This is a genomic window from Flavobacterium pectinovorum, assembly GCF_900142715.1.
GTDB lineage: Bacteria > Bacteroidota > Bacteroidia > Flavobacteriales > Flavobacteriaceae > Flavobacterium > Flavobacterium pectinovorum.
In genome coordinates this window covers 1-57,671 of sequence record NZ_FRBX01000004.1, presented here as the reverse complement: position 1 = coordinate 57,671, position 57,671 = coordinate 1, and the positions used below count along the sequence as shown (strand labels likewise).

Annotated in this window: 29 protein-coding genes (1 of these 29 running past the window's edge); 1 reads left to right on the top strand and 28 read right to left on the bottom strand. The window is 36.0% G+C overall.

Going from position 1 to position 57,671, the window contains the following annotated elements; genetic code table 11:
- The 24 genes from BUE22_RS13895 to BUE22_RS13785 all read right to left on the bottom strand — a co-directional run.
- A protein-coding gene (locus BUE22_RS13895) for a glycoside hydrolase family 95 protein (protein WP_073395545.1) crosses the window boundary here: on the bottom strand, window positions 1–1,482 show its 5' portion. 975 nt of this gene lie to the left of the window's left edge; 1,482 of the gene's 2,457 nt are visible here — the first part of the coding sequence; the start codon lies at window positions 1,480–1,482; its stop codon lies beyond the left edge, outside the window.
- 91 nt (window positions 1,483–1,573) lie between these two features.
- Window positions 1,574–3,001: an alpha/beta hydrolase family protein gene (locus BUE22_RS13890; protein ID WP_073395544.1), complete on the bottom strand. Its 1,428-nt coding sequence runs from the start codon at window positions 2,999–3,001 to the stop codon at window positions 1,574–1,576.
- Window positions 3,002–3,120: 119 nt separating this feature from the next.
- Window positions 3,121–5,871, bottom strand: a complete 2,751-nt coding sequence (locus BUE22_RS13885) for a glycoside hydrolase family 78 protein (RefSeq protein ID WP_073395543.1) — start codon at window positions 5,869–5,871, stop codon at window positions 3,121–3,123.
- 155 nt (window positions 5,872–6,026) lie between these two features.
- A complete protein-coding gene (locus tag BUE22_RS13880) occupies window positions 6,027–7,889 on the bottom strand; it encodes a sialidase/neuraminidase family protein (RefSeq protein ID WP_073395542.1) in 1,863 nt (620 codons plus the stop codon).
- 180 nt (window positions 7,890–8,069) lie between these two features.
- Complete coding sequence (locus BUE22_RS13875) at window positions 8,070–8,987, bottom strand: glycoside hydrolase family 43 protein (RefSeq protein ID WP_073395541.1); 918 nt, start codon at window positions 8,985–8,987, stop codon at window positions 8,070–8,072.
- Between the two features lie 103 nt (window positions 8,988–9,090).
- The gene (locus BUE22_RS13870) at window positions 9,091–10,659 is read right to left on the bottom strand and encodes a glycoside hydrolase family 28 protein (RefSeq protein ID WP_073396686.1); all 1,569 of its coding nucleotides are present in this window, start codon (window positions 10,657–10,659) and stop codon (window positions 9,091–9,093) included.
- Between the two features lie 103 nt (window positions 10,660–10,762).
- Window positions 10,763–12,169, bottom strand: coding sequence for a glycoside hydrolase family 140 protein (locus BUE22_RS13865; RefSeq protein WP_073395540.1), 1,407 nt, complete (start codon window positions 12,167–12,169; stop codon window positions 10,763–10,765).
- A gap of 174 nt (window positions 12,170–12,343) precedes the next feature.
- On the bottom strand, window positions 12,344–15,499 hold the full coding sequence (locus BUE22_RS13860) for a DUF6298 domain-containing protein (protein WP_243396752.1): 3,156 nt from the start codon (window positions 15,497–15,499) through the stop codon (window positions 12,344–12,346).
- 199 nt (window positions 15,500–15,698) lie between these two features.
- Entirely contained in the window at window positions 15,699–17,357 is a 1,659-nt protein-coding gene (locus BUE22_RS13855) for a polysaccharide lyase (protein ID WP_243396751.1), read from the bottom strand.
- Window positions 17,358–17,494: 137 nt separating this feature from the next.
- On the bottom strand, window positions 17,495–18,166 hold the full coding sequence (locus BUE22_RS13850) for a DUF3826 domain-containing protein (protein WP_052483701.1): 672 nt from the start codon (window positions 18,164–18,166) through the stop codon (window positions 17,495–17,497).
- 108 nt (window positions 18,167–18,274) lie between these two features.
- A complete protein-coding gene (locus BUE22_RS13845; protein WP_073395538.1) occupies window positions 18,275–19,978 on the bottom strand; it encodes a polysaccharide lyase in 1,704 nt (567 codons plus the stop codon).
- A gap of 139 nt (window positions 19,979–20,117) precedes the next feature.
- Window positions 20,118–22,082, bottom strand: a complete 1,965-nt coding sequence (locus tag BUE22_RS13840) for a RagB/SusD family nutrient uptake outer membrane protein (RefSeq protein ID WP_073395537.1) — start codon at window positions 22,080–22,082, stop codon at window positions 20,118–20,120.
- A gap of 17 nt (window positions 22,083–22,099) precedes the next feature.
- Window positions 22,100–25,468: a SusC/RagA family TonB-linked outer membrane protein gene (locus BUE22_RS13835; protein ID WP_042565760.1), complete on the bottom strand. Its 3,369-nt coding sequence runs from the start codon at window positions 25,466–25,468 to the stop codon at window positions 22,100–22,102.
- A 572-nt stretch (window positions 25,469–26,040) separates the two neighbouring features.
- On the bottom strand, window positions 26,041–28,059 hold the full coding sequence (locus BUE22_RS13830; protein ID WP_073395536.1) for an aceric acid hydrolase: 2,019 nt from the start codon (window positions 28,057–28,059) through the stop codon (window positions 26,041–26,043).
- 248 nt (window positions 28,060–28,307) lie between these two features.
- Window positions 28,308–30,755: a pectate lyase family protein gene (locus BUE22_RS13825; protein ID WP_073395535.1), complete on the bottom strand. Its 2,448-nt coding sequence runs from the start codon at window positions 30,753–30,755 to the stop codon at window positions 28,308–28,310.
- 18 nt (window positions 30,756–30,773) lie between these two features.
- Window positions 30,774–33,107 (bottom strand): DUF5703 domain-containing protein, encoded by a 2,334-nt coding sequence (locus BUE22_RS13820; protein WP_073395534.1) that lies wholly within the window; start codon window positions 33,105–33,107, stop codon window positions 30,774–30,776.
- 123 nt (window positions 33,108–33,230) lie between these two features.
- Window positions 33,231–34,664: a sialate O-acetylesterase gene (locus BUE22_RS13815; RefSeq protein ID WP_243396750.1), complete on the bottom strand. Its 1,434-nt coding sequence runs from the start codon at window positions 34,662–34,664 to the stop codon at window positions 33,231–33,233.
- A gap of 84 nt (window positions 34,665–34,748) precedes the next feature.
- Window positions 34,749–38,153, bottom strand: a complete 3,405-nt coding sequence (locus BUE22_RS13810; protein WP_073395533.1) for a glycosyl hydrolase — start codon at window positions 38,151–38,153, stop codon at window positions 34,749–34,751.
- Window positions 38,154–38,318: 165 nt separating this feature from the next.
- Window positions 38,319–38,483 carry a hypothetical protein gene (locus BUE22_RS23730; RefSeq protein ID WP_208611233.1) on the bottom strand — a complete coding sequence of 55 codons (165 nt, stop codon included), beginning with the start codon at window positions 38,481–38,483 and terminating at the stop codon, window positions 38,319–38,321.
- A gap of 193 nt (window positions 38,484–38,676) precedes the next feature.
- Window positions 38,677–41,958 carry a glycoside hydrolase family 2 TIM barrel-domain containing protein gene (locus tag BUE22_RS13805; RefSeq protein ID WP_073395532.1) on the bottom strand — a complete coding sequence of 1,094 codons (3,282 nt, stop codon included), beginning with the start codon at window positions 41,956–41,958 and terminating at the stop codon, window positions 38,677–38,679.
- Window positions 41,958–43,085 (bottom strand): glycoside hydrolase family protein, encoded by a 1,128-nt coding sequence (locus BUE22_RS13800; RefSeq protein WP_073395531.1) that lies wholly within the window; start codon window positions 43,083–43,085, stop codon window positions 41,958–41,960. Before BUE22_RS13800 ends, BUE22_RS13805 begins: the two co-directional genes overlap by 1 nt.
- Before the next feature lie 164 nt (window positions 43,086–43,249).
- Complete coding sequence (locus tag BUE22_RS13795; protein ID WP_073396678.1) at window positions 43,250–44,929, bottom strand: glycoside hydrolase family protein; 1,680 nt, start codon at window positions 44,927–44,929, stop codon at window positions 43,250–43,252.
- Window positions 44,930–45,124: 195 nt separating this feature from the next.
- Window positions 45,125–47,311: an alpha-L-rhamnosidase-related protein gene (locus tag BUE22_RS13790; RefSeq protein ID WP_073395530.1), complete on the bottom strand. Its 2,187-nt coding sequence runs from the start codon at window positions 47,309–47,311 to the stop codon at window positions 45,125–45,127.
- Window positions 47,312–47,665: 354 nt separating this feature from the next.
- Window positions 47,666–48,484 carry an AraC family transcriptional regulator gene (locus BUE22_RS13785; RefSeq protein WP_073395529.1) on the bottom strand — a complete coding sequence of 273 codons (819 nt, stop codon included), beginning with the start codon at window positions 48,482–48,484 and terminating at the stop codon, window positions 47,666–47,668.
- A gap of 99 nt (window positions 48,485–48,583) precedes the next feature.
- Between BUE22_RS13785 and BUE22_RS13780 the strand changes: the two genes are divergently transcribed.
- Window positions 48,584–49,798, top strand: coding sequence for an MFS transporter (locus BUE22_RS13780; RefSeq protein ID WP_073395528.1), 1,215 nt, complete (start codon window positions 48,584–48,586; stop codon window positions 49,796–49,798).
- Between the two features lie 237 nt (window positions 49,799–50,035).
- Here BUE22_RS13780 and BUE22_RS13775 read toward each other — a convergent pair whose 3' ends face one another.
- From BUE22_RS13775 to BUE22_RS13760, 4 genes are all read right to left on the bottom strand, one after another.
- A complete protein-coding gene (locus tag BUE22_RS13775; protein ID WP_073395527.1) occupies window positions 50,036–51,616 on the bottom strand; it encodes a sodium:solute symporter in 1,581 nt (526 codons plus the stop codon).
- Window positions 51,613–52,677 carry a Gfo/Idh/MocA family protein gene (locus BUE22_RS13770; protein WP_073395526.1) on the bottom strand — a complete coding sequence of 355 codons (1,065 nt, stop codon included), beginning with the start codon at window positions 52,675–52,677 and terminating at the stop codon, window positions 51,613–51,615. Before BUE22_RS13770 ends, BUE22_RS13775 begins: the two co-directional genes overlap by 4 nt.
- A gap of 147 nt (window positions 52,678–52,824) precedes the next feature.
- Entirely contained in the window at window positions 52,825–55,326 is a 2,502-nt protein-coding gene (locus BUE22_RS13765) for an L-rhamnose mutarotase (RefSeq protein ID WP_073395525.1), read from the bottom strand.
- Window positions 55,327–55,946: 620 nt separating this feature from the next.
- On the bottom strand, window positions 55,947–57,671 hold a 1,725-nt coding region (locus tag BUE22_RS13760), incomplete at its 5' end, for a bifunctional rhamnulose-1-phosphate aldolase/short-chain dehydrogenase (RefSeq protein WP_073395524.1).

The window sequence follows — 57,671 nt, the reverse complement described above, 5'->3', positions numbered from 1 at the left end:
ATCGATAACCATAAAATCAAGAAAGAAATCTGCTGCTCCTTTCATGATCGGATAAATTTCTTCCAGATATTTTTTATCTCCTGTATATAAATACCTTTCCCATAAATCCTGACAAACCCAAGCACCGCCAGTTGGCCACATTCCAGATGCAGCAGAATCAACCGGAGCGGTAACACGCCAAATATCGGTATTGTGGTGTAAAACCCAACCGCTGGCATTGTACATCATTCTGGCTGTTTCGGCACCCGTAACGCTTAATTCTTTTGCCATTTGAACAAAAGGTTCATGCATTTCCTGAAGATTGGTTACCTGTGCAGGCCAATAATTCATTTCGGCATTAATGTTTGTGGTGTATTTACTGTCCCAGGGTGGGGTAACCATATCATTCCAAATTCCTTGCAAATTCGCAGGTTGTCCGCCCGGCTGTGAACTCGAAATTAAAAGATAACGCCCAAATTGAAAATATAAACTCGCCAATTGCGGATCGAATTGTTTCGAGAAATCTCTGATTCTTTCGTTTGTTGGTTTCTTAGTCGCGTCGTTTGTTCCCAAATCAAAAGAAACTCTGTTGAAGAATTTTTGATAATAATCGACATGCGCTTTTTTTATCGTTTCAAAATCTTTGGTTTCGGCTTTCGCCAAATATCCTTTGCTTTTCGCAATTTCATCTTCTGAAATATCCTGATAATTTTTGAAATTCGTCGCGATCGAAATGTATAAAGTTACTTCATCGGCTTTATTAATACTTAAAACGCCGTTGCTCGCGTCAATTTCGCCACCTTTATTTTTAGCCGTTAACCTTCCCTGAAATTTCACTTTTCCTTTTACCCCTTCAAAATTTGTCCCCAAACCAGAAAGTATAATTTGGTTTCCTTCAGTTGAAGCAACCGTTTTATCAATTGGACTATTCATAAAAACATTACACGTAATTTGTCCTGGTTGACTTGCCGAAAGTTTCACCGCAATAACCTGATCTGAAAAAGCCGTCAGAATTTCTCTTGTAAATTCAACGCCGTTTACCGTATATTTTATCTTTGCTGTAGCATTGGCAATATCTAAATCTCTGTAATAATTGGTGTATTTTTGATGTCCCGGAAATGAAATATAAACGCTCCCAAAAGTTTGATATGGCATTCCGTCATTGGTTTGCGACATAATATCCTGCGTAGCCAATTCCTGAGCTTCATCAAATTTTCCATCAAAAATTAATTGACGAACAATTGGCAAAGCTTTTATCGATTTGGTATGTGCATTGCTGTTTGGTGAACCCGCCCAAATGGTTTCTTCATTCAACTGTAAACGCTCCACCGCCGGATCTCCAAAAACCATCGCACCCAAACGACCATTTCCCAAAGGCAAAGCTTCGTTCCAGATTGCAGCTGGTTTATCGTACCAAAGTTTTAAATCACTATTACTTTGCGCTGTTGCAGCACACGAAAAAATTCCAACACAAATCGCAGCTATTTTATTTTTTAATTTCATAGAGTATATTTTTTTCGCCACGAATTCACGAATTTTTAATTATTAAAATTGGCTTAAAATAATTCGTGAATTCGTGGCTATCTTTTACATCTTACTTCTTAACTTCATAAATCTTATTATTTTTCTCGCCAAACATTTCATATAATTTGTCGATATCTTTCAAAGCATTTTTAGGTAAATTTTCGGCTTTATTTCCAAAAACATATAATTTATCATAAGGTTCAATCACACAAGTTGACTCGTCGATTTCTCCTTTTTCATTTTTGACTTTGTTTAAATCCAAACCTAAATATTTCGCCATAAACGGATACAAAGCCATACGTTTAGATACTCCAAAATCATGTCCTTCTTTTGCAAAATGAGCATTTTCTACCAAATCTTTTTTACCGTACAATCCATAAGTTCTTTGGATAAAAGGAAATTCCAATTCAGGAACTGCCAATGTCCAGTCTTTTCCGTCAGAAACAATTAATTGTGGTTTTGGCGCCATCATTGCTGAAATTTCTGCATTGTTTGTTCCGTTTCCGCAAAGGTGAATTCCGCGACCGCTTTCGCAAGGACATCCCCCAGAAAAATGAGACGAAACCATTACAACCGGAGCAGAAACCGTAATTCTGTCATCGATTGCCGCCAAAAACATAGTGTGAGATCCACCGCCCGATCCGCCTGTAACGCCAACACGTGACATATCAACATTTTTTTGAGTCGATAAATAATCCAATAAACGGATTCCACTTAAAACCTGAACCGTTGATGCAATACTATTCCTATGAGTTTGTTCCGGAAACTGAAGCAAAGATTCTCCCCACGCAAACAAATCATAACTCACAACAATTGCGCCCATTTTAGCCAGAATTGCACAACGATATTGTTCGTCTTTTCTATATCTTCCGTCTCCAAAATGCCCATCCGGAGTTAGAATTACCGGAGCTTTTTTATTCAAAGGATACGGTTTATAAATCGAACCTGTTACATAAACGCCCGGCAGAATTTCCAATCCGATATTTTCAACACTGTAATCTTTATAAATTCTTTTTGGAGTTAAAAGTGGCTTAGACTTTGGTGTTGGGGGCGCCTTGTCTAAACCAAATGATGTAATCATACAAGCTTTTAACTCCGTTTTACGTTTTTCCCATTCTTCTTTAGTTGAGTAAAGGCTTTCCAGATAAAACAATCGTTCTTTTCCTTTATCAACTGAAACTTTGTGGTTTTCATATTTTCTTATAATGTAAGTTCCGTCCGGCTGTTTGAAATACATCAATTCAAACGGAGCCAAAATATTCGTCAATGAAATCGGTAAATTTCCCGGTTCAATTCTCCAATCAGCATAATCCAGTTCTTTTCCCTTTAATAAACCTCGGTCGTCGTTGATTGTCACATGAAAAATAGTTTCAATTTTTTTTAAGGTTTCTGAAACTGGTTTTCTGTAATTTTCATCAGACGTAATTTGCGCATTTGCAAAACTCACTGCAAAAATTGAAAGTAATATTGCCTTTCTTATGTTTTTTAATTTCTTCATTTCTTGTTGTTGACATTGGCACGCGGATGACGCGGGTTGAGCGGATTTTATTTTGATAGTTTAAAAAAAAATCTGTGCTCATCTGTTGAAATCCGTTTGATCTGTGTGCTAATTTATTTTTATATTTTACATTCAATTGTATATTTTCCTGATCCAAATCTCAGGTATTTAGTTACTTTTCCATTTACTTTTACTTCTGTACCCGCTGCAATTGGCAATTTTATGGTTGCCGATGTATTCACGGGAATCTCCACTTTCAGAATTAATTTACCATCTTTCTTCTCCCATTCCGAAGCAATATTTCCATAAACAGATTTGTAAGTTGCTTTTACAAAAGTCATATCGCCCACCACTTGAGGCTGAATAAAGAAATGTTTGAAACCCGGATTTTCAGGATCAGGAACAATTCCGGCTAAACTTTGGTAAAACCATTCTTCGATTTGTCCCATCATAAAGTGATTCCATGAATTTCCTTTGCGCGGATCCCATTGTTCGGTTAAAGTAGTCAGCCCAAATTTGATCTGAAAACCATAACCCGGTGCATCGTAATGATTGTTCATTTTATACATCGTCTCGTTTTCGCCATTTTGCGCCAAAGCCTGAAACAAATAACGATTTCCAACATCGCCCGTTGTTAATCTGTCGCCTTTTGCTTTTATATCTGCTAATAAATTCTGCATTACAGCCGCTTTATATTGTGGTTCTACAATATCCATATAAACTGGAACAGCGTTACTAAACTGGCTGTTTGTGCCATATTGTTTGGTTTCGGGATTGAAGAATTCCTTATTGAAAGCGGTTTTAATATCAGAAGCCAAAGTTTCATATTCCGAAATATCTTCTGTTTTGTTCAACAATTTTGCTGCTTTTGCCACCAAACTTGCACCATAAAAATAATGCGAAGTCGCCGAAAGTGCAATCGGACTATTTTTTGAATATCCCGCCGCGTGCGTTCCGTAATCGTACCAATCGCCCAAACCGTGCGACACAATATGATCTTTTGCTTTTGTTCCTAAATAATCCACGTATTTTTTCATTACCGGATAATATTTCTCTAATAAAGAAGCATCGCCATAATATTCATAATACATCCAAGGCAGAATCACTCCGGTTACACCCCATTCCGGTGAATCGGTAAAGTCACCTCCAAAAACCACATATTCAGGAACAATTGTCGGTATTAAACCGTCTTCTCGTTGCGAATCTGAGATGTTTTGCATCGTTGCGGGAATAAAACTTTCGAGATTATAATTGAACATTAAACCCGGTCCGTTTAAGTGAATTTCTTCCAGCCAACCCAATTTTTCACGTTGCGGACAATCGGTAAAAACACTTTGGAAATTACTTTTTATGGAGTTATTGATCAGTTCATGCGCTTTATTAAAAATGGTATTTGAAGATTCAAAAGTTCCCGCTTCTCCCGCCGAATTATAAATGAAATTTGATTTTAAATCTACTAACGTTGGCAGGTTTTTATCTTTGTTTTCTTTATAATTGATGTTCTCAATCTGCACATATTGAAAACCGTAGTAACTGAATTTTGGCTGCCATTCTTCTACACCATCTCCTTTTAAAGTATAGTCGTAATAATACGGTTTTCCCGATCTTCCCTGACCAACAGTTCCGTCCTCATTTAACCCTTCGCCAACCCAAACGCGAACGGTTTGTCCTTTTTTTCCTTTTACTTTTATAGTCGTAAATCCCGAAAGATTTTGTCCCATATTAAAAACAAAAAAGTTAGGCTTAAGTTCTTTAAATGACGCAACATCATATTGTTTCTGAATCGTAATGGGCGGTGCAGTCTGTGCTCTTAAAATTCCTTTTGGCGCTTCCTGAACGACAATTTTTTTCCAGTTTGAATCTTTAAATCCTTTTTCATTCCAGTCTTTTTGTTCCAAGTTGGCATTGTAATCTTCTCCTCCAAAAATGCTGTTGTATGTAATTGGGCTTTTGCTGTATTTCCAGCTTTCATCCGATTTTATAATTTCTTCTGACCCGTCTTTGTAAACCACTTTCATTTTAAAAAACAAAGTTGGCGGGCCAAAACTCACAAAAAACTTAGTATATCGTTCGGCGAGCGTATTGTACATTCCGTTTCCTAAAAGAACGCCAATTACATTTTCTCCTTTTTGCAATTCTTTTGCCGATAATTCATAAGTATTATAATTGACCGTTTTGTCATAATCTGTCCATAAAGGCGCAAACTCGCTGTTGCCAATTTTCTTCCCGTTAATTGTTAATTCATAATGCCCTAAACCTGAAATATAAACTACCGCTTCTTTAATTTCTTTTGTAATCTTAAATGGTTTTCGAAGTATAATACTTCTGCGTGACAAAGAATCCGAAGCATTAATTATCGCATCTTTTTTCTCTCTTTTATAAGTTGCTGAATGATAATTTCTGCCTTCCGGCAAATGACTATCTGCTTTTGTAATCGCGCCAATCCAGATTGGTTTTAAATCGGATTCGTTGGGAGCTATTCTGAAAAAAGCGGTTCTACTCCATTTCGACATTTCACCTTCCTGATTCCAAACTTTAACCTTCCAAAAATATTTGGTTTCTGGTTTTAAAGGGCTTCCGCCAAAAGCGATATGCAAATTTTGATAAGAGTTTATTCTTAAGCTGTTCCAGATATCACCTTCGTCATTTTTTAGTTTTTCTTCGGATGATGCAACCAAAATCTGATAGCCAATTTGTGATGCATTTGATTCTTTTGCGATTAATTGCCAGCTAAATCTTGGTTGATTCTGAACGACTGCTAATGGATTATCAGCCATTTCTGTGGTTAGATGTACGGGCAAAATTTGTCCTTTAGAAACTAACGTTACTAAAAGACAAATTGCTAATACTATATTTTTGAAATTCTTCATTTCTTACTTGTTGAGATTTTTGAACGCTGATAAAACTGATTCGCTATCGCGAAGACGCAGATTGACGCGGATTTTATTCTGATATTAAACAATAAAAACCCGTTTTTATCCGCGTTTTTACGAAGTAAATCCGTGTCATCCGCGTTCTATATTTTTTACAACTTTTTCGTAATCAACGACTGAATATTAAATACTGCTTCGGGAATTAATTTTCCGGTTTGAGGCAAATCATCATAATCATCCGTGTCCGGTGCTGTATCAGGATTTGGAGAATATCTTTGTTCACCTGTGCGGAACATAATTCTTTCAAAACCATCTACCGGCGCATAAAATATTCTTGTTGATTCTTTTTCGTCGTTTACTTTTATCGTGTATGAACGTGTTTTCACATTCAGTTTCACATTTACTTTATATTCTTTTCCGGCTTCGTATTTGGCGATTGTATTAAAACGCGCTCCGGTTTTTGTTTTCAATTGTCCGTCTGAATCAAATGTCAATCTTACGGCTGGTAAACCTTGTTTATTTTGAAACTCAACCTGCAATAAACCGTGATTATTTTGTTCGGGTTTAACGGTAAAAGTGACTTCCATTTTTTCTGCAAACGGAATAACGCGTTCTGCACGGGCGTAATCAAAATAATCCTGATCTCTTAAAGTCAGCCATTTTTTGCCGTCTTTCTTTTCAATTTTTGTAGATGCCCAAGATAAATCGTAGGTATTCCAAAGTTTTAGTTCTTGTCCTTCAGGAAGTTCGTTAAAAATATCATTTGCGTTTTCAGTAACAACACTTGTAACCGGAACCGGAATCGACGCCACCCAAATATCTTCTTTATTAACGCTGTAACTTACCCAAAGTTTTCCGTCAGGCGGAATGCCATCACCTTCAGAAATTCCGCGAACATATTGTGGACCAGCAGATTTGTAGTTTCCACCATATCGCATCGGACTAATTTCGCCGTGAACCAATAATAAATCTTTGTAGTTCAAACCATCATCACTGGTTGAAATTGCCAATGGCCAACGATATTCTGACGGATTATAAACGGTTGCATAACGATTATCAGACGTTTTTTGTCCCCAGATTTTGGCATTGCTGTTTACAAAACCGGGCGCACGAACAGGCATATATTCCCATGATTTTCCGCCATCTTTACTGATCGAAGTTAAAGCGTGTTTCCATAAACCCACCACATCGCCGTTTGGTAAATGATACGAACTAAGCGCTTTATAAGGCTTTTTCAACGGAATTAATTCGTCATCGCGATCGGCTTCTTCAACCCATTGCTGTAAAATCAAAGGATCTGAAAGGATTTCTTCGCAGGCTTTTTTCAAACCTTTGTCTTTTGCCTGAGTATAAAATGGAAACGTCGATTTCGATTTATCCCATGATTTGTTGTATCTGATGAAATAAATTTCGCCAAAACTTCCGTCTTTTTTAATTTCACGAATGACACGTCCAATTCCTTTTCCGTCATTCGGATCGTCTTTTTCATCCATCGCAATTCCGTAATACGCCAAAGCAAAAAGTCGTTTGTCTTTTGAAGTATAAAAACCCATTCTTTGGTGCATAATCGCGTCAAGATTTTTGGCAATACCTTCAACACCTTCTTTTTTCCATCCATCAGGAATATGATAAATAGGAAAAATTACTTTTGGCATTTTCCAGTTCACACCATCTTTTGAAGTCATTATTAATGTCTGACTTGGTGGAATATGTTCTCCCGCAGGATCACTTAAATATTGAAGATAAAAAGTATCATTCCAATACGCCATTGTAGGTTGGTGGTTGTATGTCCATCCAAAACCATCTGCTTTTTCCGGATGTTCACGGCTTGCGCGCATAATTTGTGTAGCGTGAACTCCAACCGCCGGACTTAATTGCCCGTGATGATAATCGACATTTGAAAGTGTTTTACCAACATAACGCACGGTGTCATTCTGCGCATTTACAGCTGTACCAATCAAAAGAATTGTGGCTGTAGTTATGATGTTGGTTTTTATGTTTTGGAAAGCAATCATTGTGTTGTGTTTTTTGATATGTTCTCGTTAAACCCGACAGGTTTTAAAAACCTGTCGGGTTTGCGTTGAAAACAAATTCAATACTATTTATTTTTTTGCCACTCCCGATGGCTATCGAGATTCACAGAATTGAAATGATTTTTTAAATTAGCAATTCGTGAAAATTTGTGAAATTTGTATTTATTTTTTATCAATTAATCCTTTTAAAATTGCTGATGAAATTGTGGTAATCGTTCCGTGTTTATGACCTTCCGGAAGACTTATTTTTGACGAAACATCTTCAAAATGAACAAAATCTGAAGTACTCAAAGCTTTATAATTTTTTGAACCGTAATTGTCATAATACAAAAGCCAATTTTTACCGACTTTAATCACTGTTGGACCTTCCGATAAATATTCCGTCAAAGGCGCAGAAATTTTTCCGAATGGCCCTAAAGGTGATTTTCCGAAAGCGACTTTTATATTCCTCATGGGTCTTGTATTGTCTTTCAAAACCAAAACATAATCTTTTTTGCTTTTTTTGACAATCACACAATCGATCACACTAAAACCCGGATTGTAATATAATTTTGTATCCGAGAATGTTTTAAAATCCTTGGTCGTTACATAATACATTCTGTGATTATTTTTTTCTTCTTCAACTCCTTTTTCAAATCGAAACGGAATTGTTGATGCCCAAATAATAATATATTCTTTTTTGACATCATCATAAAAAATTTCCGGCGCCCAAACGTTTACCACTTCCGGTTCGTTCTTCATTACAGGTATATATTGCTGTTCTGACCAATTAATCAAATCTTTAGAACTTGCGTACCCAAAACCATTTCCGCCTTTCCAATCGGTTGTCCAAACCATGTGGTACGTTCCGTCGGCTCCTTTTGTGATGGATGGATCGCGCATGATTTTGCTGGCTCCGATTTCCGGTTTTAAAAATGATCCTTCCAAACCTTTCCAGTTGTAACCATCTTCGCTGTAGGCCAGATACAAACCTTCTGTTGCAGGTTCTCTGAATGACGTGAAAAGATATAATTCCTTCTTTTTCTGCGAATAACTTATCGCAAAAAAGAAAAGAATTAGTATGATGACTATTTTTTTCATGTTTTGTTTTTCTGTCCTGCAAGGTTTTCGAAACCTTGTAGGTATTTCTATGCGCACAAACTATACCTACAAGGTTTCGAAAACCTTGCAGGAAGACGAACTGCTATTCTGAAATCGCTTTTTTATCCAGGTCTTTTCCTTTTTTAACTGCGGTTGTTACGTTGTTAAAAACATTATTCTTCAGGAAAATACTTTTCGTTTCTTTTCCATCAGCTTCGATGAAAACATCGGTTGCATTAAATGGAAAATTATTATTAATCATCATATTCGAAACATTATCCAACTTAATAACCGGAACTCCTTTTATTGGTGTTGATGAACCAACATTATCTAAAATGATATTTTTTGAATCTGATATTTTGAAAGAAGAACCCACTGTTGCGTTTACTTTTACATCGTGAAATTCCACATCTGTTGCCGTACTTACCGTAAAACCTTCTTTTCCGTCCATATTAATATTCGAGAACGTTATGTTTTGAATTGGCATTTCGGTAATTCCTAAAATTTGTCCCGCTTTGTTTACATTCGATCCCGTAATATTGCTCATGTGAATGTTTCTGAAAATCGGTGTTTTCTCTGTCACAGGTTCAACTTTGGTGTCTTTATCGTAAAAAAGGCTTAATACAATTGCTTCTTCTTTGATGTTTTTCATTACAATATTATCGACGCGAATATCTTCTACAACGCCGCCTCTTCCTCGCGCTGCTTTGATACGAATTCCGCGATCTGTTCCGTCAAAAACACAGTTTGAAATCGTGATTTTTTTGATTCCTCCCGACATTTCACTTCCAATTACAACGCCCCCGTGACCGCTTAACATCGTGCAATTTGTAATAGTTACATTTTCTGTTGCTTTACCATATTTACGTCCGTCTTCATCTCTTCCTGATTTTATGGTGATACAATCATCTCCAACGCTGATATGGCAATTCGAAATATGAACATTGGTACAAGACGAAGGATTAATTCCGTCTGTATTTGGTGAATGCGGATTAAAAATTGAAATTCCGGTTACGGTCACATTATCACAAAATTCAGGATTTATCGTCCAAAAAGGTGAATTTTGAAAAGTAACGCCTTCGATTAAAATATTTTTGCAGCCATAAGCCTGAAAGAATGAAGGTCTGAAAAACTTTTTGTCAATCGTTCTTTTATAATAATCAGAATATACGATTCCCTTGTTTTGTTCTTCCCACATTTTTTGGTATTTTGTTTGCGGAATTGGTCCTTTAGCACTTTCAATTCTGTATACTTCATTCCACCACGCTTTTCCTTGTCCGTCGATTACGCCTCTTCCTTTTATGGTAATATTTTCTGCATCTTTCGCATAAAATAATGGCGAGAAAGATTTCATTACCAAACCTTCATAACGCATTTCTACATAAGGTAAATAATCATCAAAATTGTCTGAGAATTTCAAAAGCGCACCTGAATCTAAATGAATCGTAATGTTGCTTTTTAGTTTTAAAGCGCCTGTTAAATATTCCCCGGAAGGGAAAAAAATTGTTCCACCTCCATTTTTTGATGCTTTTTCAATAGCACTTTGAATGGCTTCGGTACATTTTATTCCTTTGTTATTTCCACCTTCGTTTAGGATATTCAGCCAGCCATCGTTTGCGAAAGCGGTGTTGAAAGTGGTTATGAAACAAAGAATGATTAATATATTTTTCATGTTTGTGTATTTTGTTTCACGCAGATTTTGCAGATTGCGCAGATCTTTATTCTCGTTTTTTGTCATTTCGAAGGAGGAGAAATGACAAGATTGGAGTTAGTCTTTATTTTGTTCTCAAAATCAAAACCCAATCATTTCCATCTTTTTTATCTCCCAATGGTTGAAATTCCTTTGTTCCTTTATTTTCTATAATTCCAATTTTGGTTTCTTTTCCGTTTCTCGGATTATACCAGCTTGCATTTACTTTATCTCCGGCAATTTTTCCCATATTCAGGATCATTTTTCTGCCGTTGTAGGTATAAATCAAAGCGTATTTTTCTCCTTTTGTGGCAACTAAATAATCGTATTTTTCTCCTTGATTAGTGATTAAGGTTTGATCTGGAATTCTTTCTAAATATGGAAAACTTAACATCAATTTTTTAATGTAAACCATTTGTCCGGCTCCGGGTGCGTTGATGGCAGAATTCCATAATTCTTTGTTTCCGTACGCTGGTTTATCGCCTTTTCTAAACATTTGCATTACAGCATTATGGCCGTATGTATAACCTGCAGCTCCTGCAAAAACCGACCAATATCCGTAACGACGAACATCATTTTCGGTCCATTTTGGCTGTAAAGTATCGTGTAAACCATGCGGAATTCCTTCGTAAGATGGTTCTCCGTCAAGCGTAGGTTTTGTTGGTTTTAAGGTTAAATCTCGCTGAACAAATTTGTAATTGTCTTCTTTGAAATTCGTTTTAATTGAATCCTGATCGTATCTTCTGTGACCTGATTGAAACATGTTAAAATCCAGCCAACTCGCATTATGATAATTTTCAGAAGAATCGGTTCTTCCGAAAGGGTGAAAAGTCACCAATTGATCCGGATTATTTGTTTTTAATGTATTTCCGATGGCGTTCCAGATATCCATAAACTCATTTCCGTGTGTGTCTCCGCCGTTTAACCAAATCACATTGGTTCTGTTTTTATATCTGTCGGCTAAAAACTTCGCATATTTTTCTGCTTGCTCTTTGCTGACTTTATTTCCTTTTGAAACATTTGTTCCCCAAACGGGAACCATTGCAACGTAGATTCCATTTTTCTGAGCAACATCCAAAGTGAAATCTACGTGATCCCAATAATCGTATTCATCCTTATTATTGAAATTATTTCCTGCAGTGGTTAAAGGTTTAGAAACGTCTTCGTTTATCAGGGCGGCATCTCCATAAACATTTACCGCGTTTATATTATGCAAAACCATCACCTGAACAACATTGAATCCTTTTGCTTTTCGATCCTGAAAATATTTATTTATGCTTTCTCTGTCTAATTTTCCAAATGCCAGCCAGCCTGTATCACCCAACCAAAAGAATGGTTTTTCGTCTTCGGTTATGAAATAATGCTGGTTTTTTGACACTTTAATTCTTGGTAAAGCATCTTTTGTTTTTTCTGCAGATTGAGAATATCCGCTTTGCGCTGTCAACAAAAAGCTTATACAAATTGTGTATAGATATTTAATTTTCAGATTCATTTTTGGTTTTGTTTTGAATTATGTTTTTTGGGCCACGGGTTTTGACGGATTGAACTGGTTTGCACTGGTTTTTTTTTTATTTCACGCAGATCTGGCAGATTGTGCAGATTTCATTTTATTCTTTAATTTTTAATTATATCTGCGCTAATCCGTTTAATCTGTGTCATCCGTGGGCTAATTTTTCTTTACTATAAAAAGTACTTTTTCTTTTATCTCTGATTGTGGAATTACAACTGTTTTTCCTCCTTTGATATTTGCTTTTTTGGTTAAATTTCCGGTTGCAGCGTTGATTGCGTACACTTCAAAATCTCCTTTGTATGCAGAAAGATCAAGTGAAACTTCTTTTTCATTTTTGATGTAAAAAAGATAACTTTTTCCTGTATTTTCTAATGTCCATATATTGTCTGAAAATGTATTTCCGGCAACTAATTTCATTTCGCTTAAAGCGGAATAAAACTCAGGAAGCACAATTTTGGGAATGTTTGGCAACGACGCTCCGGCCATTAAAGCCGGCCATCCAAATCTTGACGAACCATCTGTTGAATATAAAATGACTTTTTCAGGATATTTTTCTCTGTATTCACGAACGGCGCGATATACCTGATCGTCTGTTTCTTTTCCGGTTTTGAGTTTTCTTGCGTGTTGTCTTGGTGCTAAATTTTTCCCTCCTTCTGGCGCATAAGCCGATCCCTCTTCTTTATAATACCAATAGCGAATGTCGATTGCATCTACTGTTTTCGCTCTTTGGGCATCATTCAAAATAGCATCCTGAACATCTTTTGTAGCGCTTAAACCAATAATTGCTTTTTTACTGGTTTCGTCTTTCCATTTTTGAACTTCATCCAACCAGAATTCCATAAAGTGAAGCGGTCCCGTATATTCTGCACTTGTTAACTGAATTACGTTGCTGTTTTCCTGAAAATTTTCTAACGATTTACGAATAAATCCCTGATGTAATTTTCTTCTTGCAGGATTTGTAACATCATAAAATTGTTCTGCCATGAAGATACGCTTATCTCCTGCATATGGCGGAGGCTCTGGAAATCCTGTACTGTTTATATTGTTTGCTGAACGCCATGGTGAACTCGACCAATGTGCTCCAGCTTCAATGATATTATGTTGAAAATATTGCTGATTGATTAACAATTGTCCTTTGGTTTCGGCCAAATCAGCAAAAAGTGACAAGCGCTCCCAATACCAATCATTGAATTTCGTCAGGTCATATTTACTTAATTGGTCCCAGGCAAAATCCTGTCCGCTTCTGGCAAATGGCTGTTCGTAAAATGGCGGCCAAACATCGGCATCAAAACGGCGAACGCGTTCGTGATCGTCCATTCTTCTTTCGTACCATAAACCGTAATTATGTTCTAAAGCGATCATATTTTTGGTCGTCAAATAATCTGAAACTTCGTCGATATTATCTGTAAATCCGGTTCCGGTTCTTCCCGGAACAAATCTGGTAATATCCGGCAATGACTTCGAAATATCACTATCTCTCAAACTTCCTCTCCACCACGGCACGCTTAATCGATTTCCGGCGATTATTTTATTATCGTAAGTAAGCCAACCGTTTTTTACGATTACTTTTGTATTTGAAATTGTATTTTGTGCCGAATTTATCTTTAAATCATTAGCATTTTTAAGACCTGAATTGTTTGTGTCAATTGGATTTAATTTCGAAACTTCGGCAATCCATTCGATTAGACTTTCTTTTGGAGCGACTGAATTTTTGGTTAATTCCTGCGCCACTTCAACAGCCGGACTTGATGAAGGTTCTGAGCCGAGATCATAAATATGAGTATTTATGGGAAGTTTTTCCAATCTGCTTTCTAACTGTGCATAAAACAAACTCCTCGGATTGATATGACCGTTTACTTCTTTCCAATGACCGTCGCCAGCCATGATGCCACCCCAAGTTCCAAAAGCCCAGTTTTGTGCCGTTGGCGGATTATAACATTCTATTTTTGATGCCGATGTTTCCCAAATAACACTATTTGCGGCCGTCCAGCCTGCGCCTCGTCCGTTTTGTTCTCTGTTATTGTAACTTAAAGCGTGACCGTCGATATATGAAACTTCAAATAAAACTCCGGTTGCCCAACTGCCAATCGCGCCGCTGTTATTGAAAGGCAAATACGATTCGCATTGAATGAACACATTCGGGCCTGTTGTTCCAAATCCGCCCACGGCAAAATCGTGATAACCGTATTCTGAATAACAACGCTGAAATAAAGTTTGCTGGCCTTCGGTATAAAAAGTATGTCTTCTAAAACCTGCGATTTCAGAAACTGGTTCGGTTGCAATACAATCTTCAACTGTAATTTGCTGTGCCGATTTTAAAAGCGAAACTGCTCCTCCAGCAAAATGCTTGAAACTGACTTGTTTTACCCAGGCATTTTTTGTGTTTTCGATACTAATTCCAAACCATCTGTGTTCTTCGTCTTTTGGTTCTGAAGTATCATAAGTTGATTTTAAAAGGATATTTTCGATTCCGATTTGCTCAATTCTTCCTGACCATGAATAGGCTGTTACTTTTGCAGTTCCGTAAACGTCATCCAAAGTCATGGTTAACGGAGCGTTTAGTGTTACTTCATTTCCATTAATTTTGGTTACCACTCTGTTCCATGAAATATCCCAATCGTCTTTTTTCCAGCCAATCCAACCGGTTTCTGAGCCAAAATCATCCATTTTTAGTTCTTTAATCCAATTTGCGGTTAAAGGTTTTGTGATGATAATTTCATCAGACGGTTTTAATTTTGAGGCGTTTTTTAATTGAATTATTTTTGTTCCGAGTGGTGTATATTTTGTATTGAATTCGAAAGTTTCTCCTAACTTTTTATCATCAATTCCTAAAATTCTAATTACGGCTTCTCTTTTTAATCCGGTTCCTAATAAAATTGTTCCGTTTTCATTGTTTCCGCTTCCGCGTAAAACCACTCCGGATTTTTTGATGAATAATGTTCCGTTAATTTTAAAAGTTCCTTTGTCTAAAAGTACAGCACCTCGAAAACCTGATTTGTTTGGCTTTAGATTGCTTACATAATCAATTGCTGCCTGAATTCTTTGGGTTGCATCTTCTTCTTGTTTCGGAACAAAAATTTTATTCTCCACATTCGGAATCGCTTTTTCTGAAGCCATGTAGCCTGCATACGAAAAATCAGGAATTTGATTTCCTTTTGCGTCTGCGGTGAAAGAAAGTTTGCCTTCTTTGGTTTTTACGATGTCTGGAAATGTGTTTTGTGCTGTGATATTTTCACCAAAAGACAAAGCAAAACACATTAAAAGTAATGTGTTTTTAAAAGAAGCAATATTTTTTAACTGATTAAAATTCAATTCAATACTATTTTAAAATTTACATTTTCGAAAATCTTGCCATTTCGACGGAGGAGAAATCACACTAGAAGCTGAAAAAAGATTTGCGAATTACTATGTGTAGAATGGATTAAAATCCATCCCTACAATATGATCCGTTCCTCCGGAACTCTTATTATCTTTTTTCTTTTCTCTATATTCTTTATTCTATCTTCTAAATTTACTGCAATAATACTTTTGATAACGTATCGGTATTATTTTCAAATTTTGTCCAATCCGTTTTTCCTTTTGGATCTATATTATTAAAATATTTTTCAATATTGGTATAACCGTCTCCGTTTGCATCTTTATTTGCATCTGATGGATCATTTGGATTTAAACCAAATTTCTTTTCCCAGACATCTGCAATTCCATCATTATCAGAATCTTTATATGCTTTTCCTTTATATTCCGGATAACCTCCAACCTGATTTGGGTTCGTGATGATTCCTTTTTTATACGAATCTGCGGGTAATCTTCTTTTAATAAATTCTGTACCAATCGCATTTTCCAAACCATCTTTTGCTTCAATTTTTCCGGTGCGAACTTGTTTGATTATTCTTTCGTCGACTGCATCTCTTTTTGGCAAGGTTGCCCCAACATTTTTCAATACAAATTCATACGCTTCTTCTGCTTTCATAATTGTAATGTTTGGCATTGAAAACGGTTTTGGCTGTTTAATTAACTCTAAATAATTTTTAGTTTCAGCTTCTGAGTGATCCTCCAATTGTACGCCACCGTTCCAGTTGTCTTTTGTAACTTCTGGAGAACCAACGATATAATTTCCGTCAACATAGGCTCTTCCGTATGTTTGTGGTTTCATATATCCAGATTCAGGTTTTAAAATTCTGTAACGAATTGGCTGATCTGTTGGTGTAATTGGTCCCGGCTTGAAATAATTATTGATGATGTTGAACATCGAACGATAATCTCCTCCGTCAAGAGAACGATTCCACCAATTGAAAATCACATTATTCACAAAATTAAAATCACCATACATTCCGATAGACGCATTTCTTGAAATATTATCCGCCCACAAGTTACGCATAAATGTGCTGTTTAATCCACCAATTGTACTTCCGAAAGCGTGATTATACGTATCTAAACCTTCTGACGAAATGGTGTTTTGAATGGTAATATTACAAGTGGGTAATTTTTCTAATTTTGATTTATCATTGGCCTGAAACTGATGTCTGTATAAGGAAATGTTTTCGTCTAATCCCCAGCTTACAGAGCAATGGTCTACGATAATATTCCCGATTGGATTTCCTCCAAGTGCATCATCTCTACGGGTAACTTCTGTAGCACCTCTGCGAAAACGCATGTATCTGATGATAACGTCATGTGTATCAATTTCTAACGTTTCTCCGGCAATACAGATTCCGTCGCCTGGAGCAGTCTGACCTGCGATGGTAACATATGGAGCACGCATGCTGATTCTCTTTTTTAACTGAATAATTCCTGAAACATTAAATACAATTGTTCTTGCTCCAACGGCTTCACAAGCTTCACGAAAAGTTCCTTTTCCACTGTCTTCCAGACTTGTAACTACAAATATTTTTCCACCTCTTCCTCCTGGTGTAAAAGCGCCACCACCTTCAGCTCCGGGAAAAGCAGGAATATCGGCATGAACAAAATCTTTTGGATAAGAGGCCCACGGTAAATACGGACGTCCCAATTTTGCTTCGGCCTGAATAATATTAGAATTGCTTGTCCAGATTTCAGCTAATCTTTTTTCTTCATCGGCTAAAATCGCATCGGTTTTATCCTGAAGCGGTTTTGGAATTTCTGGATATTGCGCATACGCGGAAGAAAAGAAAGAACAAAATGATATGATCATTATTGTTCGCTTTATGCTGATTTTTAGAAATTTATTTTCCATTAGAATCTTATTATTTTTAGTTCTTAGTAATTAGTCCTTAGAATCGTACTCATTTTTAACTAATCACTAAGGACTAATTACTAAGAACTCTTAAATTATTTACCCGATTTGGCTTTTTCTCGTTCTTCCAAACGTTTATGCCAATCGGCACTTTCTTTATTTAGGTCGTAACCTTCTTTTGATAAATAATTATTGATTCTTCCTTTGTATTTTCCAAACCAGCCATGTTTTTCTTTGGATGATCCTCCATCCATTGCAAATTCTCTGGCTTCGACTAAAGCTTTGTAGATATAATCTTTTTGTTCTGCGGTTAAATTTGGCAGCATATCGTTGTAACCTGCAACGGTAATTGGCAATACGCCATAGGTCATTCCGTCTTTTACTGCTATTATTTTATCTTCTGATAATTGCGTTCCTAATTTTTTTAAATAAGATTTGTGCAGTTTTTCAATTTCTTTATCTGCAGTTCCTTTTAATTTATCAACTTTTTCATTTTGTATTTCTTTAGACAAACTGCTGTCTTCTTTTATTTTTTTAATTTCAGCATCTCTTCCATCCTGAATTTCGCTTAAGTCTCTAAATTGCTGTGCGATAATTTCTGTAACTGTTTTTTCTTTTTCAGGATTTGCCAAAGCAAGTTTGGTTACAATTTTAGCGGCTCTTTCGTTGGTAACGTTGATATATACCGGATCTAATTTTTTTTGTGCGATGCTATTAAAGAATACCAATAACATTAATAGTACACTTATTTTTTTTATTGATTTCATTTTTAATAAATTATAAATTACAATCACTATAAATCTGCGTGATCTGCTAAATCTGCATGCTAATTTTTCTCACGCAGATTTAGCAGATTCAGGAGATTTTTTTCTTTATTAATCTTGTAAAGACTTTGTTAGCGTCTCTTGATTATTACTTAAATCTTTCCAGTCTACTTTTTTAGTTGGATCGATTCCGTTAATGTAATCTTCGATGTTTGTATATCCGTCGTTGTTTGAATCTAGTTTGGCATCAGCTGGATCATTTGGATTTAAACCATGTTTTTTCTCCCATTTATCAGGGATACCATCTTTGTCTGTATCAACATAAGGTTTTCCTTTATATTCCGGATATCCTCCAACCTGAGAAATATCTGTAATGATTCCTTTTTTATAAGAATCCATCGGCAAACGTCTGTGTTCGAACTGATAAAATTCTTTTTTCTCTAATCCTTTTGCATATTCAGGAACTCCGGTTTTTACGGTTCTAACGATTCTTTCGTCTACTTTATCTCTGATTGGTAATGTTGCTCCAACATTTTTCAATACATATTCATACGCTTCGTCAGCTTTCATGAATGGACGAAACCACGGCATTGGAAAAGGTTTGTCGCTTTTCATTTTATCAAAATAAACTTTGGCTTCATCATAAGTCATTAATTCGCCTTTTTTATTTTCGATTTGAATTCCGCCATCCCAGTTGTCTTTGGTTACTTTTTCATTTCCGTTTACAATGTTTCCATTTACATAAGCTCTTCCAAAAACCATATAAGGCAATTTACTTCTTCCTGATTCCGGTTTTAAGATTCTGTAGCTAATTGGCTCGGCCAAATTAGTTACCGGACCTGGTTTGTAAAAGTTGTTCATGATGTTGTAGTTTGCTGTATAATCACCACCGTCTGTAGATCTGTTATACCAGTTGAAAACTACATTGTTTGCAAAATTGAAAATACCATTCCATCCAATTGAAGGATTTCTTCCGGCATTATTTGCCCACATGTTTCTAATAAAAGCACAATTTTCACCACCTAAAGTACTTCCGAAAGCATGGTTGTAAGTATCTAAAGCTTCTCCGAATAAACTGTTTTGAATTGTAATATTTACTGTACCTACTTTTACATCCGGATAACCCGCACCCGGACTGTACATATGTCTGTACATTGACATGTTTTCGTCCAATCCCCAAGTTGCAGAAACGTGATCGATCATGATATTTCCAACTGGATTTCCTCCAATGGCATCGTCACGACGACCTACGAAAGTTTCTCCTCTGCGGAAACGCATATGTCTGATTATTACGTCATGAGTATTGATCCAAACTGATTCTCCTGCCACACAAATTCCATCGCCAGGAGCAGTTTGTCCTGCAATAGTAATATATGGTGCACGAATGATTAGCGGACTTTTGATTCTGATAATTCCTGAAACATTAAAAACTATTATTCTTGCTCCACCTTTTTCGCACGCTTCTCGTAAAGTTCCAGGTCCGCTGTCTTCAAGACTTGTAACGGTGTAAATATTTCCGCCACGTCCTCCAAAAGTGTACATTCCGCCTCCTTCTGCACCAGGGAAAGCAGGAATTTCTGCCTGTGGTAAATCATTTGGTCTAGATGCCCACGGAATAAATGGTTTACCGTGTTTGGCTTCTTCCTCAATAATTACAAGCGCTTTTTCCCAGGCTTCATCTGAACGTTTTTCAGCTTCATCCATAATAACTTTGGATTGCGCCTGAACTTCAGGACTTATTTTGGGATACTGCGCAAAACATTGGAAACTTCCTAAAAACAATAGGAAAAGAGCCGATAAAGTGAAATTTTTCATACTAATTTTTAATTTTGGTAATTCTTTTTAAACAAATCACCTGTATTTTTTAGAAATACAGGTGAAATTGTTTGTCATTATTTTGATATTATATTGTATTAGAAATATCTAAAACGATTAGACGTTTCTATAATTTAATTTAATCCTGATAGTTGAAAGTTCCCTCTCCGCCTGAAGCATCTTTCCAGCCGATGGTTTGTGTTAACCATGGATTTTGAGATAAAACAGTATTTTGCAAGCCCATAATGTAGTAGTTAGGATTAAATTTAATCTGAACTGGTGCATTATTAACATTATCCATAGGTGTTGGCGGTGCTGCGAGTACAAAATTAGTAGTGTAAAATGTTGCCAAAGCTGCTAACTGTGTTTGAAAGCTAGCTGCGTCAGGATCTACAGAAATACTTGCACGAGAAGCCGTTAAAGGATCTGCACTTGTTGCTGTATTTTTGTATTGTAAATAATTCCCTGTACGTTGTGTCCCGTTTATTGGCTGTAAACCTAATTTACTAATAGTACTTCCGCTAGTTGTTCCCGGAAGTGTAGTGTTATCATAAAGCATCCAGCGTTGGATATCCCAAAAACGTTTTCCTTCGTAAGCTAACTCAACTCTTCTTTCGTATAAAACAGCTTCTATTGCTGCATATTTATCTGCCAATGTTCCAATCCCGTAATTGTTTCCAGCATCAATTCCTACTCTTTTTCTAATTCTTCCTAAATAAGCTGTAGCATTACCAGTTTGTCCAAGTGCTGCATAACATTCGGCAATATTTAATAATAATTCTGCATAACGGTATTCTAGAATATCGTTTCCTGAGTATTGAAAACTGCTTGCGTTAGTAGCTGTAACATCTGTCATTTTTCTAACAAATGCAGGACTTGTTTCATTATTCGAATCACTATAATAAACTTTTTTTGCATTATCTAACCAAGTGTAAGCCCAAACAACAGGTTTAGCGTTTTCTTTATAATCCCATTTAGCACCTGAAAAAGCAAATGTTCTGTAAAATCTAGGGTCACGATTTAAGAAGAAAAGAAAAGGATCATAATTCGCAGCTGTAGGTCTTCTTCCATCAGCCAATGGAAATAAATCGATCATTTCTTTAGGAGCTTCAAGAGCACCTGTTCCTCCCTGGCTTATTGGGCGAATAGCTTTCTCCCAAGAGTTATTCATTGCTACATTGCTATTTGTAACTGTTAAAAGCTGAGTTGTAATCGCTTCAGAACAGAAAGCATTAGCACCAAGTGCAAACATATTTTGCCAGTCTTTTGCTGAATTTCCATAAAGTCCGTATCCAGCTCCTGATAATACAGTCTCTGCTTCTAAACCAGCTTTTAATGCTGCTTCCCAACGATCATTAGAACCATCCCAATTTTTATTAAATAATGGGCTTGCGTATGTTAGTAATACTCTTGATTTTACTGCTAATGCCGCTCCTTTAGTAACACGACCGTATTCACCTGCCCAATTTGCAGGCAATAAACTTGCAGCCATATCTAAATCTTTTACAATTTGCTCTACAACCTGAGTTACTGTAGCTCTTGGCACTTTAATTTCTGGATTTACTGAATTTGGTGTCTGAATTTCTGTAACGATTGGAACTCCTCCATACACCTTCATTAAATCAAAATACTGAACAGCACGTAAATAATACAATTGTCCTTTTGCCTGATCGCGAAATGTCTTGTCTAAATTTGCTCCTTTTACATCGATTTCTGCGATGAAAGAGTTACAATCTCTAATTCTGTTATAAGGAACGTTATTGATTTTGTCTTCTAATTTTCCTCCGTAATAACCAGATCCGTCAGCCGCATTTACATATGTAATTGTTGGGTTAATAAGAGGTTGTATTCCTCCTACTTCTTCCGTCATTTTAGAATATACATCTGTAAAAGATCCTACCAAACTTTGATTTGGAGATTTAAAAGCCGAATAATAATCGAAGTAAACGTTATTAACGTACCAGGTCGCTTTTTCCTGACTTTGATAAAATGAGTCATCTACACTTCCGTAATTTTTCTTGTCTTCCAAAAAATTATCACTACAAGAAGTACTAAGCGCTGCGAGAAGTGCTATAGTTATATATTTATTAATTTTTAGTTTCATCTTCAGTATTAATTAAATTAGAATGTAATGTTTAAAGTAACCGCCCATGTTCTAAGCGTTGGATAATTCTCAGAAGAGCTATCGTACATATTGCGGTAGTGATCCGGATAAGGATTGTATAAATCCCAAAGGTTATTACCTGTTACCCCAACTGACCATTTTGCAATTTTAATTTTATCCAAAAGATCTTTTGGCATATCAAATCCTAAAGTTAAATTTCTCACTGTACAACGGAAAGTATCTAATTGCCAGAAATCAGATGGTACTGCTATATATTCCTGATTAGCTAAATTAGGATATTTTCCATCCAGGTTATCATCAGCATACATGTCGTTCCAGAAAGTTTCTCTTGCCCACATATTGTGTGTAGAACCTGTTCCTTGTTTTACAACATCTATTGCACGGTAACCGCCCCAAGATGTTCCAATTTGTGTTTTGAAGAAAAATGATTTATATCTTCCTCCTAAATTTGTAGTAAATCCGTAAGTTCTGTTACTATTAACCAATTTCACATAATCCTCATTTTTTTGAATTTGTCCGTTTGGTCCAGCCTGAGTACCGTCTTTATCATTGAATTGTCCTCCGGCATCTTCATAAGCCAACATTCCTCGTCTCATATTTGATACAGAAGAGATTCCCATATAATTTGGTGCACCACCTGCAGCAGTTGCACGTTCTGTTAAATAAGACCAATAATTGGCAACATCTTGATCTGTACGTAAGATACCATCTCCTGTTGAAGTTCCTTTCCATGTTTTGAAACCCCATTGTGGAAAAAATGTAGACTGTCCTGCTTGTACCAGATTATTTGATGGATGCATTAAAGGTGGCTCAGGGAATTTCTTAACTTCATTATCAGAATATCCAAAGTTCACTCCAACATTATAAGTGAAGTTTTGGTTGATCTTATCTTTCCAGCCTAAGCTAAATTCTGCTCCCCATGAATCAATTGCTGCGTAATTTTCTTCAGCATATCCTCCACCTACAGAAATTGGCACGCCTACTACTCCAGCCATCGTAGTTAACATATCCTTAGATTTATCATAGTAAAAATCAGCTGTTAAAGACAATCTGTTTTTTAATAAACTTACATCAAGACCTAAGTTATTTTTTATCGTTGTATCCCATCCTACATTCCTGTTTGGTTCTACTCTAGGAGTCACAGAACCGCCAAACAATCCTCCGTTTGATCCAAACTGAAAACCTTTGTCTGCATTTACATCATACAATTTCATCCATCTCCATGGACCAATATTATCATTTCCTGTTTTACCAATAGAGTAACGTACTTTAAGAAAATCGATCCAGGATACATTATCAGTAAACCAGTTTTCTTTTGAAACAATCCATCCTGCCTGAAGTGAAGGGAAGAATCCCCAATAGTTTTCAGGAGCAAACTTTGTAGATGCATCACTTCTAAAAAGGAACTGAAGCATATATCGTGATTTATAACTGTAATTAACACGTCCTAAATAAGATAATGTTCCCTGCTCTCCTTTTAATGCTGTTGAATTTGTAGTTAAAGTCCCTGCAGTCTGGTAAGAGCCTGCATAATCTTTACCTGTATTTTCAAATGCCAAACGTGTACTGTTAAACTCTGTTTCTGAACGTTCTACAGAGAACATTGCGCCAATTTCATGATTGTCAAATGTTCTGTTATAATCCATAAAGAAGTTGGCTTGTACCGATTTTGAATCAAAACTATCATAATAAACTCTGGCACTACGTGTATTGGTTTCAATTGAGTAATAATTATGAACGCCATCATTTGTAGTTGTTGGTAACGCTGCACTTGCTAAGTGATTATCTAATTTTTCGTAACCCATTATTCTTGCCAAATCATACGGTAACGCTACTTGTTCTGTACTTTCTGAAGTTTGAGTTCTGGAATAAGTTCCTTTAAGGGATAATCCTTTAATAAAAGGAACTTTCCAGTTAAGTGACATATTTACATTATAAGAAAAGTCACTTGAAATTTGTTTAGAACCATTGTTTAATGTGGCAAAATAATTATATCCTGCAATCGTATTGTTTGCATTTGCATTACCTAAAGTACCAGTGGTACGAGGAAACGGCGACATATAATATGGTTTGTCATTAACAATCGTTTCCCATGGAATGTATTTTGGCATGTGAAGCAAAAATCCGTAATCAGCCTGTTCTCCACCTGATGCAGAAGCATAACTACTGTCATTAATACCTGACGAAGCCTTAGTAAATGATTTTTCTATATCTCCTGAGTTCCCTGAAACAGCTGCCGAAAAATCTAAAGAACTTGTAATTTTTGCTGTCATTCCAGTACGGAAATTCCATTTATTATAATCTTGCTTTCCTAAGTTTGGTCCTTGTGTAAAGTAATTGATTCCTGCAAAATAGGTTGCTTTTTCTGTACCACCTGTTACATTTAAGGTATGTTTTTGCTGAATTGCCGGTTTCCAGGCTTCTTTTAACCAGTCATAATTCAAACCTTTCATTTCTTCTAATTCTGTTGGATTAAAAAGATATGATCCATTTGTACCTATATTATTTCCTCCTGTAAAAAATCTATTGGAAAAAACACCGTAATCATACGCGCTCATTGTTTTACTATGACTAACAGCATCGTTTACAGCAAACTGGCTAAAATAATTAAATGAAGGCACACCGCTTTTTCCTCTTTTAGTTTTTACTACAATTGCTCCTTGAGATGCACGAGAACCATAAATTGCCGCAGATGCGTCTTTTAACACTGTCATACTTTCTATCTCAGAAGGATCTAATCTGTTAAACGCTTCCATAGAAGGCCTACCAGTAGTTGGATCGATCTGAATCATATCGTCAATTACAATTAATGGTGTTTTTGAGCTACCATCTTTAGAAAAACCATACGTTTGACGAATCTCCAATGAACCTGAATCACCAGGACGTCCTCCTCCATCGATAACATTCATACCCGGAACCAAACCTCTTAATGCGTCAGATAAATTTGAAACCGGAAGCTCCTGAATATCCGAAGCATTTATAGTAGCAATAGCTCCGGTAAGTTTCTCTTTTTTCTGAGTTCCGTAACCTACAACTACAATGTTTTGTAACTCATTAGAATCTTCTGCTAGTTTAGCATTTACTATTGTACGACCTCCAATGGCTATTTCTTGTTTTCTCATTCCGATGAAAGAAAAAACTAAAGTTGCATTTGGCTTAACTTTAATTGAATATGAACCATTAAAATCAGTCGTAACCGAATTCTTTGTAGATTTCTCTGTTACGTTCACCCCTGGAAGCAATCCTGATACATTATCAGTAACTGTTCCTGTTACGGTTACAGTGTTTGAAGTTTGAGCATAACTCACTATGCTCATTAGTGCAAACAAAAGAAAACTACATCTCTTTAAAAGTGCTTGTTTCATAAATGTTTTGTTTTGGTTAGGTTATTAGTTTAGTCAGTTTTTCAAATAAAAGAAATATTGTATTTTGATTGTTTTAACATTAAAAGGTTAAATGTTAAAAATACATTTATTTATTTGTGATCCAAAAATATAACGATTGCGTATTACAAGTGTCCTGTGCTATCCTGTTTCAATAGTATTATCTGAAAAAAAACTACCTAAAAAAACAATATTAATAAAAAAAAGAAAGAAAAAATGTACGTAAAGGAAAAAACAAGAAAAAGGTTTGAACATTATTAAATATCCAAACCCTTTTTGAGTAAAAAACCGAAAAATAATCAGCAAAATTAATTGTAAGCTATTTATTCATTAAAAATCAGTTCATCTGTCGCTGACTTTAAGTGCGTTACATTTAATATTTTTATAAGAAAGAATTAAAATAAACAATACAAATCTGAATAAAAACCCTACAGAAATTAAAAAACAGCTAGTATAACACTAAATGTTAATTTTTATTGAAGTTTATCAAGCTTTTTTAACTTTTAAACGTAAATTCTTATTAATAGCATTTTGTAATCGTTTAATATAAACTTTTAATATGGCAGCCAAACCGTCATTTCACCTTTCCCGTCATTTCCCCACGCAAAATATGGAATCAATTTTAAGTTATATTCCTTAGTTTTTTTTGAAGATAAAGGCTGATAAAGCTTTTTATTCCAATCCGGATTCTGATCTGTAAATGAAGTTGCGTTTATAGTAAGCAATTTTCTATTGTTTAATTCTATAAAACTTGTTGTAAATTGAGAATTAGCATTTAAAACAACCTCATTAATACTTGTATTTGCAGGAAGCTGATTTGACTCTAAACAATAAACAATTGGGCCTCTTTTTACGGCAATTTGATTTTTTATTTCTTCCACCAGCGGATTTGCCTGCATTAATTCAACTGGCATTGGAATATTCAATTCGATAATATCTCCTTTTTTCCATTTCTGATTTATTTTAGAATAAGTTCCCGAAACAACCGCAGTATTGATTTTTTTATTATTTATTGAAATTTCGGCATTTTGACTCCAACCCGGAATTCTCAATAAAAAATCATATGCTGAATTTGGTGCTTTTACAATTTTCAACGTAATTTTTCCATCCCACGGATAATTCGTTTGCTGTTCTATTTCTATTTTCTCGCCGTTTGGCAAAGTTGTTTTTAAAGAATTACTTCCGTATAAATTCACATACAATCCTTCTTTTGAAAAACTATAAGCATAATTACTAACCTCAGCAATAGTTCTGGTCACATTTGGTGCGCAACAGTTAGAAAGCGCAATATACCCTTCACGCTCTTTGCTCCACCTTTGTTTAAAAGGCAAATCTTTAGAAACATTCAACGGATTATTATAACAGAATTTTGTTCCTTCTAAACTCATTCCTGATAAAACACTATTATAAAGTGCCAACTCTACAATATCTGCATATTTAGCATCGCCCGTAATTTGAAGCATTCTCCAATTCCATAAAACATTTCCAATATTGGCGCAGGTTTCTGTGTGAGCCGTAGCATTTGGCAACTGAAAAGGTCTGCCGTAAGCCTGATGAATTTTCTGCACATCGGTAGGATTATAAGATGTTCCGTCTGGAGAAACACCATCATACAAAGCCCCGCAAGCTCCGGTAATGTACATTTTTCTATAGATTACATCATCCCAAATTGATTCCAGATTGTCTAATAATTTCTTTTCTCCGGTTTCTGCATACAAATCTGCAACGCCAGCATAAAGATAATTTGCCCTTACGGCGTGACCCATTGCGGTGGTTTGCTGTCTAAACGGAATCCTGTCCTGATTATCATCGGTTCCGTCATTTGTGGTTCCGCGAATATCAATTAGATTATTCGCCAATTCGAGATATTTGGGATTCTTTGTTGTGCGATACATTTCGACAATTCCCATATAATGTGAAGGACAAATGGCATTTCGCGCCAATTCTGGTGAAGCTTTTTTGTAGAAATCATATAAATAATCTGCAACGCCTTTTGCAATATCCAAGAAGTTAGTTTTTCCGGTAGCGCGATAATGAATACAAGCTGCAGTCATTAAATGCCCCATATTGTATTTCTCAAAACCCAATTGCTTTTTTACTTCTTCCGGACCCAAAGTTCCCCAGCGTTCATCAATTAAAACCGGAGTATGAATATAACCGTCTTTGCGCTGTACTTTCGCAAAAAGCGCAATGGCTTTATCCATTTCCGCATCTAACTTCTTGTCTTTGGTTACAGCGTAAGTTGCCGCCATGCCTTCAAAAATTTTATAGAAATCACCGTCATGAAAAGAAGGTCCTTTAAAAGTTCCTTTGCTTTCTCCAGCTGCAATTTCAAAATTTTTATAAGCGTGCGAAATCGAATCGTTATGATACAAATCCCACATATAAGGTAACGTGTTTTTGGTTTCAACATCAAATTGTTCTTTCCAAAAACCGTCTGTCCATTTTACATCTTCTAGACTCACACTTTGCAATTTAGAATACGGACTGTTTGAATTGGCAACCAAACCTTTATTCTGAGCAAAGAATGAAGTTGAAATTAAAAACATTGATATGATGATATTCTTTTTCATTTTGATGATTTTGTATTGTGATGATTTGGAACGCGGATTTTTTTTATCTGTCTGGCTAAATCTGCATGAGAATTAGCACGCGGATGACACGGATTTAAACGGATTTTTATCTGCTTGATCTGCCAAATCTGCGTGAGAATTTATTTTTTCAAGCAGATTAAAAAGATTTAAGCAGATTATTGAATTGCATTATTATATTTAAAATCTGCGGCAATCCGTTTAAATCCGTGTCATCCGCGTGCCATTTTTTATTTTACAAAGAAATTTATAGTACGACTCATTGAATCTCCTTCAGCATCTTTAACAGTAATTACAACCGAAGCAAAACCTTTCTCAATTGCCGTAAACTGAATGTCTTTTCCTTTTAAAACTACTTTTCCATTTTTAAGATCAGAGAAAGTATAAACCGGTTTGTTCTCATATCCTCTAAAATAATCAGCCGCTGAAAGTGTTGCCTTTTCTCCAGAATTAATAAAGAAATGTGGTTGTGCCATCCAGTCTAAATATTCGTCTAGTTGAGTAAAACCATCTTTATCCGCATCCAGATTCGTATCTGTAAAATCGTCTGCTTTAGAATTTTCGTTTAAACCTTTTGCCATTTCCCACCAATTTGGCAATCCATCATGATCTGTATCCCAATCTGTTGGACGTTTTTCGCTGGTGTATTCACCTAAATCCCCCAAATCTTTTTCAGAATCAATCATTCCGCCTAAACCGCTTTTGCTTCCTTTATAAGTAAAAGCTCCTTTTAAGGTTTCCTCAATAATTCGATTATCGTGTTTGTCAAAAAATGGTTCGCTCGCTCCAACATCCGAAAGGACATTTTTGTAAGCGCCTTTTGCCGTTTCTGTTTTTACATAAGATTCGAAAAATGGCTTATCAACAAAAGTTTCATATTTTACAATTTCATTATGCGAAATGGTAGATGTTCTGCCTTTTTCCTGATTTTTTTCATCAAAATGACCCTGCATAATATTTCCATCAAAATAATAACGCTGCATTCCTTTCCCAACACCTTCATGCTGTGCATTCAAAGCATAAAAATATTTAGTTGAAGCGCCTGGTTTGTAATAATTATTTACAAAATTTACTTCATTTGCGCCTCCGTCAGTCGTTCTTTGTCCCCAGTTGTAAACCACATTATTTCTAATATCCAGTCTTCCTGTATAATATCCGTCTCCGTTTAAACCTCCGCCAATACTCCAGTTTCTTCCGTAATTATGAGCCAGTAAATTGTGATGAAAACTACCAATGTCACCGCCAATTGTTGCTGCAAAACCATGCATTTTTCCAGCTTCATATTTGTCATGTCCCGCAACATTCAATGCTTCAGAAATTAAGGTTCGCTGTAAAGTAATATTGTGCGCACTACGCGAACTGAACGATTCGTCGATGGTCCAGCTGATAGAACAGTGATCTATAATACTGTGATTCGCTCCCGTAAGTCCCATTCCGTCGTAGGTTTTTCCGCTTCCAATTCTCACTTTCAAAAATCGGATAATTCCATCATTTCCAGTTAAACCAACTGGTGCTTTGCTAATTGTAATTCCTTCACCCGGCGCCGTTTGTCCTGCAATTGTGATGTACGGATTATTGACAACCAAACGATCTTCTAGTTTTATATTTCCCGAAACATTAAAAACAATTGTTTTAGGACCGGTTCCTTCATTTACCGCGGCACGGAAACTTCCAGGACCGTTGTCATTTAAGTTGGTAACCTCAACAACTCTTCCGCCTCTTCCTCCAACAGCAAAACGACCGTAACCTTCTGCACCCGGAAAAGCTAATTGTGCGGGCTTAAATGACCAAACGGTTCCTAAAGTTGTATTTCCTCTTGCATCAATTTCATCAACGCGCCAGTAATAGGTTGTCATGCTGTATAAATCTGAAACTGCAAATTTAGTATCAGTTTGTTTTCCTTTAAATTCCGGTGATTTTTCAGTTGCGTTTGTAACTGCTTTTTGATCTGTTCCGAAAAATAAATGATGTGAAACAGCATCTCCTGAAGCTTTCCAACTCAATAAAAATTTATCGCCCAAAACAACGTGTTCGTCTCGGTTTTCGGGTTTTGGAGTATGTGCTTGTTTTTTAAGATTTGGCGTATCAATTTCAAATCCGTTGATGACCATTTGCTGAATTAAATCAGGTGCTTTCGAATCTAATTCAAAACGAATCACCACATTTTTTCCCGCCTGAGCCTTAAATTCAATGTAGGCCGTAGCAGAATTAATAGTCGAAGTTTCTCTGTTAGTCGGAATTATAGTTTCGACCAATTTATTGTCTACATAAATTTTTATCGGAGCAAATGTTTTTCCTTCGATTTTGTCGAAAGTATTATGAAAAGTCAGTAGCGAATGTTGTCCGGTTTTTAATCCGCCGATTGTAAGTTCCAGACTTTTATCGGTAACCAAACCGTCGCTTGTTAACCGACTGTAAAATGGTGCGCTCATTCCGACTTTGAACCATTTCGACGAAAAATTTCCTTTTAATTTGAATGTTACATTATTAAAAGATTTCTCCGCTTCGGTTTGTTCTGTTATGGGCCATGAACTGTAATTCGGATCGCCTACTTCTTCAACTCTTCTTCCCGAAAAATCAAAATCGACTTTTACAATTTGTTTTTCAGAGGATTGCGCTTGTACGTTTGTGGCTAAAAGCATGCACAAAACTGCGGCGCTTATTATTTTTTTGATCATTGTGGTTGGTAATAATAGTTAGTTTAATTTTTTCTTTTCTTCTATCGAAATCCCTAAGAGATTTATAATATCTTTTTCTCTTTCTTTCGGGCTTACATTTATAATTTTTGTGTTTCCGTTTTGAAGTTCAACTTCAATAATTGTATTTTGAGTTGCATGTAATTTAAAATGAACGTTCCAGTCTTTGGGCCATGCCGGAAAAAGATAAATTTTTCCATTCGCTTCCTGCAAAAGCATTTCCTGCATGCCAATCATTCCTGCGCCTCCCCAATTATGATCCGGAACCCAGTCAAAACCCGGACCCCAAAATGCCTGAAATTTTCTCTCGGAATCACTCATTTTTAAAAGATTGTATTTTGCTGCTTCTTCGGTTAAACCTAATCTTGCAGCAAAAATATTGTCCTGTTTCCAGCCAATATGACTTCTAAATTTTAAGGCATCGGTATCATATTTCCAGGTATTCAAAGCGGTTTCTAAATCTGGTTTTCCTATGCCGTAAATTCCCCAAGGATAAATGGGATAGAATTGCGGAACTTCAGAATTATTAACTCTTTCCCACGATTTTGCAGGAACTAAGACTTTATAATTTTCAATTGTTCCAAAATTTAAAGGCGGAATTCTGGTTTGAAAACCTTTTAAATACTCCACCTCTTCTTTAGATAATTGTTTCGCGGAAAGGTTTAATAGCTTTTCCGTAATTACCTGCAAAGCGGCAATTGTGCTGTTTGAATTATTCGCCATTTTATACGTTTCGGCTCCAGAACCGGGAAATAAAATCAGTTTTCCATTTCCGTCCAATGCTTTTCTACCTCTTTGTTTCGCTAGATATTGATAATGTTCGTCAAAAAAACGAAGACAACTTATGATAAATGAATTGTACTTTTGAATATCTTCTTTTGCAAATTCTTTTTGCTGTAACATCATTTGGCAGAATTCAAAAACCGTATCCCATTCATATTCCAGCCATGCATTATATTCCATTCCCGGATCGTAATCTTCGGGACGTTTCCATTCGTATTCGGCAGGATTTGGTAAACCGAAATTTTCCAATTGTTCTGTAAAAGCTGCTCCGCCGTGTTTCCAATAAACCTGAGAACGCAATTCGGCATTTTTTTGGAGACTTAAATAATAATCCAATTGCGATTTCATCATATCAAAATCACCGCTTTTTAACATCGGAAAATAAACCAGTCTTTGATTTTGAGCTGTCATTGTTCCTCCGCCCCAATTCCTGAAATCAGGCGTAAAATTTAAGTCTGGATTTGTAAAAACCGGATCAACGGTAAATAATCCACCGTTGAATTTTGTTGGATATTTTCCATAAGCGTTGCAACCCAACATGTATCGAAACAATTGATAATTTTTTCCGATTTGATAAACCGAATCTTTTTGAGCAGTATTATTTTTTTGAGTATAAATAAAACTGCGGTTCCAGAAATTATTCCACCAATTGATGGTGTTTTTTTCTGCTTTTTTGGAGTTGATTTTATAGTCCGAGATTTGATTTTTCAAACCGTTTTCCCAAGAAGATTGTTCCGAAGATTGATTCGTATACAAATGAATTTGAAGTTCTTGCTTTTTGGATGGTTTTATGCTTGAAAGCGAATAACCTTTAAAATCGGTATCCTGATATTTTCCCGAATAAGTTCCGTCAGACTTCAAATTAGTTCCCGTCATGAATCCTCCAAAAGTTAGATTCGCCAAAGGATTCATCATTTGCTCTTTTACCGATTCCATTTTTTGTTGTTTTACAGCAACATCAAAAACGGTTTGTTCCCTATTTCTGTGATAAAATTTGACACCATTATTTTCAAAAGAAACTGAATCTTTAAATGTGAAAATTTCGCCTTGTGGTGCCCATTTATATGAATTAGCGTTATTTGCTTTTCCTTTTGAAGGACGATTGAAATGACGCCAGCTTTCATAAGAAGCCGTCATTTTCAGTGGAGTCTTACTTTCTAAATCCAGATGAATCACGGGTTTAAAAACATCAACCCAAAGTTTGATTTTAGTATTATTTTGAGCAACTAAAACATAACCGTCTTTTAAAACCAATTCTTGTCTAAAACCTTCATTATCCTTAAACGGATTTGGCGTTAAACTCACTTTTACCCGACCTAATTTTAGTAGTGTATTATGTTCATCAAAAGTTCCGCTTCGGGAAAAATAAAAATACAAATCGCCTTTTTCTACCCAAACATTCATGCCAATATCGCCGCCGCCTAAAGGCATTGATTCAGAGGAATTATGGCTTTGTGTATTCCAGACTTGATTGTAATTTTCAAGCACAGGAATTTGCGCTTTCGCGAAAAGTGTAATGAAGAAAAAGAATATGTAAATTGTGTTTTTCATTTTTTACGTTTTCCTGCAAGGTTTCTAAAACCTTGTAGGTATTTATTTTAGATTCTGGTATTTCCAATCAGACATCTACAAGGTTTTGTCCCAAAGCTTCGGGATTGCAGGAGCTCGCAGAAATTACCATTCATCTGTCCTAAAAGACGAAACCGGCAAACCTCCGCCACTAAACAATTCAGCTTTTGCAAAATCTTTCCATAAATATCTCACTGCAACTGGTTTCAAAACTTTATCCGAAGTCAAAACCACCGATTTTCTTCTGACAATAGTTTTTGCAGGATAAAAAACCTTGTCTTCTCCTGCCAATTCAAAACCTAAAACTTCTTTATCATAAGAGGTAATTCCGTTGGCAACATCATCAAAAGAGACCGTTAACGAACCGTCTTTTACTTCCATCGATTTATATTTCGGACTCTCAAATTCGAAACCTTCAATACCGTATGTTTTTGCCAAAGCCTGAAAAGCCAATCGGTTTCCTCCTTTTTCTTTATCCATCGGGTGAATGTTATTTTCTTCACCAACATCCATCAAAACTGCCATTCCCGAATTCGGAATTTCTTTTGAAGCTTTCAATTGTGCTTCTCTCAAATAAGCCGAATTGTATTTTTCTACATAATCTTTTGGATGAAATTGAGCATAATTAAACGGAGCAATCTGAGCATAATAAAAAGGAAAATCACCTTGTTTCCATAACGTTCTCCAACTGCTTACCATTTTTTTCATCAGCTCTTTGTATTCACCAGCTCTTTCGTAATTCGATTCTCCCTGATACCAAATACAGCCTTTGATTCCGTAACCTATTACGGGCGAAAGCATTCCGTTAAATAAAGTTGTTGGCACACGATTTGGATCTTTTGCCAATTCTTCTTTTGTGGTTGGAATTTTAGCGCTTGCAAAATCTTTCAGCATTTCCTGATTCATCCATGCTTCCATGCTTGAACCTCCATACGAAACATGAATTAATCCCACCGGAACATCTAAAACTTTCTGTAAAAGCGATCCAAAATACCAGGCCGTCGCACTAAAATTTGAAGTTGATTTTGGCGAAGCTACTTCCCATTTTCCTTCAAAATCAGTTAAAGGTTCTAAAACCGTAGCTCTTGGAACCGTAATTAATCGGATATTTTTATTGGTTGATCTTACAATGATTTCGTTTCCATTTTTCACGGGCTGACCCTGAAAACCTTTCAAAGGCATTTCCATGTTCGATTGCCCTGAACACAACCAAACTTCTCCAATTAATACATTTTTTACAATGACTTTTTCTGTTCCTTCTGTCACTTCGATTGTAAATGGTCCGCCAGATGATGGCGTTTGTAATTCCACTTTCCATTTTCCTGAATTATCAGCTTTTGCTTTATAGATTTTAGAATTCCATGAAGTTTTGATCGAAATATTTCCATTCTTTTCTGCCCAGCCCCACATTGGTGCATTTGATTTTTGCTGCAAGATCATATTGTCGGTAAATAATGCCGGCAATTTGATTTTTGCATTGATTTGGAAACTTCCTAAAAACAATGTTATTATTACAAGAGTGCTTTTAATATTCTTCATTTAAATCTTTTTTTTTCGCCACGAATTCACGAATTTTTAAATACTTTATCCACAATCATTCGTGAATTCGTGGCTATTTTTCTTTTATTTTTTTTCTTTTACAATCGTAACCGGCCCCAATAATCCGGCTTTTAATAATATTCCTTCCTGCAATCTAAAAGGCGCTGTTGTCCAGGTTAAGCTTTCTTCTTTTGGTAATTTTTCATCGCCAATTAATCGGTTTGCCCAGGTATTTGTCACTTTAATTTCTATCATGTTTTTTCCTTTTTTTAAAGCTTCAGAAATATCTGTTTTATATGGAAACGTCCAGATTGTTCCGCAGTCTTTTCCGTTTATGGTTATCTCAGCAATATTTGCAATTGTTCCTAAATCAAGCCAGAATTTCTCGCTGGTTTTCCCTTTCCAGATGAACTCTTTTTTATAAACAGATGTTCCAGAATAATATTTAATTTGATCATTTGTTGAAGTACTCCAATCAAAAAGTTTGTTCGTTTTTACAATTTCTTTTGGTCCGTGAAATTCAGGATCAAATTGTAATTCCCAATTTTCATCTAAGGTTTGAACCGTTTCTAGTTCAGGATAATTTTGCTTTTTATTTAAAGAAGTTTCTTTTGTATTTTCTTTAAAAATGACAAAACAAGATTCATTTGCATCTAATACAATCGGAATAATTGTTCTCCCGTTTTCTATTTTCCAATCAGCTAAAATTGTTGTTTTGTCCGTTACAGGATTATAAAGTTCAGGGGTTTTTCCGCTTAAGCGAAAAGACGCTTCAAAACTTCTTTTTTCTGCTTTTTGATTCGATAGAAAATAGATTTCTTCAGTTTGAGATTTTCTGTGCGTCCATGCAATGGTTTCTGATTCGCTTCTTTTTAATTTCGGAAAATAAAGATCTTGTTCGATTCCGATTGAAGCAAAATCATTTCCTAAATAAGGTAATTTAATAATGGTTCCTTTTCCGATTTTCCATGAAGATGAATTCGAGTTGTTTATCCAGATTTCATCAATTATATTCTGCCATTTTTTATGATCTTCATCAGAATGCATTTCTGGTTGCAAATCTGGTTTTTCATCAATAAAAATTGTTGCTCCATCTTTTACCAATTGCAATATTTTTTCGGCTGAAGCCAAAGAAATCATTTTGTTCGGTGCCATTTTATGACTTCCCGGAAACAATAAAGCTCCATATTCAATTCCGCCACCAAAAGAGATTTTTCCGTTTACAACTTTGGCATTGTTGATTAAAACATCGGCATTAAACGAATCGTATTGATACCCGTTTAACGGATTTACCCATTGTGATAAATCCGTAATATTTTTAGAATACGTAACTTCTTTCGGCATTTTTGCTGTTGGCTGACCTTCATTTTCTAAGCGTATTTTTTCGCTTTCGAGTCTTTCTTTTCCGAAAACATTCGGAATAAAAGGCACTAAACGATCCGGCACAAAAGAGCGTGAAGGAAAATCTTCTCCAATAAAAACTGCTAAATCAATCACCGGTTTTCCTTTTTGTAATTGAAATTGTACTCTTTGACAATACTCAAACCACGCTTTTCCTGGTTTCCACCACGTTTGATCTCGTTGAAAAAAAGTTCCGATATCATCCAGAGTCATTCCAGGTTTTCTGTCTGTCCACGGATTATGAACAAAAACGTGATAAAACAATCGGTTTATTCCTAAAGCATAATTTCGGTCTGCCAGCGTTTTTAAATTTCCCGGATGCTCGTCCCAATCCATTCGTAAAGCCGTAAAAGATTCGGCCTGAATAATATCTTTTCCATAAATATGTCCGCCGGAAATGGCATCGATCATATCAAAAGGTTTATCGTGTGTTGGACTTTTCAGCCAAAATTCGCCACTCGGATAATCGACATATTTAAAATGCAATAATGCGTCGCTTGTTACTACAGGCGCAACATTTTCTGAACTTAATTTTACGTTGTTTTCTTTGGCAATTTGAGCTACAGTTCCGTAGAAATTATCGGCAACCAATTCGGCAATGGTTTTGCGAACATCGTATAAAACTTTCTCTGAAACATCAGCACTTTCTATTGGAATTCCCGCCATTACAGGCAAATAATCTACCAAATTATAACCGCGTCTCTTTTGAAATTCGGCCTGAAAAACCGAAGACCAGTTTTGGCTTCCGCATTCCCAACTATCAAAATGCAAAATTTCTAAAACCTTAGAAGACAATTCCGGACCAACGGTGCGAAGCATTTCGCCAAACCAATGATCGAGTTGAAAACGAATTAATTCGGGATTAAATTTATCAACCTCTAAACCTTTTCCCGCTCCACCCGTTGCATTTTCATGTCCGGTAGAAGTATGTCCCATTCGGATAATCTTCCATTTTCCTTTTGGTGCTTTCCAGTTCAAATTTCCGTTCGCATCAACTAAATTTGAAATATTGATAATTTCAGATTTTTTGAAAGACTCCGAATTTGGAATTTGTTTTGCAGAAGTTTCCGGACTCAAACGCCAAACTGCTCCAGATTTTCCTTCGAAATTATCAATCAATGCCTGATTTGAAAGTGTAATTTTACTCACTTTTAAATTTTGTTTCCATTTCGCAAAATCCAAATCTTCGGCGCCGGGTTCTGTTCCAACAGGATCATAAACAAATCTGAAATATTTTGCCGTAACGGGTGCAATTGTATGTGTGTGAGCGAAATCCATGTCTTGCCATCCGTGACGCGGCGCAACCATTCTTTCGTGAAATTTAAAATGAATTCCGTCATCACTTACGGCAACGATTAAACGCTGTGCCTGAAAATCTCTTCCTTTGGTTTCAATTACAAGGGATTTGCAGGTAAAAGGTTTTTCAAATTCATATTGAATCCAACCTTTTTCGGCAAATTTAAAGTTATCATCTTTTTTAGGATCAGCTAAAAACGAAGCATTGGTATTATTTGAAGTGGTAACTTTTGGTAATTGAATTTGCGAATTGGTTTGGTATTCTTTTACGGGAATTGCAAAAGTCGCAATGTCTTTATAATAGTCTTTGTAATGTTCTGAAACTGGTAATTTTGTATTAATCGATTTCCCTCCTTCAATTTCTGATATTGACCAAACTACTTTTTGCATTGACATTTCTGGCGTAATCCATGGGCCGCCTGCAACGGCAAAACCATCGGCTCCGTGAAAAGCCATTTTTAGTCCTAACCTATTTGCTTCTTGAAAAGCCCAATGAATCATATCCCAAAATTCCGGTGTCAATTGCAAAACTGGCGGATCGATTAATGGCGGATTTGCCGGACCTTTAATCGTCATTAAATAAGCACCTGCAATTCCAGCCTGTTTCATAGCTTCTAAATCTGCTGTAATTCCCACTTTAGAATAAGCTGATTTCATCCAATACCAATATACCCAGGGTTTTGAGGATTCGATTGTGGGCTGAAACTGAGTTGTTTCTTTTTTATGAATTTCCTGTGCGGAAAGAATTCCCACAAGAAATAACATTAAAAAGAGATGCTTTTTTTGAAACATTATTACTGCTTTTTCTATTCGTTATGTTTAAACCCGACAGGTTTTAAAAACCTGTCGGGTTTAAATTTTTCATTACAAAAACATAGCCAATGGTTTCAACCATTGAGACGTAACGTGATTTCACAATACGTTTCCCGAGGTTGAAACCTCGGGCTATGTTTGATATTAAATTTCTAATCGTTGCTGACATGCGAGTTTGATTTCTCTCGAAGCCTCGGGATCGAAATGACAAACATTATCTTTAATCTCTAATTTAAAACCTGTCGGGTTTAATTTGTCATTACAAACATAGCCAATGGTTTCAACCATTGGGACGTAACGTGATTTCACAATACGTTTCCCGAGGTTGAAACCTCGGGCTATATTTGATATTAAATCTCTAATCTTTGCCGACATGTGAGTGTGATTTCTTTCCCGAAGTCTCGGGATGTGATCTCTCCTTCGTCGAGATGTCAACCTTTAATTTTATTTATCTACGAAGACCTGACAGGTTTTAAAAACCTGTCAGGTCTAACGTTGCGAACTAATATTTAAACTTTTTCAAGCTTTCTTCCAATCCATTTTTTGTTGCTGAAAACGGAACCAAATAAAAACTATATTGATAATCTCCAGATTTAATTTGATATTTTTCTAAAGGCTGAGCTACTGATGTCCAGCTATCATTTCCTCCCACTCCCATCTGAATCAAGTCGATGTTTACGGTTAAAAATCCGGGATCTTTTAAGTCGAAAGTATGTTTGGCGGCGCTTAAATTTTCCTGTGTATAAGGCCACGCGCTCATGCTTAAAACTTTTTGATCATCCACAACCAATAAACCTTTATTTTTTTGTGGTGTTGTAAAAGCCATCCATCTTACTTCGGTTCTGTTGGCGTTTTCCTGAGGTTTTACATAATGCTCCAGAAAATCATTAATTGGTAATGAATATTTCCCTACGAACGAACCAAAACTTCTGTCGATATAATTTTCTAATTCTCCTTTTCCATACCACGAAATTTGATCGAACTTTCTTTGAACTCCCATTTGCATTCCGATTTTTGGAATGTTTGGTAATTTGTTTGTGGCTTTTAAACTATAGTCTACTTTTATAATTCCATTTTTGTTGATGTTATAAATTACCTGCACTTGCGCACTGTCTTTTATCACTTCATAATCACTTGTAATTATGGTTCCGGCAATTGTTGTTTCCATTTTGGTTTTTACCAATTTTGGTTTTGCCTGGTACCACGGTTTCAAAACCTTATGCGATTTCCATCCTCTTTTGTCGTTATCCGTAAGTGGTCTCACAAAATTAGGAAGTAACGGTGCAAAAACCTGTTCTTCACCATTAAAGACATAAGAATTCAATGCACCGTTTGCTTTGCTTATATTAATGTCAAATGTTTTTCCTTTGATTTTAAAATCTGAATCAGTTTCAGAAGTTTTTACCTCAACAATATCTTTCGTAAAATCTAAAACTGCTTCTGATTTTTTCAACAGAAACTGATCTTCCGCTACAGCGTAACCTTTAGAAGCCCAAAGTTCATCTTTTGAAAGTTGAAATTCGATATTCAGAAAATATTCAGCATCCTTTTTCAATTTTGGTAAATATTGTTTTACATCTAAAACTGTAGATTGTCCAGCTTCTAAATTGAAAGGTTTTAATATTTGAGTTTTGATAACATTCCCGTTTTCCAGAATTTGTAAAACCGGAACATAGTCCGCTAAAGATTTTACCGCCTGACGATTTTTTATTTCTAATTGAAAATTGTCTTTTAAGGTAGTTGTCGCTGGCTGATAAATCCATTTATTTTCATAAATCGATCCTTTTGGTTTTCCGTTAGAATCGACAATTCCTTTTGTATTGAAATTTCCATCATGGTATTTTTCACCAAAATCTCCGCCGTGAGCAAAAAATTCCTGACCAGTTGCAGGATCTTTTTTCACCAATCCCTGATCTTTAAATTCCCAAATACAACCTCCAATAACTCTTGGAAGCGAACGGAATTCATCCCACAATTCTTTAAGATTTCCAACTGAATTTCCCATAGCATGAGAATATTCTACAAAAATAATTGGTCTTGTATCTTTCTTTTGATCTACCAAAAATTTAGGTGTGAAAACGCCCGGATAAAAACGACTTACCATATCAACATACGGTTCGTCTTGCGGATTTTCAAATCGATACGCGTGATCGATTGTTTTTGGATATCTCGGATCAAGCGGATCGATATACCCTTCTAATCTCGGATTTCCCTGCGCTGGTTCGTAATGCACCGGACGCGTGATATCAAAATCATGAACCCAACCCGACATTGCTGCGTGATTTGGTCCTTTTCCACCTTCGTTCCCTAAACTCCAGAAAACCACTGATGGGTGATTTTTATCTCTTTCGACCATTCGGGTCATGCGCTCTAAATAAGCATTTGTCCATTTTGGATCGTTGCTTAATTTTCCGCCAATTCCGTGTGTTTCCTGATTGGCTTCATCCATAACCATTATTCCGTATTGATCGCATAATTCATAAAAATAAGGATCATTTGGATAATGGCTGGTTCTGATAAAATTGAAATTGAATTTTTTAATCGTCGTAATATCTTGTTTGATATCGTCTCGGTTTACGGCTTTCCCTTTTGTTGGATGCTGATCGTGACGGTTTACGCCGTATACATAAGTTTCTTTTCCATTGATGAGCATTTTTCCATTTTCCTTGGAGAATTCGATAGATCGGAAACCAACTTTACAGCTTTTTGCTTCTGTAATATTTCCGTTGGCGTCTTTTATAGACATTACCAAAGTGTACAAGTTTGGCTCTTCTGAACTCCATTTTTTTGGATTAGCGATGTTTTCCTTGAACATTCCAAAACGTACATTATCCAGACGGGGATAACTTTCGTTGATCATATCGATAACGGGTTTTTGAAGCGGTTCTTTAAATAATGCCACATTATTAGCATCGTATAATTGTGCCTGAAAAGTATAATCTTTGATTTTTTCGCCTGTTAAATTTTCAACTTTTGGTCTTAATTGAAAAGAAGCGTCTTTGTATTCTTTGTCTAATTTGGTTTGATAAAAGAAATCCTGAATACGCAGTTTTGGCTCGGCCATAATAAAAACTTCACGCTGGATTCCGCTTACTCGCCAGTGATCCTGATCTTCAAGATATGAACCGTCTGTCCAACGAATTACCTGTACTGAAACTACATTTTCTCCTTCTTTTAAATAAGGTGTAATATCAAATTCTGACGGAAGAAAACTGTCTTCTCCATAACCCAGAAACTCTCCGTTCAACCAAACCTGAAAACCTGAACTTACGCCACCAAAATGCAAAGTCACCGTCATGTCTTTCCAATTTTCGGGAACGGTAAAAGTGCGTTGGTATGAACCAACACCATTATAATCTTTAGGAATAAAAGGCGGATTTATAGGTCTAAAAGGATAAACCGCACTTTTGTAAATCGGAATATCATAGCCTTTTAATTCCCAATTCGATGGTACTTCGATTTTATCCCAACCGGCAACCTTTCCTTTATAGAAATCTTTTGAAGCTTCTTTTAGATTTGATGCGTATTTAAAATCCCAATCGCCGGTAAGCATTTTTAGTCGGCTTTTTGTTCTGTCGCCTTTTAGTGCATCTTCGATATTTGTGTACGAATATGACGTTGCTCTTGAAGGCTGTCTGTTGATACTTGTTACGGTTGGATCTTCCCACGGAGCAAATTCGTATTTTTTTGGGACTTCAGGAATTCCCGCAGGTTCGCCGGTTACGGATTGTGCTTGAGCAATTATTCCAAACAGGATAAAAAATAGTACTTTAAAATTATTCATTATTTCTTCTCTTTTTTCTCTGGCGGTGCCACAAAATTCATTTCACTTTTTCCTAAATCTTTAGACGTTGCAATGGCAATTCCTCTTTGCTCTGCTTTATTTACAGCACAATAGAAATGATAAACCACGCCATTATGTTTTACTACAAATGATTTATGAGCAAACATATCATCGTAAGGTTCGGATGATTTGATTAAATCCTCACCTTTCCAGTCGTTCCAGTGAATTAAATCGTTCGAAACGGCAAAACGATTAAATGCACCTTGATTCCAACCCGTCCAAAAAGCTCCAAAATAGAACATTACCCAAGTATCATTAATACGCTGAATATAGGCATCTCCTGAGATTCCTTTATGATGATTGATTAAAGGTTTATCGCCATAACGTTCCCAATTTTTCATATCGTTTGACACAGCCATAGCAATACGCTCTGCGCCTTTAGCAGGATTTAAACTATCACCTCGCGCATTGTAATACATGATAAAATTGTGTCCTGTAACTTTGTCCTTATCACGAATAACACTATTTTTATACATCGTACTATTATCCCACCATCTGGCGTCTTTATCTTTTGGAGTTAAAACCGGATTTTCTAATCTTTCAAATTCGTGTGGTTTTGTTGGTGCTTCTTTTGTATACGCCATTCCGATTGACAAAACTCCTGCTTCGTAGCCTTTACTGTCTCCGCCAAAATAACTCATCCAATATTTATCATCGTATTTTTCCCATTCATAACTTCCGCCCCAAGTTGGATCTTGTAGCGAAATATATCCCGCTTTTTGGTTAACATCCCAATGTTTTTCGTTTTCTGAGAAAGACATTACTTTTCCTAAATGTTTCCAATGTAATAAATCATCACTTTCTGCCAGCCAGGTTTCATAACCTCTTCCGCCATAAATCAAATAGGTCATAAACCATTTACCATCTTTTCTAAATACACTTGGGCAATCCATTTTATAAGAGTTGTCTGTTGGCACCATCACCAAACCGTATTTATAAGGCGTTTTGATTTCGTTGTAAATCTCCTGCATTACGGTTTCGTTGATTTCTCTTTTCTTGTATTTTGTCGTTGCACAACTAGTTATAAAAAGTGATGTAATGGCAATGATTAGATATTTGACTTTCATTTTCTTAATGTGTGTTTATGGCACGCGGATGACGCGGATTAAACAGATTTACACTGATTCTATTTTTGTTTCACGCAGATTTAAAATGATTTCGGCAGATTAACACATATTTTTAAATAAAATAATCTGCGTAAATCCGTTTAATCCGTACAATCTGTGGGCTATTATTTCAACTCTTTCAATCGAGATTCCATTACTTCTTTGTTTAATTTTACTTTTACCATTCCCATTGGGTGAAATCTCTTTTTTAGATCTATCGCGGCGTAAACAATTGTATAAACGTCATTTCCTTCGGGGATTAGGCAAAGTGGTGTTCTCATGATATCCCACCATTTATCGACTTTTGTTTCTATGGGAAGATATCTTGCTTCACCCCAGTTTTTTCCATCTTTGGATAATGAATACGCCATCATATTTGGTAAATGATGCCCCCAGCCGTCCGGGCCTCCATCAAAAACAGCGATATACAAACCGTTTGGCAACTGACTCACAATTGGATTTTCTACAAAAAACGGATGTATTGTTTTGATTGGATTGCTGCCGTCTTTTATTCTTGACCACGGACCTTCTAAACTTTTGGATTCGGCTAAAGCCACAAACCAGCCTTTTCCGGTTTTCTTCGGATAATCGGCCCATGAATTAAAAGGATATGCTCCGCTGTAAAATCCAAAATATTTGTCTCCTACTTTATATGGAAAAAAAGAAGCTACGCCTTGACGTCCTTCCCAAGGTTCAGAATCTAAACCTGGTTCCATGATGATTCCCATATCTTTGTACGGGCCGCCAATTCCGTCAATTCCATCAATAGTTGATTCACAACGCCAGATTCTTCCGAAAGAGTGATTCGGTTCTATGGTTTTACTAACTGTGTAAGCTAAATAATAGCCGTACCATTTGTTTACCTTTTCGTTAAAAACCGGCATATACGACCAAATTGCGGCACGGCGATCATTCATTGGGTTATCATCTTCGGTTATGGCGTAAGTTCCGCTTGCCTGGTAAATCGTTGATTCTCTTTTCCAGTGAATGGCGTCTTTACTTGTCCAGTGACCAATTCGGGTTTTTACACGATCGTAATAATAATCAACTCCTATTTCTCCGGCTCTTTCTGTTGGAAACATGTGATACGTATCGCCAACTTTTACTACGCGCCCGCCTTCAAAACCTCCCTGAATTCCTTCTGTTCCAGACATTCCTTCATCTACAACAGCTTTGTTTTCTCCGCCTATAATTTCGAAAAGTGGTTTTTCATCTGAAAATCCTTCAACTATAAAAGTTGGATTCCAAAGTTTTCCGTCTGGAAGTTCAGCATTTCTAAAGCTTAATTTTTGAGTATCTTTTATAACTCCTAAGATTGCAAATAATCCATTTCCGGGGTTTATTGTTTGTTTTCCTTTTGGGAATGAAAGCGCATATACATTCACCGACGGTAATCCTGTAATGGTCAATCCGTTTTTTAAAACCAATTTTGCATTTTCAAGTTTATTTGACTGAAGATATTCTGAATTGTTTTCCTGAAAAATACCAACTATAACCTTCACCGGTTCTTTAAACCTTAACTGCAAAGGAGTATTTGTACCGCTTTTATATTTTTCCAAAGGAAGTTGAATCCCTTGTAAACCCTGTAAATCTGGTGCTAAACGAACAATATTATTTTTGCTTCCTGAAAAAACATGAGCATATTGTGTTGTTTTGAATGTTTTGTAATTTGATTTTACAATTTCAAAAGAAGATGGTGTCCAGCCTGAATTTTGTGCCAAAGCTGAAAATTGAAAGCATACTGAAAACATCAGTAGAAAAACTGTTTTTACTTTTAAATTGTATTTTGTATTTTTTGAAAACATTGTTTTTTTTATTTTTTTGCTTTTTGTCATTTCGAAGGGAGAAATCACACTAGAAATTCCGCAATAATAGTCGACAATCTTTGTGGTTACGCGTGTGATTCCTCCTTTCAGTCGGAATGACAAACTAGACGTTCCAAACTAAGGACTAACAACTAATCACTAAGGACTAAGGACTAGGCACTAATTACTAAGAACTTAAATCGCTTTATAACTCACTTTATATTCCACATTCGGCTGAACAATCAATTGATATTTATTTTTAGCCAATGTTGTAATTGTTCCTGAATTTGTCTTTGGTTTGCCTGAACTTTCAAAAATCAATTTCCCTTCGCCTTCCGCTGCTTTTACTTTGATTTCTTTGGTACTGCAATATAATGCTACTTCTCCGTTTGGAGTTGGTACTTTCCCTTCCATCCATTGTAAACCTCCTAAATTGGGTTTGATTTCATATTCGGCATAACCTGGAGCAGTTGGTTTTACGCCTAAATAATATTTTCCTAGTAGATAAATCGGACTAGAACCCCAAGCATGGCAAAGACTTTTCCCGTAAGGGCGTCCGTACATCGCTAAATGTTCTGTTCCTTTTTTATTTGGATTGTATTCTTCCCAGAAAGAAGTTGCGCCTTCTTTTAACATTCCGCCCCAATAATCTTTCATTTCTTTTAGAACATAATTTTGTTCGCCCATAGCACACAATGCTTCCAACTCGTAAAAACGCATGTAGGGTGTTGTGATTTTAAGAACATTATCATTCAGCAGCACCTTCTTTTTTATGCTTTGTTTTTGTTCTTCATTAAAATAATTGAAAAAAATACCGAACATATTAGCGTATCTGGTTACAATATTTTGCATTTTACCATCTATACGCTGATGCTTCATAACGTTTTCTTTCTTATCCCAAAACACATCAAATAATTTTGTTTTTAAATCATCAGCTAATTTTTGATATTGTTTTTGGTCTTCATTTTCGCCTGCAATTTTAGCGCTAACTGCCATGGCTTCTAAACTTCTCGCTAAAAGCATTTGCTCAAAACTAACCTCTCCTTTTTTTGGTAATCCGTCTGCCCAATCAATAAAAACCCAATCGCCTTCTAATGGTTCCAGGAATCCGTTTGTGTTTCTTCTTTTTAAGCAGAATTCCATAAGCGATTTCATTCGTGGATAAAAAGTCTTGATGAATTTAGTATCGCCAGTGTGTAAATAGTAATCGTAAACACCCACAAACCAATAAAGTGAATAATCCATTATGATATTTATATGAGCCGTAACAGGTTCTTTACCACGCAGTGCCAACAGCGTTCTTTCTACCGAAGCCGAATCAAAGAATAAATAATAATTCATTAAATAACTTTGATAAGCGTCGCCAGACCAAACCCAACGGTCGCGTTTAATCCCGTCTATAAAAAATTCGCGAGTTGTTAAATGCATCGTGTAAGCCGACACATCCCAAATTTTATTTAATTCTTGGTCTGAAGATTTGAATGCGCCACGATAGTCTAATGGCAAATATTCATAAAGCATCGAAATAGAATCATATTTTATCGTTGCATCTGCTTGTACCTGAACATAGCGAAATGCTTTAGACCCGTCATGTGTGTAGATTTTAGGCTGGTTTCCATCAAAAGATAAATGGTCTAGTGTTTCACATTTGGCAGAATCCAGTGCTTCTTCACGAGATTCACCATAATAAAGTGCTACTTTACCTTTTCCTTTTAAACCGTGAATTTTAATATAACCAAAAGTTTCTTTACCAAAATCTACCAACTCACCAGCTCCAATTTTTTCTGTTTTTTTTGCGCTTAAAGGTTTGGTTGTTAGTTTAAATCCGGAAGGTTTATTTTCTGGTGAATTAAAATTCCAGGAACCAACAGGCATCCATGGTGTACCTGATTGTTGTGCTTTTCCAGTTTCATCAATCCAAAGTTTATCTTCATTGGTCACTTTCCAGGATGCATCAGATTTAACATATTTACCATCAATATAAATAGCCGGCAGCACTTCCTGATTGTATACTTTAAATGAAATTTTGTGTTTCCCGGTAGGAATTTTTAATGATTTTGGCTGCCCGTAAACCTGAACGCCATCTAAAAGTAATTGAAAAGATCCTTCCGTGTAGATTTTTACCTCGTCTGGCTGTGGAATCTCTACTTCTGTTTGAAAAGTTACCAGAGCATAAGGACTGTAATATTGCCAAAGCGGTGGAAATACTGCTTCGCGTTCTGTACGTCTTACCTGCATTTTATTGCTTAACAAAACTTCAAAATCACCTGGATACCAGATCCATGTCGCTTCTTTTGTTTTTTCCTGAGCCAACAAAAAAGTCACAGGAAATAAAATAACACAAACAAACAAAAATCTAAATATGGAAAATCGGCTTTGCATTTATCTTTTTTTGGAGCTAAAGATAAGTGTTATTTCCACATTTGCCAACCTGTAGTGTCCTGTTATTTCATAACAAACAGTAATCTTTGATAATTTTTTAAGGGAAAAATTATCAGTTATCACTTTTTTAGTACTAAAAAAAACGATGTTGGAATTTTTTGGGACGCTGATGAAACGGATTTACTTCGTAAAGACGCTGATTTACACAGATTTTAATTATAGCAAACCTGCGAGCTTTGTCAAAGTTTTAACTTTTACAAAGCTATTAAGAGAACCGGAAGAAAAAATCCGTTTCAATCTGCGTCTTCGCGATGGCGAATCCGTTTTATCCGCGTTCTGATTTAGGATTCTGATTTAAGCCGATAATTTATCAGAATCGTTTTGATCTTCTAAAATGTAATTGGAAGGTGTTTTCCCTAAATGCTTTTTAAACATATAAATAAAAGCGCTTGTAGTTTCATAACCCAAATTGAAGGCTATTTCTTTTATGGATTGTTTTTCCCCTAAACGTTTTATGGCTTCTAATAATTTTAATCGGGTTCGCCAGTCACTAAAGTTCATTCCCAATTCTTTAATAAATAATCGGGATAAAGTTCTGGTGCTCATAAACGAGATTTCGGCATAATAATCAATCGTGTTTTTACTCGCTACATCGTTCAGTAAAAGCTCGACTACTTTTTGTAATCTTTCATGATTGGTTGTTGGCAAAAAAGTGGCACTTGGTTCAATTAATGCTAATTCATCCAGAAAAACATCGCTGATTCTTCTTTGCGAAGGGGTAAGATTTCCATTCGTTCCAAAAGAAATAATTTTAAAAATCAACTGTTTAAGGAACATCGGAATATCAAAGGAAAAACTGTTTATGGGTAAGCCTTTCATTGCCGACGGATCAATAAAAACGCTGTAATAATTAACGTCTTTTTGAAAGGTAACCTGATGTTCTACACCACCCGGCAGCCACAAGCCTTGCAACGGATTCACAACCCAGATATTATTGCCTACTACAACATTCATTACACCACGTGTAGCATAAATAAGCTGGCCTCTGGGATGTGAATGCGAGATACATATTTCATTGGTTACCATTTCACTATAGCCAATAACTGGCCTTGAAGAATCAATTTGGTATCCGTAATCCTGCGCTAATCGATATGTCCGAATTTGGTTATTCATTGTCCAAATATAGCAATTCTGACATTATTATTCTTTTAACCTTTGTAAAAAATAATACAGCTGTTGTTTTTAACTTATTTAAAAATCAAAAAATAACTCATGGACACTATTAAAGCAAATCCTGATATACTTAAAAAAACTACTTATTCGATCTTATTTATCATTAGTTTTTCTCACTTAATTAATGATCTTTTACAAGCTGTCGTTCCTTCTATTTATCCTCTTTTAAAGGAAAATTTTAATTTAAGTTTTTCTCAAATCGGAATTATCACTTTTACGTACCAAATTGTTGCCTCGATTTTACAGCCTTTTGTGGGAATGTATACTGATAAAAATTCAAAACCTTTTTCTTTAATAATAGGAATGTGTTTTACAATGGTTGGACTTTTTCTGGTTTCGATTGCTACAAACTTTACTTATTTGTTAATGTCTGTTAGTTTAATTGGTATTGGATCTTCGATTTTTCATCCGGAATCTTCGAGAGTTGCGCATTTGGCTTCGGGCGGAAAAAAAGGATTGGCGCAGTCTATTTTTCAATTGGGCGGAAATGCAGGAAGTGCTATCGGACCTTTGTTGGCGGCATTTATCGTTATTCCTCATGGACAATCTTACGTGGCTTGGTTTTGTATAATTGCCATTGTTGGAATTTTTGCCTTGTATAAAATTGCACTTTGGTACAGCGAACATTTGTCATTAAGAAATGCTAATAAATCATCTCATCAAATCGAAACACATCATTTATCGAAAAGAACTGTAACTACTTCACTGATCATTTTATTGGTTTTGATTTTCTCTAAATACTTCTATATGAGCAGTATTACAAGTTATTATACTTTCTTTCTTATTGATAAATTCCACATTAGTATTCAACAATCGCAGGTTTATTTATTTTTATTTTCGGGTGCTGTTGCCGCAGGAACTTTAATTGGGGGACCTATCGGTGATCGATTTGGAAGAAAATATGTGATTTGGGTTTCTATTCTTGGGGTTGCTCCTTTTACAATGTTATTGCCTTATGTATCTTTATTTTGGGTTGGAACTTTATCTGTAATCATTGGGTTAATTCTTTCTTCGGCATTCTCTGCCATTTTAGTTTATGCCACGGAATTAATGCCTGGAAAAGTTGGACTTGTTGCTGGACTTTTCTTCGGATTTGCTTTTGGAATGGGTGGTTTAGGTTCTGCCATTTTAGGAAAAATTGCCGATGCAACAAGTATTGAATATGTATTTAAGATTTGTGCATTTTTACCTTTAATTGGAATAATTACTGGATTTTTGCCTAATTTGGAGAAGAAAAAGAAAGTTGAGAATTAATTGTAAACACATAGAAACATAGTATCTGGATTGTCTGAAGAAGGTTTTTCATTTAAATAAAAAACACATAGCGTTCTGTTGAAATGCTATGTGTTTTTTTTATTTTAATATCTTTTTCAAAACATAGCCAGTGGTTTCAACCACTGGGCACAATATATATAACATTACGTTTATCATCATATTACGTTTCCCGTGGTTGAAACCACGGGCTATGTTTGAATGTTTTTATGTTTAAAATTAATTTCCATTAAAAATAAAATACAAAGCCAAAATTGTCAATCCCAATAAACCAAACAGAATCTTCACTTTCTTACTAGTTTTAGGAATATCACTTTCATCTGAAAAATTAATCTCAGGATGTTTATCTGCTAATGAAATAAAAATTGCCGATACTAATAATGTCGCAAAAATGTAAAATGAGATTAATAAAAAGTGTGGCCAAACTGGATATTTATCAGCAGGAAAAATCCATAAATATAAAACCCCAACAAATAAACTAAAGGCTGACCCCCAGGATAATGTCGCGTTTACGGCTTTCTTTGTTGTACGCTTCCAAAAAATGCTCAGCAAGAAAACAACAGACAATGAAGGCGCCAAAAATCCTAAAACGGCCTGAAAAATATTAAATAAATTTTGTCCTTTTATATTGTCAATCGCAACGGCAATCAAAATCGCGAACAAACATCCGGCTGCAATTGTGATGCGTCCAATTTTAATTTGTTCTTTGATAGTTGCCGTCGGATTTATTTTCTTCACATAAATATCATTGGTAAAAACGGTACTTAAGGCGTTTAATGAAGAACCAATTGTTCCTACCAAAACGGCAATCATGACACAAATAACCAAACCGTTCATTCCACTTGGGAATAAATTAGTCACCATTGTCATATATGCCAAATCAGAATTTTTGCCTAATTCAGGATATAAAACATAACACAGAATTCCCGGTAAAATAAACAAAGGCAACGCCAATACTTTTAGCCAGCCAATGAAATTTACGCCCAATTGTCCGTGCTCTAAATTCTTGGCTCCCAAAACACTCTGCACCATCGATTGATCGGTACAGAAAAAAGCAACCGCCGCAACCGGATATCCCAACAAAATAGCCGGCCACGGATAATGTACGTCGCTTGCGGGCTGTACTAAATTCCAAAAATTTGAAGGCGTTTTGGCAATTAAGGCGCTAATACCTCCTACTTTTTGCAATCCTAAATAGGACAATGTCAATGAAACGACAATTAATAAAAGCATCTGAAAAACATTCACTTTTGCAATGGCTTTCAAACCTCCTGCGAAGGTGAAAATTCCAGAAAAAATGACTAAAACGGTAACACTTTGCCACATCGGAATTCCGAGGATTTGGCGTACCAAAATTCCTCCGCTAAATAATCCTAACGATAACCAACTTACCAAGATTTTCACCAAAGCGTACCAGGCTAAAATATTTTGCGTGCTGTCGCCGTAACGTTTTCCCATATATTCCGGCATCGTGCTCACTTTGCTCGCAATATAACGCGGTGCAAAAACCATGGCCAAAAGCAGTAAGAAAACAAAAGCATACCACTCAAAATTTCCTGCTACAATTCCGGTTGCATAACCAATACTTGCAAAAGCCAATAAGGAGGACGGACCAACATTGGTACCCCACATATTAAACCCAATGCTGTACCATTTTAGCGAATTCCCGGCCAGAAAAAGTGTTTCATTTTTCTTGCTTTGTTTCACACTTACTACGTAACCAATAATTAATAAGGCTACTAAATAAACGGCAACAATGATAAAATCTAAGGTTGTTAACTTATCGTAGATACTGTTCATAGCTCATATTCTTTTAAAACATCAGCTATTTTAACTGGCATTCCGGTTTGTAACGATTTATCCATCGCCTGTAATAAAGCCACAGTACCGATACCTTCTTTCATGTCCGGATAGGCTGTGAAATTTTGTTCGATACTGTCTACAAAATATTCCAGATAATTTTGATATTCTCCCGCGTGGTGGCTTTGTCCTTCAAAACGGAAATAATGTTTTAAGGTCGCGTCGCCCCAACTTATTATTTTTTCTTCGCCCTCTTTTGTGGTAACGGCGTAACGCAATTCGTGATAATCCGCCTGACTTGCTCCTTCGGTTGCTCTTAGAATTGTACTCATTCCGCTATCACGTTGTGCCGGTTGTGTTGGTGATGTATACACACCACTTACTCTGGCAATTCTCCCGTCGGTTGCTTTGAAGATGAAGTGCATGGTATCTTCATTTTTTAATCCAGCGACACTTCCGTTACTGCTAATCATTCCGTAACCCATAACTTCTTCAATGTTAGGCAAATACCATCTGATGAAATCTACAGGATGACTTAAACCTCCGTAAAGCCATTTGAAAGATTGCAATAATGACCATTCTTTTTCTAAAAACCATCTGTGGTCTGCGTGATAATGCGCTTCGATTGTAATTAAATCACCTATTAATCCTGCTTCAAAATCATTTCTTTGTCTTTTTGCGGGCTCAAAAAATCTTGAACTCTGACCAATGAATACTTTCTTTCCCGTTTTCTCGCTCAATGCCAATAACGCTGCCGCATCTGCCAAATTATCAATAAAAGGTTTGGTACAAACGACATGTTTTCCGTGAAGCAAAGCTTGCTTCACATGATCGGCATGAAGATGATCCGGCGTGTAAATAGCAATGATATCGATTGTAGAATCATTCAATAAATCATCATAATTTGTTGTGTACGAATGAAAATCAAATTCTTTTGCTCTTTGTTTACACAAGTCTTCATTTCTGTCGCAAACTTTTACAAGCTCTAATTTTGAGCTTTTTAAAGCTGCCGACATTGTGCTTCGACCTTCTCCGAGTCCTAAAATGGCGATTTTTAACATTTTTGTTATTGGTTTAAATTATTTTCCGCCACGAATTCACGAATTTATTTTCCTTCAATTCTTCTTTTAATATTCCTATAATACAATTCGAATTAATAAAATCATTAGCTCAACGATTAGTAAAATTCGTGAATTCGTGGCCTTTTATTAGTTTACTTTATTTAGGAAAATCCAAGTTTCATCGGGTTTTGCTCCTTCGATTCCGGTTTGGTATTTTTTCATCAAGGCGTTCCAATCGTTTACACGCGGATTATTTTCTGTTGTTTTCGGATTCAGTTTATCCAGATTTTCTCCTTTCGGAATACTGATAATCAACATTAATTGTCTGTCATTTTTGAAAACCTGCAATTGCTGAAAATCGGCATTGCAGAAACCTTTTGCGATTTCAGGCCATTTTTCAAATTGAGTTGTATGATAATCTACATACTCTTTTTGTAGTTTTGGATCATCAACCAAATTGGCAGTTAAAACAATATTTTCCCATTCAGATGCTGTTTTAGAATCTTTACATCTTTCAAAATTCTGGAAATCATAAATTGGATTTTCGTAAATTTTTATTTGTGCCGATGGATAAACCAAAGCCAACTTCTTTTTCGTTCTTTCTGGCTGATTCATTTTTCCGTAAATAACTAAATGATTTTTCCATTGGTACAAAGATTCCCCAACAATTCTGAAACCTTTTATAGTTGATTTTACTTTTTCGATATCAAAATCAGAACCTATCATTTCGATTGCAACGGCTTTTGGTAATTCCTGTAAGCCCCATTTTTCATCAATAGCAACTTCTTTTGTTAAATTGATGTAAGGTGCTCTGATTCCAGCAGCCTCTTTAATTTTTGTGCTTACGTACGGATTATTATTCTCCCAGATATTGCCTTCCGGACCGTTGTTGTTTTTCAGGATTTTTTCGGTTGCAATCCAGTTATTTTTGATTGTAAAACCCTGACTTCCTTCATCTGTATACAAATACAACCATAAAAACGGATCGTGTGCGTATGGACTATTGTATACTTTATCAATATAATTTTCTTCTATTCGACTGTTTGGCTGTGACGAAAGTGTGTAAATTCCGGAAACATCATGCAAATGTTTGGCATAATGATGAATTTTATTTCCGATGATTTTGTTATTTTCCATCACATTTTTGGTGTGCGTCCAACCCCAGCCCATTGAAATTCCACTATAAGCAACATCCGAAATTTCGTTGTGTTCAATAGTTAGATTTTTTACAAAACCGGCTGCAATTCCTAAACATCCCCAATCTTCATTGGCAACATTTGTGATCAAATTATCTGTAATTAACTCATCCGAACAAATTTCTCTTTCATCTTTAATAACTAAAGGTAAATGTGCTTCGAAAGCTTCTTCAGAGAAAACGCCGACGTTTATAGCGTTTCCGCCAATATCTTTGAATAAATTTCCTTTGATGGTATTGTGATTTGTGCCTTTATTGAAATCTAATCCGGTTGAAGATAAATGTTCAAAACGACACGATTCGAATTGATTGTTATGCGCATAATTCACTTCAACAGCTGCTCTTGGTCTTCCAACCCAACCCTGATTTTCTAAATTTGCCTGATTTGGAGTTCCGGGAATTTTCAATTTATAAGCATCCAATAAATACATTCCGGCCTGCAACGGAACGTGACCTTGTTGCGAAGGACGAAGCCAGTTGCTGTATTGAAATGAGATTCCTTTAAAATTAAAATGATGTACGGGAGAATCGATTGTTCCTTTGATTTCAACTAAATTCTCTAAAACGGGAACGGTAACTTTTGCAGAAGTTAAATCTTCTCCTTCTCTTGGGATATAATAGATTTTGGCATTTTTTTTATCCAAATACCATTCTCCGGCTTCATTTAACATGGAGATTCCGTTGTTTAAGAAAAAGGCAGAATTCCCATTATTTTTTGAAATCCACGGAGCTGGCCACGGATGTTCGCTTTGAATTCGGCTTTCCGGTTGTTCAAACGAAAGTCTGGCGCTGTCTTTTTGAACTTCGATATTTTTGATACGAAGATTGGCTGTTGACCACCATTGAATGATAAACATTTCCATTCCGGATTCGTATTTTATGGATTTATCTTTGAATGGAATCCAACAAGTTTCTGTTGCGGCATCCCAGGAAAGAATTCTGTCCATTTGATTTCCGGAGGTACTTTTGGCTCTAACGGCTTTTTTTCCGTTTACCCAAAGTTGTCTGTAATTGATAATTTCGCCTGCTTTTTGAGGTGCATCGGCTACCCAGATATTTGCTTTTTTTACTCCGTTTATATTGGCACCTTTTTTCCAGTTTTTAATTTCAAATCCACCGCTGATTATGGGTCTTGCATTTGCATCGGCTTCAATTGTGGTTGGACTTTCAGCTGTTCCGGAATCTTCGGGTCTTACAAATAAGGGGGCGTTTAAATAATACGTTCCGTTTTGTACTATAATATGAATACCATCTTTTATGGAAGGATCTTTTAGGCGGCGCAATTCTCTGGCTTTTCTCATTGCCATATGCACGGTTGCCAAAGGATTTGCTTTGGTACCATCATTTGTATCTTTTCCGGTTGTTGAAACCCAAATCTCAGCAGCCGAAACTGAAGAAACAGAAAATGTCATTAAAAAAGCTAGAAATATTTTATGTAGGATCGTTAAACGCATTTTATCTTTTTGATTTTTATAATGCTTAAAAATAATTCAAACTATAAATTTTATGAATCAAAAACTTATAATCTCGACAATTTTAACATTTTTACCATTAATTGGCACCAATTTAAAGTAAGGCTAAAACATAAGTGTCCTGTACCTTCCTGCAAATTGTTAAAATAAGTGTGTTTTTTACACATTATACATTTTTACCGCAAAGAACGGAAAGATTTTTATCCAAGAATGCTTTTGAAAAGCACAAAGTTCGCAAAGCTAAATCAATACAAGCTTTGCGAACTTTCCTTTGTCATGAAAGCTAAGAGTAAAAAAAACTTTGCGCTCTTTGCGGTAAAATAAATAGATATAAAAAATAACGTCCGACAATGTCGGACGCTAGATCACAAAAAACCACTTTTGCTTAAACAAACTTAAAAAAAACTATTTTTAACTCATTGGGAGTAATGCTGAAAATTAATTAAACACATAGAAACATAGACTTTATACTTTCGAAAAAAGAAATCAAAAAGAAACTAGTTTCTCACACATAGCTATGTTTGTTAATGCAAGTGAAACGCCTTTATTCACTTTTATAAGCTATGTTTCTATGTGTTTAAAATCACACCCAAAGGTTTATTTTATCTATAAAAACCCATTGATACCCCGCCGTCTACATTTAGTGCGTTTCCTGTCGATTTACTCAACAATCCTCCTGTAAACGCAAAACACGCATTGGCAATATCATCAGGTAATATGATTTCGTTTAATAGTGTGCGTTTGGCATAGTAAGCCGGTAATTCTTCTACCGTAATACCATACGCTTTGGCTCGTCCTTCTGCCCAGCCTCCAGACCAAATATTGGAGTCTGAGATCACAGCATCAGGATTTACCGTATTAACACGGATTTTATCAGCACCAAGTTCTGCTGCCATAAGGCGCGTTAAGTGTGCCTGGGCTGCTTTTGCCGATCCATAACCCGGATTGTTTGGTCCTGCTACAACTGCATTCTTGGAAACAATGTTTACAATATCTCCGCCAAATCCTTGTTTACGCATTACTTCGATTCCGGCTTTTGAAACTATAAATTGTCCTTTTACCAAAATGTCATACAATCTGTCCCATTCTTCGAGCGTATGTTCAGCGATTGATTTTGAAATGCTGATTCCGGCATTGTTTACCACAATATCCACTCCTCCAAAAGCAAGGCAGGCTTCGTCTAAGGCTTTTTCTGTGCTGCTTTCGTTGGTTACATTCAAAAGCGTGCTTGAAACAGCATCTTTTCCGAATGCTTTGATGAAGTCTTTTGTTGCTTCGTCCAGTCTTTCTTCATTAATGTCGTTGATGATAACACAAGCACCTTCCTGAGCGAATTTCTTTGCAATAGCTTTTCCTATTCCTCCGGCAGAACCTGTGATAAGTGCAACCCTTCCAGAAAGTGCTTTTGGTTTTGGCATACGCTGTAATTTTGCTTCTTCCAATAACCAATATTCAATATCAAAAGCTTCCTGATGCGGAAGTGAAGTATATTCTGAAACCGCTTCTGCGCCTTTCATTACGTTCACCGCATTCACATAATATTCTGATGCCAAACGTGCCATTGTTTTATCTTTGGCAAAAGTGAACATTCCAACTCCGGGATATAAAATAACCACAGGGTTTGGGTCGCGCATCGCTGGCGAATTTGATTTTTTACATTTATTGTAATAATCCTTGTACATGGCTCTGTAAGCTTCAAAAGCAGGTTGTAGTTTTGCTTTGATAGCGTTTACATCTGATAAATCTTCGTTTGGATCGAGTTCCAAAACAAGCGGACTGATTTTGGTTCTTAAAAAGTGATCCGGACAAGAAGTTCCAAGCGGAGCCAATTTTTCCAAATCATTCGAATTGATGAATTCCAAAACTCGTGCATCATCCGTATAATGACCAATCATTTGACGTTCTGACGAGCAGAATCCTCTTAAAATTGGAGCTACTTTTGCCGCTTTTAGTTTTCTTGATGCTTCAACAAGACTTTCTATTTTTTGCCCTCCAAAAACAGGACGTTTTTTTCCGTAGTTATTTTCTAAATATGTCGCGCATTTTTCAATGACTTCAAGCGTGTTGATGTAACTTTCATACGCTGTGTCTCCCCAGGTGAAAAGTCCGTGGGAACCGAGCATGATTCCTCTTAATTTTTTTCCTTTTTTCTCCGCTTCTTCAAGGCAAGATCTTAGTTGTAATCCCAAATCAAAACCTGGGCGCTGCCAGCCTACCCAGCCAATTTCTCCGTCGAATAATTCTTCGGTGATTTTTGCGCCGTCTTTGGCCGCCGCGATGGCAATAGCTGCATCGGGATGCAAATGGTCGATATGTTTGAAGGGTAA

What these genes read in the sequence shown, in the direction of transcription:
- BUE22_RS13890 (WP_073395544.1), bottom strand. Translation starts at nt 3,001, where the DNA reads ATGAAGAAATTAAAAAACATAAGAAAGGCAATATTACTTTCAATTTTT.
- BUE22_RS13885 (WP_073395543.1), bottom strand. Translation starts at nt 5,871, where the DNA reads ATGAAGAATTTCAAAAATATAGTATTAGCAATTTGTCTTTTAGTAACG.
- BUE22_RS13880 (WP_073395542.1), bottom strand. Translation starts at nt 7,889, where the DNA reads ATGATTGCTTTCCAAAACATAAAAACCAACATCATAACTACAGCCACA.
- BUE22_RS13875 (WP_073395541.1), bottom strand. Translation starts at nt 8,987, where the DNA reads ATGAAAAAAATAGTCATCATACTAATTCTTTTCTTTTTTGCGATAAGT.
- BUE22_RS13870 (WP_073396686.1), bottom strand. Translation starts at nt 10,659, where the DNA reads ATGAAAAATATATTAATCATTCTTTGTTTCATAACCACTTTCAACACC.
- BUE22_RS13865 (WP_073395540.1), bottom strand. Translation starts at nt 12,169, where the DNA reads ATGAATCTGAAAATTAAATATCTATACACAATTTGTATAAGCTTTTTG.
- BUE22_RS13855 (WP_243396751.1), bottom strand. Translation starts at nt 17,357, where the DNA reads ATGATCATATCATTTTGTTCTTTCTTTTCTTCCGCGTATGCGCAATAT.
- BUE22_RS13850 (WP_052483701.1), bottom strand. Translation starts at nt 18,166, where the DNA reads ATGAAATCAATAAAAAAAATAAGTGTACTATTAATGTTATTGGTATTC.
- BUE22_RS13845 (WP_073395538.1), bottom strand. Translation starts at nt 19,978, where the DNA reads ATGAAAAATTTCACTTTATCGGCTCTTTTCCTATTGTTTTTAGGAAGT.
- BUE22_RS13840 (WP_073395537.1), bottom strand. Translation starts at nt 22,082, where the DNA reads ATGAAACTAAAAATTAATAAATATATAACTATAGCACTTCTCGCAGCG.
- BUE22_RS13835 (WP_042565760.1), bottom strand. Translation starts at nt 25,468, where the DNA reads ATGAAACAAGCACTTTTAAAGAGATGTAGTTTTCTTTTGTTTGCACTA.
- BUE22_RS13830 (WP_073395536.1), bottom strand. Translation starts at nt 28,059, where the DNA reads ATGAAAAAGAATATCATCATATCAATGTTTTTAATTTCAACTTCATTC.
- BUE22_RS13825 (WP_073395535.1), bottom strand. Translation starts at nt 30,755, where the DNA reads ATGATCAAAAAAATAATAAGCGCCGCAGTTTTGTGCATGCTTTTAGCC.
- BUE22_RS13820 (WP_073395534.1), bottom strand. Translation starts at nt 33,107, where the DNA reads ATGAAAAACACAATTTACATATTCTTTTTCTTCATTACACTTTTCGCG.
- BUE22_RS13815 (WP_243396750.1), bottom strand. Translation starts at nt 34,664, where the DNA reads ATGAAGAATATTAAAAGCACTCTTGTAATAATAACATTGTTTTTAGGA.
- BUE22_RS13810 (WP_073395533.1), bottom strand. Translation starts at nt 38,153, where the DNA reads ATGTTTCAAAAAAAGCATCTCTTTTTAATGTTATTTCTTGTGGGAATT.
- BUE22_RS13805 (WP_073395532.1), bottom strand. Translation starts at nt 41,958, where the DNA reads ATGAATAATTTTAAAGTACTATTTTTTATCCTGTTTGGAATAATTGCT.
- BUE22_RS13800 (WP_073395531.1), bottom strand. Translation starts at nt 43,085, where the DNA reads ATGAAAGTCAAATATCTAATCATTGCCATTACATCACTTTTTATAACT.
- BUE22_RS13795 (WP_073396678.1), bottom strand. Translation starts at nt 44,929, where the DNA reads ATGTTTTCAAAAAATACAAAATACAATTTAAAAGTAAAAACAGTTTTT.
- BUE22_RS13790 (WP_073395530.1), bottom strand. Translation starts at nt 47,311, where the DNA reads ATGCAAAGCCGATTTTCCATATTTAGATTTTTGTTTGTTTGTGTTATT.
- BUE22_RS13785 (WP_073395529.1), bottom strand. Translation starts at nt 48,484, where the DNA reads ATGAATAACCAAATTCGGACATATCGATTAGCGCAGGATTACGGATAC.
- BUE22_RS13780 (WP_073395528.1), top strand. Translation starts at nt 48,584, where the DNA reads ATGGACACTATTAAAGCAAATCCTGATATACTTAAAAAAACTACTTAT.
- BUE22_RS13775 (WP_073395527.1), bottom strand. Translation starts at nt 51,616, where the DNA reads ATGAACAGTATCTACGATAAGTTAACAACCTTAGATTTTATCATTGTT.
- BUE22_RS13770 (WP_073395526.1), bottom strand. Translation starts at nt 52,677, where the DNA reads ATGTTAAAAATCGCCATTTTAGGACTCGGAGAAGGTCGAAGCACAATG.
- BUE22_RS13765 (WP_073395525.1), bottom strand. Translation starts at nt 55,326, where the DNA reads ATGCGTTTAACGATCCTACATAAAATATTTCTAGCTTTTTTAATGACA.